The organism is Curtobacterium sp. MCBD17_028, from assembly GCF_003234875.1.
In the GTDB taxonomy this organism is placed as follows: Bacteria; Actinomycetota; Actinomycetes; order Actinomycetales; family Microbacteriaceae; genus Curtobacterium.
The window spans coordinates 1-44,945 of record NZ_QKTQ01000021.1 but is presented as its reverse complement, the minus strand read 5'-3'; the positions used below and the strand labels follow the sequence as shown (position 1 = coordinate 44,945).

Annotated in this window: 40 protein-coding genes, 1 tRNA gene and 1 pseudogene; 21 read left to right on the top strand and 21 right to left on the bottom strand. The window is 70.5% G+C overall.

What is annotated here, in order from left to right:
- Positions 1-338: 338 nt before the first annotated feature.
- The 4 genes from DEI86_RS15340 to DEI86_RS15325 are packed head-to-tail and all read right to left on the bottom strand — an operon-like array spanning position 339 to position 5,486.
- Positions 339-2,276: a beta-L-arabinofuranosidase domain-containing protein gene (locus tag DEI86_RS15340; protein ID WP_111050086.1), complete on the bottom strand. Its 1,938-nt coding sequence runs from the start codon at positions 2,274-2,276 to the stop codon at positions 339-341.
- Entirely contained in the window at positions 2,273-3,238 is a 966-nt protein-coding gene (locus tag DEI86_RS15335; RefSeq protein WP_111026383.1) for a carbohydrate ABC transporter permease, read from the bottom strand. The genes DEI86_RS15340 and DEI86_RS15335 overlap by 4 nt, the downstream gene beginning before the upstream one ends.
- Positions 3,235-4,185, bottom strand: coding sequence for a carbohydrate ABC transporter permease (locus DEI86_RS15330; protein WP_111050085.1), 951 nt, complete (start codon positions 4,183-4,185; stop codon positions 3,235-3,237). The genes DEI86_RS15335 and DEI86_RS15330 overlap by 4 nt, the downstream gene beginning before the upstream one ends.
- On the bottom strand, positions 4,182-5,486 hold the full coding sequence (locus DEI86_RS15325) for an ABC transporter substrate-binding protein (protein WP_181439814.1): 1,305 nt from the start codon (positions 5,484-5,486) through the stop codon (positions 4,182-4,184). The genes DEI86_RS15330 and DEI86_RS15325 overlap by 4 nt, the downstream gene beginning before the upstream one ends.
- A gap of 153 nt (positions 5,487-5,639) precedes the next feature.
- On the opposite strand from DEI86_RS15325, the gene DEI86_RS15320 reads away from it, so the two are divergent.
- Together DEI86_RS15320 and DEI86_RS15315 are read left to right on the top strand one after the other, a co-directional pair.
- Positions 5,640-6,707, top strand: coding sequence for a LacI family DNA-binding transcriptional regulator (locus tag DEI86_RS15320; protein ID WP_111026381.1), 1,068 nt, complete (start codon positions 5,640-5,642; stop codon positions 6,705-6,707).
- Positions 6,704-7,675: a phosphotransferase family protein gene (locus DEI86_RS15315; RefSeq protein WP_258376578.1), complete on the top strand. Its 972-nt coding sequence runs from the start codon at positions 6,704-6,706 to the stop codon at positions 7,673-7,675. Before DEI86_RS15320 ends, DEI86_RS15315 begins: the two co-directional genes overlap by 4 nt.
- A 93-nt stretch (positions 7,676-7,768) precedes the next feature.
- Here DEI86_RS15315 and DEI86_RS15310 read toward each other — a convergent pair whose 3' ends face one another.
- Positions 7,769-8,587, bottom strand: a complete 819-nt coding sequence (locus tag DEI86_RS15310; RefSeq protein ID WP_111050082.1) for an SDR family oxidoreductase — start codon at positions 8,585-8,587, stop codon at positions 7,769-7,771.
- A gap of 301 nt (positions 8,588-8,888) precedes the next feature.
- Here DEI86_RS15310 and DEI86_RS15305 point away from each other — a divergent pair, with 301 nt between their 5' ends.
- On the top strand, positions 8,889-10,697 hold the full coding sequence (locus DEI86_RS15305) for an adenylyl cyclase (RefSeq protein WP_111050081.1): 1,809 nt from the start codon (positions 8,889-8,891) through the stop codon (positions 10,695-10,697).
- A gap of 146 nt (positions 10,698-10,843) precedes the next feature.
- On the opposite strand, the gene DEI86_RS15300 is transcribed toward DEI86_RS15305, so the two are convergent.
- On the bottom strand, positions 10,844-11,293 hold the full coding sequence (locus DEI86_RS15300) for a MarR family winged helix-turn-helix transcriptional regulator (RefSeq protein ID WP_111014044.1): 450 nt from the start codon (positions 11,291-11,293) through the stop codon (positions 10,844-10,846).
- Positions 11,294-11,375: 82 nt separating this feature from the next.
- Between DEI86_RS15300 and DEI86_RS15295 the strand changes: the two genes are divergently transcribed.
- Complete coding sequence (locus DEI86_RS15295; protein WP_111026377.1) at positions 11,376-12,119, top strand: SDR family NAD(P)-dependent oxidoreductase; 744 nt, start codon at positions 11,376-11,378, stop codon at positions 12,117-12,119.
- Positions 12,120-12,253: 134 nt separating this feature from the next.
- On the opposite strand, the gene DEI86_RS15290 is transcribed toward DEI86_RS15295, so the two are convergent.
- Complete coding sequence (locus tag DEI86_RS15290) at positions 12,254-13,141, bottom strand: DMT family transporter (protein ID WP_111050089.1); 888 nt, start codon at positions 13,139-13,141, stop codon at positions 12,254-12,256.
- A 68-nt stretch (positions 13,142-13,209) separates the two neighbouring features.
- Here DEI86_RS15290 and DEI86_RS15285 point away from each other — a divergent pair, with 68 nt between their 5' ends.
- A complete protein-coding gene (locus DEI86_RS15285) occupies positions 13,210-14,145 on the top strand; it encodes a LysR family transcriptional regulator (protein ID WP_111010939.1) in 936 nt (311 codons plus the stop codon).
- 86 nt (positions 14,146-14,231) lie between these two features.
- Here the strand turns inward: DEI86_RS15285 and DEI86_RS15280 are convergent, their stop codons facing one another.
- Positions 14,232-14,777, bottom strand: coding sequence for a TetR/AcrR family transcriptional regulator (locus DEI86_RS15280; RefSeq protein WP_111050080.1), 546 nt, complete (start codon positions 14,775-14,777; stop codon positions 14,232-14,234).
- 107 nt (positions 14,778-14,884) lie between these two features.
- Here DEI86_RS15280 and DEI86_RS15275 point away from each other — a divergent pair, with 107 nt between their 5' ends.
- On the top strand, positions 14,885-15,247 hold the full coding sequence (locus DEI86_RS15275) for a DUF4267 domain-containing protein (protein WP_111037131.1): 363 nt from the start codon (positions 14,885-14,887) through the stop codon (positions 15,245-15,247).
- A gap of 109 nt (positions 15,248-15,356) precedes the next feature.
- Complete coding sequence (locus DEI86_RS15270) at positions 15,357-15,806, top strand: ester cyclase (RefSeq protein ID WP_111010936.1); 450 nt, start codon at positions 15,357-15,359, stop codon at positions 15,804-15,806.
- Positions 15,807-15,866: 60 nt separating this feature from the next.
- On the opposite strand, the gene DEI86_RS15265 is transcribed toward DEI86_RS15270, so the two are convergent.
- Positions 15,867-17,279 carry an MDR family MFS transporter gene (locus DEI86_RS15265; RefSeq protein WP_258376577.1) on the bottom strand — a complete coding sequence of 471 codons (1,413 nt, stop codon included), beginning with the start codon at positions 17,277-17,279 and terminating at the stop codon, positions 15,867-15,869.
- Between the two features lie 68 nt (positions 17,280-17,347).
- On the opposite strand from DEI86_RS15265, the gene DEI86_RS15260 reads away from it, so the two are divergent.
- The 4 genes from DEI86_RS15260 (at position 17,348) to DEI86_RS15245 (ending at position 21,542) form a co-directional block, all read left to right on the top strand.
- Complete coding sequence (locus DEI86_RS15260) at positions 17,348-17,929, top strand: TetR/AcrR family transcriptional regulator (protein ID WP_220037278.1); 582 nt, start codon at positions 17,348-17,350, stop codon at positions 17,927-17,929.
- A 100-nt stretch (positions 17,930-18,029) separates the two neighbouring features.
- A complete protein-coding gene (locus DEI86_RS15255) occupies positions 18,030-18,938 on the top strand; it encodes an alpha/beta fold hydrolase (RefSeq protein ID WP_181439813.1) in 909 nt (302 codons plus the stop codon).
- Between the two features lie 164 nt (positions 18,939-19,102).
- Positions 19,103-19,339 (top strand): hypothetical protein, encoded by a 237-nt coding sequence (locus DEI86_RS15250; RefSeq protein WP_111014050.1) that lies wholly within the window; start codon positions 19,103-19,105, stop codon positions 19,337-19,339.
- A 112-nt stretch (positions 19,340-19,451) separates the two neighbouring features.
- Positions 19,452-21,542 (top strand): glycoside hydrolase family 76 protein, encoded by a 2,091-nt coding sequence (locus tag DEI86_RS15245; RefSeq protein WP_146244966.1) that lies wholly within the window; start codon positions 19,452-19,454, stop codon positions 21,540-21,542.
- 15 nt (positions 21,543-21,557) lie between these two features.
- Here the strand turns inward: DEI86_RS15245 and DEI86_RS16940 are convergent.
- The 5 genes and pseudogenes from DEI86_RS16940 to DEI86_RS15220 all read right to left on the bottom strand — a co-directional run.
- Positions 21,558-21,814: pseudogene (locus DEI86_RS16940) on the bottom strand (hypothetical protein); the annotation flags it as partial.
- Entirely contained in the window at positions 21,814-22,521 is a 708-nt protein-coding gene (locus tag DEI86_RS15235) for a hypothetical protein (RefSeq protein WP_111050077.1), read from the bottom strand. The gene DEI86_RS15235 and the pseudogene DEI86_RS16940, both read right to left, overlap by 1 nt.
- Positions 22,518-23,414: a carbohydrate ABC transporter permease gene (locus tag DEI86_RS15230; protein ID WP_220037277.1), complete on the bottom strand. Its 897-nt coding sequence runs from the start codon at positions 23,412-23,414 to the stop codon at positions 22,518-22,520. The genes DEI86_RS15235 and DEI86_RS15230 overlap by 4 nt, the downstream gene beginning before the upstream one ends.
- A complete protein-coding gene (locus DEI86_RS15225) occupies positions 23,411-24,346 on the bottom strand; it encodes a carbohydrate ABC transporter permease (protein ID WP_220038533.1) in 936 nt (311 codons plus the stop codon). Before DEI86_RS15225 ends, DEI86_RS15230 begins: the two co-directional genes overlap by 4 nt.
- Complete coding sequence (locus DEI86_RS15220; protein WP_220037508.1) at positions 24,343-25,689, bottom strand: sugar ABC transporter substrate-binding protein; 1,347 nt, start codon at positions 25,687-25,689, stop codon at positions 24,343-24,345. Before DEI86_RS15220 ends, DEI86_RS15225 begins: the two co-directional genes overlap by 4 nt.
- A gap of 208 nt (positions 25,690-25,897) precedes the next feature.
- On the opposite strand from DEI86_RS15220, the gene DEI86_RS15215 reads away from it, so the two are divergent.
- On the top strand, positions 25,898-28,501 hold the full coding sequence (locus DEI86_RS15215) for a GH116 family glycosyl-hydrolase (protein ID WP_181439812.1): 2,604 nt from the start codon (positions 25,898-25,900) through the stop codon (positions 28,499-28,501).
- Positions 28,502-28,639: 138 nt separating this feature from the next.
- On the opposite strand, the gene DEI86_RS15210 is transcribed toward DEI86_RS15215, so the two are convergent.
- The gene (locus DEI86_RS15210; RefSeq protein ID WP_111050075.1) at positions 28,640-29,728 is read right to left on the bottom strand and encodes a glycoside hydrolase family 172 protein; all 1,089 of its coding nucleotides are present in this window, start codon (positions 29,726-29,728) and stop codon (positions 28,640-28,642) included.
- A 134-nt stretch (positions 29,729-29,862) separates the two neighbouring features.
- On the opposite strand from DEI86_RS15210, the gene DEI86_RS15205 reads away from it, so the two are divergent.
- From DEI86_RS15205 to DEI86_RS15185, 5 genes are all read left to right on the top strand, one after another.
- On the top strand, positions 29,863-30,858 hold the full coding sequence (locus DEI86_RS15205; RefSeq protein WP_111014056.1) for a LacI family DNA-binding transcriptional regulator: 996 nt from the start codon (positions 29,863-29,865) through the stop codon (positions 30,856-30,858).
- 236 nt (positions 30,859-31,094) lie between these two features.
- A complete protein-coding gene (locus tag DEI86_RS15200; RefSeq protein WP_111014057.1) occupies positions 31,095-32,729 on the top strand; it encodes a fucose isomerase in 1,635 nt (544 codons plus the stop codon).
- Between the two features lie 45 nt (positions 32,730-32,774).
- Complete coding sequence (locus DEI86_RS15195) at positions 32,775-34,130, top strand: ABC transporter substrate-binding protein (protein ID WP_111014058.1); 1,356 nt, start codon at positions 32,775-32,777, stop codon at positions 34,128-34,130.
- Positions 34,127-35,092 (top strand): carbohydrate ABC transporter permease, encoded by a 966-nt coding sequence (locus DEI86_RS15190; RefSeq protein ID WP_258376576.1) that lies wholly within the window; start codon positions 34,127-34,129, stop codon positions 35,090-35,092. The genes DEI86_RS15195 and DEI86_RS15190 overlap by 4 nt, the downstream gene beginning before the upstream one ends.
- Positions 35,082-35,990, top strand: a complete 909-nt coding sequence (locus DEI86_RS15185) for a carbohydrate ABC transporter permease (protein WP_111050074.1) — start codon at positions 35,082-35,084, stop codon at positions 35,988-35,990. The genes DEI86_RS15190 and DEI86_RS15185 overlap by 11 nt, the downstream gene beginning before the upstream one ends.
- Positions 35,991-36,400: 410 nt before the next feature.
- Here DEI86_RS15185 and DEI86_RS15180 read toward each other — a convergent pair whose 3' ends face one another.
- Together DEI86_RS15180 and DEI86_RS15175 are read right to left on the bottom strand one after the other, a co-directional pair.
- Positions 36,401-37,423, bottom strand: a complete 1,023-nt coding sequence (locus DEI86_RS15180) for an NAD(P)-dependent alcohol dehydrogenase (protein WP_111050073.1) — start codon at positions 37,421-37,423, stop codon at positions 36,401-36,403.
- A 12-nt stretch (positions 37,424-37,435) separates the two neighbouring features.
- On the bottom strand, positions 37,436-38,113 hold the full coding sequence (locus DEI86_RS15175) for a TetR/AcrR family transcriptional regulator (RefSeq protein ID WP_111050072.1): 678 nt from the start codon (positions 38,111-38,113) through the stop codon (positions 37,436-37,438).
- Between the two features lie 228 nt (positions 38,114-38,341).
- Here DEI86_RS15175 and DEI86_RS16745 point away from each other — a divergent pair, with 228 nt between their 5' ends.
- Positions 38,342-38,626: a hypothetical protein gene (locus DEI86_RS16745; RefSeq protein WP_220038532.1), complete on the top strand. Its 285-nt coding sequence runs from the start codon at positions 38,342-38,344 to the stop codon at positions 38,624-38,626.
- Positions 38,627-38,685: 59 nt separating this feature from the next.
- Here the strand turns inward: DEI86_RS16745 and DEI86_RS15165 are convergent.
- Positions 38,686-38,757: transfer RNA gene (locus DEI86_RS15165), tRNA-Gln, on the bottom strand.
- A gap of 213 nt (positions 38,758-38,970) precedes the next feature.
- On the opposite strand from DEI86_RS15165, the gene DEI86_RS15160 reads away from it, so the two are divergent.
- On the top strand, positions 38,971-39,465 hold the full coding sequence (locus DEI86_RS15160) for a MarR family winged helix-turn-helix transcriptional regulator (RefSeq protein WP_111037106.1): 495 nt from the start codon (positions 38,971-38,973) through the stop codon (positions 39,463-39,465).
- Positions 39,466-39,474: 9 nt separating this feature from the next.
- Positions 39,475-39,903 carry a hypothetical protein gene (locus tag DEI86_RS15155; protein WP_111050071.1) on the top strand — a complete coding sequence of 143 codons (429 nt, stop codon included), beginning with the start codon at positions 39,475-39,477 and terminating at the stop codon, positions 39,901-39,903.
- Positions 39,904-40,049: 146 nt separating this feature from the next.
- On the opposite strand, the gene DEI86_RS15150 is transcribed toward DEI86_RS15155, so the two are convergent.
- Together DEI86_RS15150 and DEI86_RS15145 are read right to left on the bottom strand one after the other, a co-directional pair.
- Positions 40,050-41,993 carry an ABC-F family ATP-binding cassette domain-containing protein gene (locus DEI86_RS15150; RefSeq protein ID WP_111050070.1) on the bottom strand — a complete coding sequence of 648 codons (1,944 nt, stop codon included), beginning with the start codon at positions 41,991-41,993 and terminating at the stop codon, positions 40,050-40,052.
- Positions 41,994-42,164: 171 nt separating this feature from the next.
- The gene (locus DEI86_RS15145; protein ID WP_111050069.1) at positions 42,165-43,058 is read right to left on the bottom strand and encodes an SDR family oxidoreductase; all 894 of its coding nucleotides are present in this window, start codon (positions 43,056-43,058) and stop codon (positions 42,165-42,167) included.
- Positions 43,059-43,162: 104 nt separating this feature from the next.
- Between DEI86_RS15145 and DEI86_RS15140 the strand changes: the two genes are divergently transcribed.
- Positions 43,163-43,732 carry a TetR/AcrR family transcriptional regulator gene (locus DEI86_RS15140; protein ID WP_111037099.1) on the top strand — a complete coding sequence of 190 codons (570 nt, stop codon included), beginning with the start codon at positions 43,163-43,165 and terminating at the stop codon, positions 43,730-43,732.
- Between the two features lie 667 nt (positions 43,733-44,399).
- Here DEI86_RS15140 and DEI86_RS15130 read toward each other — a convergent pair.
- Positions 44,400-44,600 (bottom strand): hypothetical protein, encoded by a 201-nt coding sequence (locus DEI86_RS15130; RefSeq protein ID WP_146244965.1) that lies wholly within the window; start codon positions 44,598-44,600, stop codon positions 44,400-44,402.
- Between the last annotated feature and the right edge of the window lie 345 nt (positions 44,601-44,945).

Sequence of the window (44,945 nt, the reverse complement as noted above, 5' to 3'; positions counted from 1 at the left end):
GTATAAGAGACAGGTCGGGGTCCCTGTGGCGCGCGACGGGGAGGCGGAGGCGGGCCGGGAGGATCGCGGCGACGGGCCTCCCGGCGTGGACGGACCGACGCACGCGCTGAGGACCGACGCGACGACGAGCGCGGTCGCGGCGGCGAGGAACGGGCGTGCCCGGCGGCGGACGACGGAGCAGGCGGGCACGGACATGACGTGGGCGATGGTAGGCGGCGCGGCGCGGGAGCGGCTGGGCGCACGGCAGCCGGCCGAACTCCGCCGGCAGATCGACCACGACCTCGAACCCCGTGGCGTCGGCGGCTCGGAGGCGCAGCCCTCGCGCCTCCGAGCCCCGGTCACCGCTCCGTCGGCTCGTCCGGATCGTCGATGTCCCGCCAGTTCCCGATGACCGGGAACTCGGTGACCCGCAGCCGAGCCGATCCGTACGGCACGAGACGGAGGTCGTCGTCCGGTCCGTGGTCGAGCACCGGGCTGAACGGCGGCGTGTCCGCCTGTGCCCCGGCCATCCGCCACTCGGTCGCGCGCGCACCCGGGGCGTGCAGCACGACGGGCGCACGCCGCCGGTCCTCCAACGACCAGGGGGCAGCCGGGACTGCACCGCGGGTCACCCGCCATCCCGCAGCGTCCCGGACCTCGGCGAGCGCCCAGTTCCACGACCCGCGCGCGTGCACCTCCCATTCGCCGATGCCGGGCGCCCCGTCGTGCTCCACCCACCGCTCTCCCGGCGAGTACACCATCGTCAGCGGCCCGAGCCGCACCGCGGCGGCCTGACGCTCGCGCCGGACGACCCGGGCCCGCATCGGCAGGACGAGGACGACGTCCCCCGTCGCCGACCAGTCGCGTTCCAGGGTCACGTACCCGTCCACGACCGGGAGGCCCGCATCGGCCCCCGGCGATCCGATCGCCACACGGACACCGCCGACCGTCAACTCGGCGCCCTGCGCCCACGACGGGACGCGCAGCCGCAGGGCGAACGGCGTCGTGCGCGAGGTCGCGACCCGGATCCTCACGGTCTCGTCGAACGGGTACTCGGTGTCCACGACGATCGACACCGCATCGTCGTCCACCTCGGTCGCGATCGCGGACGGCGCGTAGGCGACGACCCGCAGCCCGTCCGCGTCGCGCAGCCACAGGTGCGACACGAACTTCGGCCACCCCTGGTGGAGGTTGGCCGTGCAGCACCCGAAGTGGGGTTCGAGTCCGAAGATCCCGGCGTCGTCGGACGAGAAACTCCACTCCCGCCGGCCGACCGACACCTCGACCTGGTTCGCCTGCTGGTGGTACTGGTGCCCACGCATCTCCGGGTCGCTCGACGCCGGGAGCAGGTTGTACGCGAGCGACTCGAGCCGGTCGCCGTCGATGCCGCGTCCGTACACCTGCGCGTGCACCTCCGTGGTGAACATCATCTCGACGACCTGACAGGTCTCGATGCCGGCCGTGGCCTCGCGTCCGCCGAGCCACTCGTCGCCGGAGAACCATCCGCTCGCCTGCCCGTGCCAGCGGTCGAGCGCGGTGAACGACGCCTCCGTCCGAGCGGTGTGGCCACGGACGTCCCGGTCGCGGAGCGCCGAGACGGCTCCCGTCTTCAGACCCATGGCGACGTTCGGTCCGTGCGTCCGGTGGGAGAACGTCCGGGCCGGGCCGGTGATGAGGTCGCTCGCCAGGTAGTCGTCCCACCGGATGGTCTGCGCTGCCAACAGGTCGACGAGGTCGAGCAGCCACGGGTCGCCGGTCCGCTCGTACAGCCACCACACGGACAGCGCGTTGTCGGCGCCCCGAGCACGTCCCCACGAGGTCAGCGGCCGGCCCGGGAGCGCGGAGAGCTGGTGCCGGAAGTACCGCTCGAGGAACGGCGGCACCCGCTCGTCGCCCGTGGCGTCCGCGTGCTGCGTGAGCACCTTGAGGGCGACCATCCGCGGCCACCAGTCGTCGTTGCCGATCGGCCCGAAGAACCCGTCGTCGCGCTGCGATGCGAGGATCCACTCGATCCACGGCGTCGCCAGGGCGAGGAGCCGGTCGTCCTGTAGCACGTGCGCGAGCGGGACCAGCCCGTCGAGGTAGTACGGCCCGCGCTCCCAGTTCTCCCCCGCTCCCCCACGCCAGCCGCTGTCCGGCCCGACGTCGGGCCAGATCGCCTCGAGCTGCCCGGTGATGTTGTCGGCCTGCAACCGGAGCTGGTCGAGCAGCCAGCCGCGTGGCGTGATGCTCCCGAGCGGCAGCGGCCGGTGTGACCGCCCCTCGGTGGTCGTGGTGGTGGTGCTGGTGATTGTCATTTGATCGATCCTCCGATGAGGCCTCTGGTGTAGTAGCGCTGCAGGGCGAGGAACAGCACGACCACCGGAACGGTCGCGACGCACGCGACCGCGGTGAGGAGTCCGGGGTCGATCACCGGGACCCCGGGGATCTTGAAGGACGTGCTGATGCTCGACAGCGCGAGCGGGAGTGTGTACTTGCTGTCCGTCGACAGGAACGTCACCGAACTCAGGAGGTCGTTCCAGCCGGCCATGAACCCGAACAGCGCGACCGTGACGAGCCCTGGCCACGCCAGCGGGAGCATCACCGAGCGGAGGATCCGCCCGGTGCCGGCGCCGTCGATCGCTGCCGCGTCCTCGAGTTCCGACGGGATGCCGTCGAAGGTGTTGCGCATGACGAACACCGAGAACGGGAGCTGGAGTGTCACGAGGACGAGCACCACCCCGGCCAGCGAATCGAGCAGCCCGAGCTTGCCGAGCACGATCGACAGCGGCGTCAGCAGTCCCTGGAACGGCACGACGAGCGGCGCGAGCAGGAGGATGAACACGACCGACGAGCCGCGGAACCGGATCTTCGACAGGGCGTAGGCGGCGAGCGTCGACACGAGCGCCACGAGGACCGCGACCGCGATGGCGACCACGAACGAGTTGACGATGTTCTGCCGCAGGTCCACCGACGGGTCGAACACCTTCCCGTAGTTCCGGAGCGTGAGCGTCGCGAGCGACTCCGGTCCGATCCCCCGGGCGTCGGCGTCGGCCGGCAGGAACGACCGGAACAGGATGTAGACGACCGGCGCGATGAACAGGAGCGCGAGCACCGTCCCGATGGCGACGTAGGCGACACCACTCGCGTCGGGCCCACGCCGCCGCCGCGCGGGCGCATGCGGCAGTCCGGTCCGGTTCGCGGCATCCGGTCTGGAGGCTCGGCTCGCATCACGTCGAGGCGCCGCTGCCGTTCGCTTCGTCACGTCCGTCGTGCTCATCGCTCGTCCTCCGCACTGGTCGACCGCAGCGCCCGCAGCTGGACGATCGCGATGACGAGGATGATCACCGTGAGGATCATCGACAGCGCGGCGCCGTAGCCGAGGTCGTAGCGGACGAACGACTGCTGGTACGTGTACATCACGGTCGTCGTGGTCGCGCCGCTCGGGCCGCCCTTGGTCAGCACGTAGAACTGGTCGAAGACGAGGATCGAGCCGGACACCGCGAGCAGCAGGCAGAGCGCGAACTGTCGCCGGACGAGCGGGAACACGACGGACCCCTCGCGACGCCACCATCCGGCGCCGTCGATCTTCGCCGCCTCGATCACCTCGCCCGGCACGGCCTGCATGCCCGCCATGAGCAGGATCATCGCGACGCCCATCGACTTCCACACCGTCAGGACGACGACCGCCCAGAACGCCGTGTCCGGTGCCGTGAACCACGCGGTGTCCCCGTTGGTCACTCCGACCGACCGGAGGAGCACGTTGATCGCCCCGGTGCCCGGCACGAGCAGCACGTTCGCCATGTAGGCGGCGGCGGTGAACCCGATGACGACCGGCATGAAGAACGCCGTCCGGACGAAGGAGACGAACCGCCCCTCACCTCGGACCATCGTCGCGGCGGCGTAGCTCACGGCCATCCCGACCGGCACCGACACGACGGTGAACAGGAGCGAGAACACGAGCGAGTGCCAGAACGCCGCGTCCTGGAACGCCTGTACGTAGTTCCCGACGCCGGCGGGGCTGACCCGGCCGAGGAGGGGCCAGTTCGAGAACGACATCACGACGAGCAGCACCATCGGCACGACGAAGAACACGACCGCGAGGACGAGCGCGGGGGCGACGAGCACCCATGCCAGTGTCTGGCGCCGACGGCCGGCGGAGCGCGGCCGGGCACCGATGCGCCCGTCCGCGACCCCGGCGAGCGCCGAGGAGGTGACGGCCGTCACTTCCCGACCTGGCTGTAGGCCTGCCCGATGAGCGCGTTCGCTTGCTTCTCGGCGCTCGCGAGGGCCGCCGAGGCGTCAGCGCCCTGGAAGATCACCTTCTGGGACTGCTGTGCCCACGGACCGTTGGGGTCGTTGATCACCGCGTTGTAGGCGATGCTCTTCGGGAGCTTGCCGATCGCGAGCGTGTCGACGATGTCCTTCGACCACTCGTCGGTCGCGAGGCTCTTCGCCACGGTGAGGTCCGGTGCGATCCAGCCCTGCGAGAGATCGATCCGCGCGGCCTTCTTCGAGCTGACGAGCCACTTCATGAGGGACCACGCACCGTCGCTGTTCTTCGCACCGGCCGTCATGCCGATCTCGTCACCGCCGAGGAAGGAACCAGAACCGCCGTCCACGCCGGGGATCCCGACGGCGCTGCCGAAGTCGGCCTTCTTCGCGGTGAGGGTGTTCGCGCCGGTGAACACGATGCCGACCTTGCCGTTCAGGGCGTTCTCCTGCCCGACGTTGCCCGGGTCCTGGTTCGGTTCGTCGGTCTTCTGCATGAGCCCGGACTTCCACATGTCCTGGTACCAATCGACCATGCCGACCAGGTTCTTGCTGGTGAACTCGGCCTTCTGGCTCTTCCCTGCCGCGGTGAGGACGCTGCCGCCCTTCGCCCATGCGCTCGGGAACCCCGTCCACGCCTGCCCGACGCCGCCGAGGGTCGAGAACCCGGTGACGCCACCGCCGAGCCCCTGGATCTTCTCTGCAGCGGCCTTGACCTCGGCGAGGGTGGTCGGCGGCTTGGTCGGGTCGAGCCCGGCCTTCTCGAACAGGGACTTGTTCCAGAACATCTGCGATCCGGTCAGTGCCACCGGCAGGGCGTACTGCTTGCCGTCGAGCCTGCCGATCGCGACGCCAGCCGGAGCGAGGTCGCCCTTGTCCGGCAGCTTCCCCGCCTTGTCCGTGACGTCGGCGAGCAGACCCTGCGTCGCGAGCAGCGGCGTGTTGACGATGTCGTAGCTGACGAGGTCGGGCACGGATCCCGCTCGCGCCGAGTTCGCGAGCTTCGTGAGGTACTGATCGGCCTGGATCGTGGAGATCTTCACCGTGACGTCCGGGTGCGCCTTCTCGTACGCCTTGACCTGGTCCGTCAGGTCGACACCGCCGTCACGCTGCCAGAGCGTGACGGTGCCCTTCGCCGCATCGCCGCCTCCACCGGCCGAGCCACTCGCAGAACATCCGGCCAGCCCGATCACCGCGATCGTCAGGGCGGCCGCGGCGACCGAAGTCCGCCGCGTCATCGATGTCTTCATCGTCATCTCCCGCATCTCTCCTTGCCGCACCGTTGCCGCAAGATTTGCTGTGTTTGCTGACGCTATGGCTCGCGGTGTGGCCGTGTCAATGCGCTGATCCGACCAGTATTGCGGCAATGTTTGCCGTGTGCCGTACGCTGGCAGCGGGAGGAGGACGCAGTGGTCAACCGACGTGAAGTGACCCTCGCCGACGTCGCCGCGCGAACGGGGGTGTCCGTCGGCACGGTCTCCAAGGTCCTCAACGGCCGGGGGCAGATCGCGGAGGAGACGCGGCAACGCGTCAGCGCGGCCGCCACGGAGCTGGGACTGACGGTGCGCGCCCCGGGGCGGACGGTGCCGGGCGCCGACCGTGCGGTCGCCCGACCGATGCGCGGGCTCGCTGGGGCGCCAGGGTCGGCGGGCGTGGCCCCAGGGCGGTCCTTCCTGGTGGGTGTGCTGTCGACGGACGCCTACGGCCGCTTCACCATCCCCATCCTCACCGGCGCCGAGGACACCTTCGGCCCGGGCGAGGTCTCGATGTTGCTCGCCGAGAGCCGCGGCGACCCGATCCGCGAGACGCACTACGTGCAGACGTTCCTCAACCAGCGCGTCGACGGCATCGTCGTGACGGGGCGCTCGAGCGATCCGCGCCCGTCGATCACCGAGCTGCTCGGCGTCCCCGCCGTGTACGCGCTCTCGCCGTCGCTCGACCCCGACGACGTCTCGATCGTGCCGGACGACGAAGCAGGCGCGGCCCGAGCGATCGACCACCTGCTGGGATCGGGCCGCCGCTCGATCGCGGTCATCTCGGGTGCCCGACGACACACCGCGAGTTCGCACCGCGTCGAGAGCGCGAAGCGGGCGATCGCCGCCGCCGGCGCCACACTCGCCAGCGGCGACGCGATGTACGGCGAGTGGAGCGAACGGTGGGGGTACGAGGCCGCGACCCGGTTGCTCGGGACGCAGTTCGACGGGGTGTTCTGCACCAGTGACCAGATCGCGCGAGGCGTCGTGGACTGCCTCCGTGAGGCGGGCATCGTGGTGCCGACCCAGGTCGGCGTCGTCGGCGTCGACAACTGGAGCGTCATCACCGACGCCGCGCGGCCGAGCATCACGTCGGTGGACCTCAACCTCCGGGAGGTCGGGCGCCAGGCGGCGGACCTGCTCATGCGGATGATCCAGGGTGAGCAGGTCACGGGCGGCGTGCGCACGGCGGACTGTTTCCTCGTGGCACGGCAGTCGACGTGAGCGACGAGGCCGACCCGCGGCTGCGGCGCACGTTGGCGGCAGCCGGGCTGCCGCCGACGGGGCGGTACCTGCTCAAGGCCGGCTGGGTGAGCCGTGCCTGGGTCGGTGACGAGTACGTCGTCCGACTGAGCGACGGACGGATCCGTGACGCCTACGACCACGAAGCCAGGGTCGTCGACCTGCTCAGTGGCAGTGCCGTTCCGCACGCTCGGCACATCGCGCACGGCGACGGCCCGGACGGACCCTGGTCCGTCTCCGAACGCCTTCCGGGTCGGACCCTGCACGACGCGTGGCCCTCGGCCGATCCGAGCCTGCGGCGAGCGATGATCGAGAGCCTCGGAGCCGCGTTGCGCGCACTCCACGGCGTTCCCGTACCGGACGACCTGATGCCGCCGTGGCTCGCCGACGCGCTGAACGGAGGGTCGTGGCCCGCGTACCACCCACCCGTCGTGCACGCGATGCTCCAGCTGGTCGAGGACGCCCGTCGTTCACCCACGCATGACCCGCGCCTGCTCGCGGACGTCGCCCACTGGATCGGGGAGCGACTTCCGCTGTTCACGGCCGAGCACCACGTCCTCGTCCACGGCGACCTCCACGGGTCCAACGTGATGGTCGACGGAGACCGGGTCACCGGGATCATCGACTTCGCGGAGGCACTGGCGCAGCCAGCGACCGCCGAGCTCGACACGATCCTGCGCTGGTGCGCTCGGCCGTCCGAGTTCCCCCCGACGCCCGACGCTCGAGGGCTCGACCGGCCATCGCTCGCCGAGGTCCCCGGTTGGCTGCACGGCGCCTACCCGGAGCTGTTCGAGCGCGAGCACCTCCGCGAACGGTTGGACGTCCACGACCTGTTCGTGGAGCTCGCGGTCGCCGCGCATCATCCCGACCCCGAGGTGCGCGATGTGGCGTGGGGTCGCGTCGCCCACCTGCTGTCCGGTCACGACCATCTCGACGGACTCGTCTGGTAGGTCGGGAGCCTCCTGATCAGGAGCACCACGCGGTGACCGGTCAGCCTGCACAGCCCCGGCGCGGCGTGGAGGACCGCGCCGGGGCACCGGCGCTCAGCTGCCGTGCGCCTCCTCGGCGACCGGCTGCCATGCGCGCCACGTCTCGAGTCGGCTCGCGTAGTCCTTCTCGGCGATCCCGAGCGGCGCCGACCCGAAGAAGACGCGCAGCGGCGGCTCCTCGGCGTCGACGATCCGGAGGATCGGCCCACGGGTGGCGGCCGGGTCGCCCGCGCTGGCCGCGGCACGGCTCGCGTTGCGGGCCTCCCGGACGTCGGCGTAGGCGTCGATCTCGGCGCTCGTCGAGGACGACGGGCCGGACCAGTCCGTGGAGAACCCGCCGGGCTCGACCAGGGTGACCGTGATGCCGAAGCCGGCGACCTCCTGGGACAGCGACTGGCTGAACCCCTCGAGCGCCCACTTCGACGCGTGGTAGATGCCGGTGATCGGGAACGCGCTGATCCCGCCGATGCTCGACACCTGGATGATGCGGCCCGACCGCTGCTCGCGCATGACCGGGAGCGCCGCCTGGGTGACCCAGAGGGCCCCGAACAGGTTCGTCTCGAGCTGGGCGCGCGCCTCCTGCTCGCTGATCTCCTCAATCATCCCGAACTGTCCGTAGCCGGCGTTGTTGACGACCACGTCGAGGCGCCCGAAGCGCTCGGCCGCCTGCTGCACCGCCGCGAAGTCGGCGTCACGGTCGGTGACGTCGAGACGGATCGGGAGGAACGTGTCCGGGTACTGCTCGGCGAGTGCGACGATGTCGTCCGGGTTGCGGGCGGTCCCGGCGACGCTGTCGCCGCGTTCCAGGGCGGCCTCCGCCCACTCACGTCCGAAGCCCCGGGACGCGCCGGTGATGAACCAGACCTTGCTCATACGTGTTCTCCTTCGTGGTCAGGGCCTCCATCGTTCTCCGGCTCCGGGGACGGCACTCAGGCGGGCTGCTGCGTCTGCCGCTGCCCACTCCGGCGCTGGTCCTCGGAGCCGACCGGTGTCCGTCCCGACCAGGGCGTTGATACAGTGCTCACACTCTTCACCCAGGCGGCCGATGGCGCCCGCCCCGAGGACACTGCTGTCCGCGGGCGGACGGCGATGCCGCCGCTGCAACGGAAGCTGGTCAACGATGCCCTCCTCACCGACACACACGCTCCGGACGAGGCGGTCACGCCGTCGCCTCGTGGGTGCCGCGATCGCCGTCGGGGCCGCCACCCTCGGCGTCCTCGCGACCACCCAGACCGCGGTCGCTGCACCGAACCCGCCGTCCTCGGCGTTCGGGCCGAACGTCGTCGTGTTCTCCCCCGACATGCCGCAGGCCGACATCCAGGCGAAGGTCGACGCGATCTTCGCGCAACAGTCCGCCAACGAGATGGGCACGCAGCGGTACGCGCTGCTGTTCGAGCCCGGAACGTACGGATCGAGCACGAACCCGCTCGACATCCGCGTGGGCTACTACACCGAGGTCGACGGTCTCGGGCAGGACCCGTCCGGGGTCACCATCAACGGGGGCGTGACCGCGACCGGTACCGACGGCAGCGGCGCGCTCGACACGTTCTGGCGATCGGTCTCCAACCTGACGATCCACGTCGTCCCGACCGCGGACGCGTGCCACACGGGCAGCGAGATGTGGGCGGTGTCCCAGGCGGCGCCGATGCGCCGTGTCCACGTCGAGGACTACACGACGTTCATGCCGTACTGCGAGAACCCGAACTACGCGAGCGGTGGATTCGTCGCCGACTCCGAACTGCAGGGCGGGGCGCTCAACGGATCGCAGCAGCAGTTCTACGTCCGCAACTCGGACCTCGGCGCCGGCTGGTCGAACGGCGTGTGGAACCAGGTGTTCTCCGGCGACGTCAACGCGCCGGCGCAGTCGTTCCCCCAGCAGCCCTACACGACGCTGGCGACGACACCGGCATCGCGCGAGAAGCCGTACCTCTACGTCGACGCGAACGGCGCCTACCGGGTGTTCGTGCCCAGCGCGCGAACGAACTCGGCGGGGACGACGTGGGCCACCGGGCACACGCCCGGGCAGTCGCTGCCGCTGAGCAGCTTCTTCGTCGCCCACCCGTCGGACTCCATCGCGAAGATCAACTCCGCACTCGCACAGGGCAAGGACCTGCTCGTCACCCCCGGCGTCTACGACGTCGCACAGAGCATCGCCGTCAAGCGAGCGGACACGGTCGTCCTCGGGCTCGGCATGGCCACGCTGACCGCCCAGAACGGCGCCGTCCCGATGACCGTCGCCGACGTGCAGGGCGTCGACATCGCCGGCCTGACGTTCGATGCCGGTGCCGTGAACTCCCCAGCGCTGCTCCGCGTCGGCACGGGCCACGACAAGGGCGGCAAGCACGTGGCGAGCGCCACGGACCCCACCGCGCTGCAGGACGTCTTCTTCCGCGTCGGCGGTCCCCACGTCGGCAAGGCCACGACGAGCCTCGAGGTGAACAGCGACGACACGATCCTCGACGACATCTGGGCCTGGCGTGCTGACCACGGCGTGGCGGGCTCCGTCGGGTGGACCGTGAACACGGCCGACACCGGCGTCGTCGTGAACGGGGATGACGTCACCGCGACCGGCCTGTTCGTCGAGCACTACCAGAAGGACAACGTCATCTGGAACGGTGAGCGCGGTCGGACGGTGTTCTTCCAGAACGAGCTCCCGTACGACGCCCCGAACCAGGCCGCGTGGCAGCACGACGGGGTGAACGGGTACGCCGCGTACAAGGTGGCGGACGACGTCCGGACGCACGAAGCGTGGGGCCTCGGCAGCTACATCTACACCAACGTCGACCCGACGCTCCACGCGACGCAGTCGTTCGAGGTGCCGAACACGCCCGGGGTCGTCATGCACGACCTCACGACCGTCGCGCTCAACAGCAACGCCGGGACGATCGACCACGTGATCGACGGCCAGGGGCCCGCCGCCACGAGCGCGAACACGGGGCAGCCGCAGACCGTCACCACCTACACCAACGGGACCGCTCAGTAAGGTCCAGGGCACCATCGAACGCCGATGGCCGGGAGCACACGCTCCCGGCCATCGGTGGCTCGGCGGTCGTGGTGCCGGATTCGACGAGCGCGCGACCGGCTCGAGGGCGCTCTCCGCGCCTCCCCCGCGGGACCGTCAGGACGACGTCACGCTGGTTGCGCCGGATGGGCTGCCAGCACATCGCCGAGGAGGCGGACGAGAGCGTCGCGATCGGCGGGGGACAGTGCTGCGAGGAGCTCGTCCTGCACGGCGTCGGCCTGCGTTCGGAGATCGGCGAGTCGTTCCCCGCCGTTCGCCGTGATCGTGACGATGTTCCGCCGTCGATCCGCCGGGTCGGGGGTCCGGAGCACGGACTCGTCGGCGTCGAGCCGGACGACGATGCCGTTGACGTTGTTGCGGTCCAGACCCAGCACCCTGCCGATGTCCGCCTGGCTCAGCGGGCCGTACTCCTGCAGCGCGGACAGCACCGCGAAGTCCGAACGCGCCTCGAGCGGCATGCGCGCAGCGGTCAGGCGGGTACCGATCGTCGCCACCCGTGCGGCCTGCCAGCTGACGAGGGTGCGGAGCGCGTGAGGAGGTCGAGGATCAACCGACATGCACCGAGACTATCAGTTGGTACGGCCAACGAATCGGTGTTAGCGTTGGTGCCACCAACATTGGTCGGACCAAGGAGTTCTCATGCCATTCACCCCATCCCCCGCTTCACTCGCCGGTCGGCGCGTCCTGGTCCCCGGCGGAACCGGCGGCGTCGGCGAAGGTGTCGTCCGCGCGTTCCTCGATGCCGGCGCCGATGTCGTCGTTCCCACTCGCTCGGACGAGCGGGGCACGGAGCTGCGCGCTGCACTCGGCCATCTCGGGGTCTCGCCGTTGCTGCACCTCCCGACGCACGACTACACCTCCTTCATCGGAGCGGACGAGCTCGGCCGACAGATGACCGAGCGGCTCGGCGGGATCGACGACGTCGTCGTGCCGGTCGGCGGATGGTGGCAGGGCGGCCCCCTGACCGGCATCCGCGAGGACGACTGGGGGGCCGCGTTCACCGGCCTCGCCACCGCGCACATGGCGCTGGCACGGGCGATCGTGCCGCGGCTGAGCGGACTCGGCGCGTACACCGTGGTCGTCGGCCAGTCCGCCACGTTCCCCGTCCCGGGGAGCGGGCTGGTGAGCATGGAGCAGGCCGCGCTGCTGATGATGCAACGCGTCCTGGCCGCCGAGACGCCGGACCGCAGGATCCACGCCCTGGTCCTCGGCCCCGTCCGCACCCGATTCGTCGATGGCGAGCCGGAGCAGGTGTCCGCCGGCGAGGTCGGCGACGTGGCCATCGCGCTCTCCCGGGCCGCCGACGTCCCCAGCCGTGCCGTGCCCCTGGGCTCCAGCGGCGAGGCCCGCGCGCTCGTGACCGAACTGACGCAGACGGCCTGAGCGCGTTGCTCCACGTCCCTCTCCGGGCCACGAGCCGGGAGAGGGACGTGCTCGTCGAACGGGCTCGAGCGAAGCACCTGCTGCTCCCCGCCCCTGCCGATCCCTCGTGGCGATGTCGCCGCACAGGAGGGGCTTCAGCGGCTGCGAGGACGGGAACGAGGTCCGGACCTGGCCACGGCCACGACGTCAGAGGCGACGATGAACACGATCCCGCCCCACTGCCACGGAGCGAGTTGCTGCCCCAACACGATCAGCCCCACGGCAGCAGCGGCGACCGGGTTGAGGCTCATGACGATCCCGAACAACGACTGAGGGATCCGACGGAGCACCACCACGTCGGTGGCGTAGGGGACCACAGACGAGAGGACGCCGACTGCCGTGCAGAGCACGCTGGTGGCGACGTCGAACCGCCCGGTCAGGAGCAGCGACAGCAGGATCGGCAGGGAGGCCAGCGCAGACGCGCAACTCGCCACGGCAGGTCCCTGGAGGCCCGGAAGCCGGCTCCCCACGACCCGGTTCAGCACGATGTACGCGGCCCAGCACAAGGCCGCGGTGCAGGCGAGCGCGACGCCGATCCAGTCGGTCGACGGACCGGGAGACACCAACAGGACCACACCCGCGCCCGCACCCACCGCGCAACCGGCCACCCGCCACGACCGTGCACCGACCAGGGCCACGGTGACCGGTCCGAGGAACTCGAGCGTGATGGCGAGGCCGAGCCCGATCCGCCCGATGGCGGTGTACAGACTGAGGTTCATCACGGCGAACACCCCACCGAGCGACAGCGCAGGCCACCACTGCGCCCACGACATCCGGGCGAGGTTCGGTCGCGCGAGGGCGGTGAGCGAGATCGCGGCGATGAGCTGCCGCACGGCCACGACGCCCGGCGGCCCGACACGAGCGAAGGCGAGATCCCCCAGTGCCGCTCCGACCTGGTTGCTCACGGCACTGCCGAGCAGGGCGAGGACCGCCCCTCCCGGCACCTTGACCGAACCGCTCGATGTCACCACTTCTCCCGTCATGGTGAACACAGTGCTTCGCGGCTGCGCGATCGGGAAATGCAGACCACGACGATCTATACGCTGGACGCATGGACGTGACTCTGGTTCAGCTGCGCGCACTCGTGGCGCTGGTGTCGACCGGGACCTTCACCGACGCGGCCATCGATCTCCACGTCTCGCAGGCCTCTGTCTCACGAGCGGTGCAAGCCCTCGAGGCGGCGCTCGGCTTCTCGCTCGTGCGCCGGACGACGCGCTCGCTCGAGCTGACGCCGCAGGGACGACGAGTGGTCGATCACGCCCGCCGCATCCTCGACGAGGTCGAATCGCTGCGCGACCTCACTCCGCGCGCGAGCACCGAGGTCCGCATCGGGTATGCATGGTCGGCCCTCGGCCGACACACGACGAGGTTCCAGCGCGAATGGGCGGCAGAGCACCTCGAGCCGGCACTCTCGTTCGTGCAGAGCAACACCCCGACCGCGGGGCTCGCCGAGGGCGGCGTCGACGTCGCGATCCTGCGTCGTCCTGTCGATGATCCTCGCTTCGACTCGGCTCCGATCGGCACAGAGCGACGCTTCGCGGCCCTCGCCTCCGACGATCCCCTGTCGCGACGCCGGAGCGTCACCCTGGCCGACTTCGCTGGCCGCACCGTCGGCATCGATCTGCGCACCGGGACCACAACAGCCGACCTCTGGGCAGGCATCTCGGCCCCGGCGGCGTTCCGTGACACCCGGCACGTGGACGACTGGCTGACGCTGGTGGCCGCCGGTCAGGTGACCGGGATGACCTCGGAGGCCACTGCCGCACTGCACGCTCGAACCGGGGTCACGTTCCGGCTCGTTCGCGACGCTCCCCCGATCGAAGTGCTGATGGCGTGGCGAAGAGCGTCGGCACCTCCCGCCCTCGCTGCGCTGATCGAGAAGGCTCGGGGGCTCCTCGCCGATCCGATCTCCGGTACGAACGACCGTCGAGTGGGTGGTCCGTTCCCGTTGTCAGCCGCTGGATCTCGACCGTCAGTTGGTCCCTGAGTCGAGGTCTCCGGAGCGGGGCCGGGCCGCAGCATTGATGGCCACGGCGACGCCGCAGAGCGCGGAGGCGCGCCTCGCGTTGTTCGTCACAGGCCCGAGCTCCCGGTGAGTACTCGATGGGCGTGGTCGAGCCGGGCACGCGATCGCACCGCTGGGAGGCGCCCGCCGATCTCGAGCGTCGCCAGCCCGTGGACCGTGGCCCACGCGACCTCGGCCGCCGTGTCGTCCGGAGCGGGGAACGCCGCCTTGATCGCGGCGAACCCACGTCCGAGCGCATCGGGAACGGACCCCGAGCCGAACTCGAGCCCGGACGGCATCGAGAACATCGCCTCGTAGAGACGGGGTCGGCCGACGGCGAAGTCGAGGTACGCCTGCATCCGCGGCAACGGCTCGGCAGGAGCGGCTTCGAGTGCTGCCGCGAGTTCGCCGAAGCCGTCGAGGGCCACGGCGTCGATGAGCGCCTGCCGGCCTCCGGCGAACGCGGAGTAGATGACGGGCTGCGTGACACCGAGTTCGGCAGCGAGACGGCGCATCGTCACCGCCTCCCACCCTTCGGCTTCCGCGACGCGGCGGGCGGCGCTGACGATCTCGTCGCGCCGGTGGTCGAGGTCCGGTGCTGGTCGTGGGGACATGCTCCGAGAGTAGCAGAGCGAAGTTAGATAACACCGGTAGACATCGTCGGCGAGAAGCGCTACGGTCATTGCAGATCAGCGTTACCTAACACCGAAAGGAATCACTCGTGTTCATCGCAGCCTTCTCCGTCGCCATCGCCGGATGCCTCTTCATCCTCTTCATCGGCGGCCGCTTCCTCATCGCGCCGGCGATCGCCACAGCGGGGTTCGGCGTCGCCGAGGACCGTCGGCGCGCATTCACGAGCATCAAGGGGGTCCGCGACATCACCTCGGGCATCGTGCCCCTGGTCGTCCTCGCCGTCGCCGGACCGCACGTCTTCGGTTGGGCGCTCCTCGCTGCGGCGATCACCCCGATCGGTGACGCGATCATCGTCGTCACCAACGGCGGCACCCTCCGCCAGGCCCTCAGCGTCCACGGCGCCACGGCGCTGCTGCTCGTCATCGCCGGCCTCGTCCTGGCACTCGCGTGACCTCGGCGCCGCATCGTCCGAGGCGGCCCGGCGGCCGGTCGACCCACTCCGCCGCCTGATCTCTCCCACCACCAACACCCACACCACCGCCACGAAAGGTCCGGACCCCATGAGCACCACGAACGAGCACGACACCACCACCGAGATCGTCCTGGCTTTCTACGAGCCCTTCCGCACTGGTGACACCTCCGTGTACGACGAGGTCCTGGCGGCGGACTGGATCGACCTCCCCCTCGCCTCGGGGCAGGAGCAGGGCCCGGCCGGCATGGCCGCACAGATCGCGCTGTTCCGTCACGCGATGCCGGACTACAGCGTCGAGCACCAGGACGTCATCGTCCAGGGCGACAGGGTCGCTGTCCGCAACACCGTCTCGGGGACGCATCAGGGCGCGTTCATGGGTCACGGGCCCACCGGCAAGCGCATCGAGATGCGCACCATGGACATGCACCAGGTCCGCGACGGGAGGATCGTCGCCACCTGGCACCTCGAGGACTTCGCCGGCCTCATGGCCCAGCTGAACGCCCCTGTCGACGCGCCCACGCCCGCTGCTTGGGGCTGAGCCGCGCCGGGAACAGGAGGGCATGAACGCACCGGGTGCGTTCGTGCCCTCCTGTTCGTGTCACTCGACCGACGCTCCGGCCGGCTGCGGGGCCAGCGTGCCGGGCGCCGGCGGCACGGGTCGGCGTCCCGGCAGGAGCGCCGCCATCACCGTGGCGAACGCGGTGACCCCGATCGCCCACCAGAACGCCTCCTGGAATGCCGCAGCCGCGTCGTTCCCGGCTGCGGCACCGGCGAGCACGACCGCGAGGACCGCCGTACCGAATGCGCCACCGAGCTGCTGTGACAGGCGGGTGATCGTGCTGGCGTGCGGCATCTCCGGGCGGGCCAGTCCGACGAAGCCGACGGCCATGATCGGGATCATCACCGCGCCGAGCCCCAGGCCGCGGACCACGAGGACGAGTCCGATCCACCATGAGCTGGTCGATCCGTCGGCGAAGGCGAACGGGATCGTCGCCAGGAGCACGATCGCGAAGCCCACGATCGCGACGGTGCGAGCACCGATCCGGTCGGTGAGCCGCCCGGCGAGAGAGCGGCTGAGCAGGGACCCGACGCCCTGCGGGATGAGCAGGAGCCCAGCATCGAGCGCGTCCGCGCCGCGCAGCTCCTGGAACGACAGCGGGAGCAGCAGCATGCCGCCGTAGAGCGCAGCGCCCATCAGGAACATCAGGGTCGCGGCGGCGGCGAGGGGTCGGTGTCGGAGCAAGGCGAGGTCGACGAGGGCGGCGTCGCGGCGGCGCGTTGCCCAGAGACAGAACGCGACCAGGAGCAGGAGGCCGGCACCGAGTGGCGCCCAGACGTCGAAGCGGGCGAACCCGTCGGTCCGGCTCGCGTTGCTCAGCCCGAACAGGATGCCGACGACGGCGGGCGAGAGGAGCACCAGCCCCACGACGTCGAGCCTGGCCTTGCCGGTGGGGCCGTCCGCGGGGATGAACCGCCAGGCGAGGACCAGACCGACGACGGCGAACGGCACGTTGACCCAGAACAGCCACGGCCAGCTTCCGGCACCGAGGATGAGTCCGCCGATGACCGGACCGAGGATCGGGCCGAGGGCGGTGGGGAGCGACACGATCGACATGAGCTTCCCGACGCTCCGGCCGCCCGCCGCCTGCATCAGCAGGGTCGTCAGCAGGGGCATCATGGCGCCGGCGCCGACGCCCTGGACGATCCGGAACCCGATGAGGCTGCTGACGTCCCACGCCAGCGAGCAGAGGACGCTGCCGACGAGGAACACGACGAGCGACGCCATCCAGAGGCGGCGCCCGCCGACACGGTTCTGCAGCCACCCGACGATCGGGACGGTGACGCCCATCGCGAGGAGGTAGCCCGTGCTCACCCACTGGATCGTGTCGACGCTGACGCGCAAGTCGTGACTCAGGGTGTGCAGGGCGACGCTGACGATCGTCGAGTCGAACAGCGGTGCCATCGCCCCGACGACGAGTGCGATGGCGAGTCTGGAGAGGTTCCGGTCCACGATGCTCCTTGGATACGCGAGCGTTTCTTAACGAGCACGACCGTATCCGTCCGCGGTAAGATACGCAAGTGGATCTTGTGAAGACGCGTCGCCGCGGACCCGAGCTCGAGGAGGCCCTGCTCGACGCCGCGTGGGAGGAGCTGCAGGCGGTCGGGTACCCCGCGCTCACCTTCGAGGGCGTCGCAGCACGCGCAGGCACGTCGAAACCGGTGCTCTACCGGCGCTGGCCCGCGAAGGTGGACCTCGTGCTCGCGGCACTGCAGCACGGCGGTCTGTTCTCGCGGCGTGAGCTCGTGGACACGGGTTCGCTCCGGGGCGACGTCCTGCACGCACTCCGCGACTTCAACGCATACCGCTCGGGGTTCATGGCCGCGATCAGCGTCTACATGGCGAGCATCAACGCCGAGACCGGACTGTCGCCGGCGGACCTCCGCGAACGACTGCTGGGCGGGCGCTCGAGCATCGGTCGGGTGATGCTCGAGCGGGCCGCCGCCCGCGGGGAGATCCCGGCGCGGGACTGGCCGGACGGGGTCGCCTCGCTGCCGTCCGACCTGGTCCGACACGACCTCGTGATGTCGCTCAAGCCACTGCCGGACCGCCGGATCGTGGAGATCGTGGACGACATCTGGCTCCCGCTCGTGCGGGGGTGACAGCATGCGCCCGACGCGGATGCTGATGCTGATGCTGATGCTGATGCTGATGCTGATGCTGATGCTGATGCGGGAATCGTGGCGAGGAGTTGGAGGACGGATGACGTACGTGGTGGTCGGCGCACGGGGCGGCACCGGCGCGGGGAGCTCGCGGGCTCGGACCGATGTCGTCACGCGGACCGTCACGTCGGCCGACGGCACGGCGATCGGGTTCCTCTCGCAGGGCAGGGGCCCCGGAGTCATCCTCGTGCAGGGTGCGATGGCCGACGTGCAGGCCTACCGACGCTTCGCGGCAGTGCTGTCGACCGCGTACACGGTCCACTCGGTCGACCGGCGCGGGCGCGGCCTGAGCCCTCGCCCCTACAGCGCCGACCACGACATCGCCCGCGACGTCGAGGACGTCGACGCGGTCCTCGCCGCGACCGGCGCGACAGCCGTCTTCGGTCTGAGTTCCGGAGCCGTGATCACCCTCGAAGCGGCCCGCACCCTGCCCAGGGTCCGTGCGGCGGCGGTCTACGAGCCGCCCTTCTACCAGGACGGGATCGACCGCGCCGGGGTCCGCCGGCTCGCCGGGGAGATCGAGCGCGGCGACCTGGCCAGCGCACTCATCGACTCCCTCCTCGTCGCCGAGACCGCGCCGGCCGTCATCCGCCGGATGCCCCGCGTCATCGCCCGCGTCGCGGCGCGGCTCGTCATCGCGGTCGACGCCGTCGTCCGGCGAGGCGGTCCGACGTTCCGGTCGCTGCTGCCCGGCGTCCGGTACGACTTCCACGACGTCGCGCAGGTGGACGGACGCCTCGACGAGTACGTGACGGTCCGGAAGCCCGTGCTGGTGGTCTCCGGGACCGCCAGCCCCGCGTTCTTGCGCGCGGCGGCCCGCAGAGTCGCCACGGTCCTCCCGGACGCACAGCACGTCGAGCTCGACGGGCTCGGCCACGACGGCCCGTGGAACCACGGCGCACCGGAGCAGGTCGCCGCGGCGGTCGCGGCGTTCCTCGCGTCCGAGTGAGCGGGCGGAGCGCGCGTGGCGACCGGCGCTCCCCGCTCCGAGCGCCCGCAACCCGCGCGAAGGAGGGTGTCGAGCCGGGGATCGGCCGTCAGGAGGACCGGGACACACGGACATCACTCGCCCGACCGACGCTCGGACACGGCGTCGCCCCTGACACTCCGAGCATGGACACGACCACGCCGATCGACACGGCCCCCGGGGATCCGATGCTCGACCTCTTCGGACGAGGGACCCAGGACGTGCACGAGACGAGCACCCCCGCTCGTCTCGCAGCCCTCGCTGGGCTCTCGGCAGTGCTGGTCGGCGGGATCGCGATCGTCGCCGCAGCTGTCGTCACGGTGATCCTCTTCGTGATCGCGGTGGCGCCGATGGTGCCGTTCCTCCTCGGCGGCCCGTTCTGAGTCGCGGCAGGTGTGATGCGCTGGTGACGGGCCTCCTTGACGCGCTCGCGCGTGGACGGTTAGCGTCTGGAACGATCTCCGCGTCGACGATGACCGGAGCGAGGGAGCCACCGTGAAGCGAAGCGCACGCAACCGAGCAGGGGCGATCGTGGCGGGTACCGCCACCGCCGCCGTCCTCGCCGTTCTGGGAGGATCTCCGGCGGCATTCGCCGCTCCGGCCCCGGACCACTTCCCGCCGGGGGTCGCCAGCAAGCAGAACCCCGTGGACACGCAGCGCGCCGTCGAGACCTACCAGGCGTTGCAAGCGAACCTCTACGACCCGGCGCACAAGCTGTACGTGAGCAGCGACGCCCGCGAGCCGTACGGCTACCTCTGGGACGACGTCAACGGCTTCGCCGCGACCGATGCGGGGGCATCGCTGCCCGGCGTGGGAGCCCGCTACGCCCGGGACCTGCAGGCCCGAGACCAGGGGATCCAGGCCTACCACGACACGCACGAGACCAGCCCCACCGGTGCCGCCCAGCCGCCGGCCTACGCGTCCGGCGTGCTGCCCCCGCTCGGCCCCGACCAGCCCACCTACTACGACGACAACGCCTGGGTCGGCCTGGACTTCCTGCAGCAGTACGCCATCGACCACCAGAAGCGGGACCTGGCGCAGGCCGAGGGCGTCTTCAAGTTCGCGGTCAGCGGGTGGGACACCGACTCGACCGGCGCGTGCCCGGGTGGGGTCATGTGGGAGGACACCGCGGACTCCCCGCGCAACACGATCTCCAACGCCCCGAACGCCGAGGTGGGCCTCGAGATCTACCAGGTCACCCGTGACCCCTACTACCTGACGTGGGCGACCCGCATGTACAACTGGGCCCGCGGCTGCATGATGAACGCGAACGGGATGTACTACGACCACATCAGCCCGGACGGGAGCATCGACCAGACCCTCTGGAGCTACAACCAAGGGACGATGATCGGAGCGGGCACGCTGCTCTACGAGAGCACCGGGAACCGCACCTACCTGCAGCAGGCCGAACAGACCGCCGCCGCCTCGGTCAGCTACTACGGCACGAACCGGAACCTGTACCACCAGCCCGACGTGTTCAACGCGATCTTCTTCCGGAACCTGTTCGGGCTGGCCGCGATCAACCACGACCCGAGCTACGCGCGGATGGCGGCCGCCTACGCCGACACCGCATGGGTGGAGGACCGCCAGTCGAACGGACTGTTCAACGACCCCGACGCCTCGGGTGGTGAGTCGCCCGTGAACCAGACGGCGCCGATGGTGGAGATCTACGCCCTGCTCGCGAAGAGCGCACCCGTCTACGCCGCGACCGGTTCGACCAACCCGTCCTCCGTGGCCGTGCAACCCGGCACGTCGGGCACGACCACGCTCAGTGTCCAGTCGGTCGAAGGCCGCGCTCAGATCGTGCACTGGACGGCGAAGGCCCCGGCCGGACTGACCGTCCGCCCGATATCCGGCACCCTCGTCGTCCGCGCAGGCGGCACCGCGAGCACGCCCGTCTCGATCACCGGAGGCACCACCGACGGCAACCAGCAGGTCACGTTCGCCTTCTCCAGCACGGCCGGTGCGGTCCCGTCGGTGACCACGTCGGTGCTCGTGGCCCGGCCCGGCGACCTGGCTCCGTACTACGACAACACGGGTATCTCCGACGACAGCGCGCAGGCGACGGCCGACCTCGACGGGTACGGGTTCAGCTACTCGGCGCAGGCCCTGGCCGCCGGCGGGCTCACGCCGGGCGCGACCGTCACGAGTGACGGCATCCAGTACGACTGGGCGGGTACCCCCGGGCAGCCGGACAACATCGTCGCCGCCGGCCAGGTCCTCGCGGTCCCGGCCATCGCGGGAGCCACCGAGCTCGGCATCATCGGCTCGGCGACGAACGGTCCCTCGACCGGTCCGTTGACCCTCACCTACACCGACGGCACCACGCAGCAGGCCACACTCGGGTTCAGCGACTGGACCGCCAGCAGCCCGTCATTCGGCAACGGCACCGCCGCCTCCACGCCGTACCGCAACAGCACCGGCGGTTCGTCGCAGGGGCTCGGGACGCACCTCTCCACGACGAAGATCGCACTGGAGGCCGGCAAGACGCTCGCGTCGGTGACGCTCCCGACCCGCGCCGACCAGGGGCTGCTGCACGTGTTCGCGCTCGGGACGGACAAGGGGGCGCTGACGACGGCGGGCTGACGGGCCGCGACTGCGTCAGCGCGTGCGCGTCGCCAGGGTGAGCACTTCGGCGCCGTCCGCGGTGATGGCGATCGTGTGCTCACTGTGCGCCGTCCGGCAGCCGGTCGCGCTCCGCAGGGTCCACCCGTCAGGATCGGTGACGAGCCGGAACTGATGGCCGAGTAGGCGGCGTACCCGTCGGGGATCACGGCGAGGTCGAGGGTGAGCAGATCACCGTCCGCGAGCACCCGATCGTGCGGGAGCCCATGGAGGACCGCGTCGACCGCGGCGGTCACCGCGCCGGGGCGGTGCTGCCCTCCTCGTCCAGCAGGCGCCAGACGGGGTCTCCCGACACCGTCGCGGACGCGGCCAGGACGAGCACGAGCGCGAACGGACCCGGGACGAGCACGACGACCGAGGCGCTCCAGGTGACGGCCGCCCACAGGCCGAGGACGCCCACCGCGAGGACGCCGACGACCGGGATCGGCCGTCTCGCCACGGCCCGGAGGCAGAACAGGGCGAGCGACGGACCACGCAGCGATGGCACGCGGACCGCGACCGGGAGCGCGAGCAGGCCCGCGAGCGATCCGAGGACCGTGACCGCCCCGCTCACCGCCAGCGGCACGAGCGTGATCGTCGCGTGGGTCTGGTGCAGGACCTCCAGTGACACGAGCGAACACACCGCCGCGACGGCCGGCACGGCAGCGGACGCGAGCGCGAGCCGGACGGTGTGGCGCACGTAGCGGTGGAAGCCGAACACCCGGACATCCGCGCCGTTCAGGACGTCGGTCGTCACGCCGACCAGGCCCGCGAACACCGGTGCGACGAGGAGCGCCCAGAGCACCACCGCCGTCGGCGTCACCCCCGGAGCGACGAGGACCGCGACGACGATCGCGGCGCACACGACGCTGCTGGCCACGACCAGCGCCGGGAGCTGGTCCCACACACGTCGGGCGACGGTACGGGCCTGTGTCGTGGCGGCGGGCTCCGCGGCGCTCATCCGCGGATCCCGCTCTGCGCGATGCTCGAGACGAAGCTGCGCTGGAAGACGAGGAACAGCACGAGCACCGGGAGGACGACGAGCGTGATCGCGGCGAACACGACCACCGCCGGTCCTCCGCCCTGGCCGGCCTGCAGCGTGACGAGCCCGATCGGCAGCGTCATGTGCTGCGGACTGTTCAGGAAGATGAGCGGCCCGAAGTAGTCGTTCCACGCGGCCTGGAAGTTCAGGATCACCAGCGCCGCGATCGCCGGCCCGGACAGCGGCACGAGCATCCGGAACAGGATCCACAGGTGCCCCGCCCCGTCGATGCGCGCGGCTTCGTCGAGCTCCAGCGGGATCGAGTTGAAGTACTGCCGCAGGAAGAAGATGTCGAAGACGTTCACCAGCAGCGGCAGGACGAGCGCCGCCAGGGTGTCGATGAGGTGCAGGGTGCGCATCATGATGAACACCGGGATCACCGTCAGCTGGACCGGCACCATCAGCGCGCTGAGGATCCCGACGAACAGCACGCCGCTGCCGCGGAACCGCAGGCGCGAGAACGCGTACGCCGCCAGGGTGCTCGTCGTCAGCGCACCGAGGGTGCTGAGCGACGCGACGACGAGGCTGTTCAGGAACATCTCGCCGAAGGGGATGAGCTGGGACACCCCCGCGAAGTTCTGCACGGTGAACGGCGTCGGGATCCACGTCGGCGGTAGCGCGAACGCGGACCCCGCCGCCGTGAGGCTCGTCGAGATGAGCCACACGAGCGGCGACACCATGAGGAGGCCCAGGAGCAGGAGGACGAGGTCGAGCACGCGGGACCCGGTCCGGAACCGGCGGTGCCGCCGCCGCACGGGAGGCTCGGTGACGGTCCGCGGCGATGTTGCGGTCTCGAGGATCGAGGCGGTCACTGCTCGTACACCCACTTCCGCGAGGCCCAGAACTGCAGGGCGGTGACCGCCATGATCACGACGAACACGACGAGCGCGATCACCGACGCGTAACCGATCTGGAAGGCCTGGAACCCGGTCCGGTACAGGTACATCACGACCGAGATCGTGGCGTTGTCCGGTCCGCCGCTCGTGATGATCTGCATGGGGTCGAAGATCTGGAACGCCCCGATGAACGTGATGATCGTCGCGAAGAAGATCGTCGGCGACATCAGCGGCAGCGTGATGTGCAGGAACACCTGTCGTTCGCTCGCGCCGTCGGTGCGCGCGGCCTCCTGGAGCTCGGACGGGACGGTCTGCAGACCCGCGAGCATGATCACGAAGGTGTACCCGATGGTGTGCCAGAAGTCGACGCCGATCAACGACGCCAGCGCCCAGTGCGGGTCCGTGAACCACTGCGGCGCCGCGACCCCGACCAGGTGCAGGTAGTACTGCACGTACCCGAACGACGGGTCGAGCACGTACTTCCAGAGCAGCGCGACCGCGGCCCACGAGATCAGGAACGGGAAGAACACGGCCGCCCGCACGAAGTACGACAGCACCCGGTTCATCGCCCGGTTCACCGCGACCGCGAGGAGCATCGCGCCCAGGACGTGCGTCACCACCGACGCGAACGCGAACACGAACGTGTTGAGCAGTGCGTGCCCGAGGGTGCCGTCGGTGAACAGCCGCCCGAAGTTCGCCAGACCCACGGGGCGCGCCGGCGTCAGGAGGTCCCACGAGAAGAACGCGAGGACGATGGTCGCGACGAACGGCACCGCGATGAACACGATGAACAGGAGCAGCGCGGGGCTGAGGAAGGCGTACCCGAGCCAGTTCGGCTGCCGGTAGCCGGCCGGAGCGGGACGCTTGGCACCCGCCCGCGCGACGGTGCTGGTCAGCGCGGCGGTCACAGCAGCGCCTCCAACTGTTCGTTCACCTGCTTCAGTGTGGCGGCCGGGTCGCCGTTCCCGAGCAGGATCTTGAGCCACGCCGCCTCGATCGCCTGCTCGCTCTCGGCGCCCCGGTTGATCGAGGGCACGGGTGTCGCGTCCTGGGCGATCTGGTAGAGCAGTTCGGTGCCCTTCGGTGCGCCGTCGAGGAACGCCGAGCTGAGCGCGACCGACTTGCGGGCCGGGACGTTCGAGCCACCGGCCTTGGCGGCCGTGATCGCCGACTCCTTGGTCGTGAGGTACTCGATGAAGGTCCAGGCGTCGTCCTTGTCCTGCGATGCCTTGAGGATCGGGAACGCGTCCCAGCCGATCGGGCTGGCCGAGACCGTCTTCATGGGCGACTTGACGATGCGCACCTTGTCGACGAGGTGCAGACGCTGCATGTCGATGTTCGGCCAACGACCACCGGCGAGCGACGCGAGCTTGCCCTGGGACAGCGCAGTGGGCGCGTCGAACGTGCCGCCGGGCTTCGGCGCGTACCCCTTGGCGACCATCATGCGGCAGTACTCGGCTGCCTCGATCGCGGCGTCCGAGTCGATGGTGGGCTTGGTCCAGTCGGCGTTGAACGTGCTGGCGCCGTTGGTGAGCAGCCACGGCATGATGTAGGCGAACTGGTCGCTCGTGAAGTTCAGGATGTACGCGCCGGTCTTCTGCTTGATCTTGGCCGCGGCGCGTTCGAAGTCGTCCCAGGTCCAGTCCTCGTCACCGGGCAGGTCGACACCGGCCTTGGCGAAGACCTCCTCGTTGCAGTAGAGGGCGACGGTGTTGAACCCGCCGGGCATGTAGTAGGTGGTCTTGCCGGGGTTGCCGAACTGGTCGTTCACCGCTTTGTAACGAGGCGGCAGGTCGGCGTAGTAGTCGTCGATCGCCGCCCGGTGCTTCGCGATGTAGGGGTCGAGGGGCGCGACGAGCTGCTTGGACCGGAAGATCCCGAGGCCCTCCGTCGCGATGTCGATGACGTCCGGCGTCTGTCCGCCCGCGATCCGGGTCGACAGCGTGTTGGCGAACGACGCCCAGTTGTTGCTCGCGATCCCCTGGGGTTCGAAGTCGATCCGGGGGTGGCTCTTGATGAACGCTTGGTACGCCTGCTTCGTCGCCTTCTGCTGCGTCGCGTTCCCCATGTACACGAAGGTGAGCTTGCCGCCGCCGCCGGAACCACCGCCCGTCGAGCAGGCGGAGAGGACGGCCGACAGGGCCGGGACGGCCGCTGCGACACCGAGACCCTGGAGCAGGGTCCGGCGGCTGAGGAGGTGACCGGCGCCGGCGGGTGTCCCGCCGGTCTGCCGTGGTCCGGGTGCGTACACGGTGGATCCCTTCAATGCGTCGTTGCATCTGGCATCTCGACCGAAATCGATTACACGCAGTGAACCGCCGCTGCGCCCGGATGTCAACAGCGAGTCCCACGCGATGCTCGCAAATCCCCGCCAGGAGCGGGATGACGGATGCCGGATCAGCCTCTTGTGCGTGAAATCGGTTTCTGCGATGCTCGGCCCATTCGAGCAAAGGAGCACGATGACCACGACGTCTGCACACCCGGGACCGGCGCTCACCGCGGCCCCGACGGCCGAGACACCGGGAGCGGCGGAAACGGTCGCCCCGGACGAGCAGGGGGTCCGGGCCCGACCCTGGTCGGGCCTCCGGGTCCATCCCGCCACCGACACGGTCGCGGCCTTCCCGCTCGGTGGCATCGGGACGGGCAACGTGTCCGTCGGCGCGCGCGGCGAGTTCCGGGACTGGGAGATCGCGAACCACCCGGACAAGGGGACCTGGCTCCCGTTCACGTTCTTCGCCCTGCGCGCGGCGGTACCCGGCCGTGCCGCCGTGACCCGGGTGCTGGAGTCGCGCCTGCCGGGACCCCATGAGGGCGACTCGGGCTACCACATCGGCAAGGTCGCCGGACTGCCGCGGTTCGCCGGCAGCACGATGCGGGGCGAGTACCCGCTGCTCCGGATCGACCTCACCGACGACGCGGTCCCCGTCGACGTCGAGATGACCGCGTTCACGCCCCTCGTGCCCCTCGACGTGGACGCCTCCGGGCTGCCGGGCGCCGTGATCCGCTACCGGGTGCACAACCCCCTGGACACGCCGGTCGAGGTGAGCGTGGCCGGGTCCATGTCGAACCCGATCGGGCATCGCGGGCACGACATGTTCCAGGCGCCGGTGGTCGAGGGGATCCCGACCGTGACGGGCCGTCGCGAGCCCGGACTCACCGGACTGGTCTTCGGCACCGACCTGCCACCCGAGCACCCGCTCCACGGCAGCGCCGTGCTGGCGACGATCGACGCCGACGCGACCATGACGGAGCAGTGGCCCGTCGACCGCTGGCAGGACGGTGTCCAGCTGTTCTGGGACGACTTCACCGAGGACGGTCACCTGGAGCCGCCGATCGCCTTCACCCTCGAGGACGAGACGGACGTCACACGGCTCCCGCGCCAGCGGGTCGGCAGCCTCGCCGTCGCACACGTCCTGGCACCGGGCGAGACCCACGCGTTCGAGTTCCTGCTCACCTGGCACGTCCCGAACCGGCCCCGCGCGTGGCAGGGCAACTGCGGCCTGCCGAACACCCACGAGGACCAGGTGGTCCGCAACCACTACGCGACCCGACACACCGACGCCTGGGCGGTCGCCGAGCACCTGACCGGGTCCCTCGAGGCGCTCGAGCGCGACACCCTCGCGTTCCACGACGCCCTGTTCGACTCGACGCTGCCGCCGGAGGTCGTCGACGCGGTGTCGTCGACGCTCGTCGCGCTGCGGAGCACCACGTGCCTCCTGCTCGACGACGGTTCGGAGGAGGGCCGGTTCGCCGCGTGGGAGGGCAGCTTCGACCACGTCGGCAGTTGTGAAGGCACCTGCACGCACGTCTGGAACTACGCGCAGACCGTGGCGAACCTGTTCCCGTCACTCGAGCGGAGCGCACGGCGGACCGAGTTCCTCGACGAGACGCTGCCCGACGGCCGCATGCGGTTCCGCACCAACGCGGTCTTCGGCAACGACCCGCACGAGTTCCACCCTGCGGTCGACGGCCAGATGGGGACGATCGTGCGGTTGTACCGCGAGTGGCGGTTCAGCGGCGACGACGGGTTCCTCACGGAACTCTGGCCCGCGGCGCAGCTGGCGCTCGAGTTCGCGTTCCGGGCGTGGGACGCGAACGGCGACGGCGTGCTCGACAGCGAGCAGCACAACACGTACGACATCGAGTTCCACGGCGAGAACTCCCTGGCGAACTCGATGTTCTTCGCGGCCCTCCGGGCAGCGGCGGCGATGGCGGAGCACCTCGGCGACCAGGCCGCGGTCGACCGGTACCGGGAGGCGGCCGAGCGGGGCGCGGAGCGGATGGACGCACTGCTGTTCAACGGCGAGTACTACGAGCAACGGACCGACGACGTCGACGCCCACCGCTACCAGTACGGGACGGGGTGCCTGTCGGACCAGCTGTTCGGCCAGACCCTCGCGCACCTCGCGGGGTTGGGACACGTCCTGCCGGAGGACCACGTCCGGAGCGCGGTGCGTGCCGTGTACGAGCACAACTTCCGGAGGGGGTTCGCCGACTTCCACAGCGTGCAGCGCACGTACGCGCTCGACGACGACCGCGGCCTGCTGCTCTGTTCGTGGCCGCGTGGGGATCGGCCGCGGATCCCGTTCGTGTACAGCGACGAGGTCTGGAGCGGCATCGAGTACCAGGTCGCGACCACCCTCGTGTACGAGGGACTCGTCGACGAGGCGCTCGAGCTGGTGCGCGCGGTCCGCGACCGGTACGACGGCCGGAAGCGGAACCCGTGGAACGAGGTGGAGTGCGGGAACCACTACGCCCGGTCGATGGCGAGCTGGGGCGTCCTGCTCGCCTTGACGGGGACTGCCTGGGACGCCACGACGGGCACGCTGCACCTCGCGCCACGTGCCGCCGCGGTGCGCGACGGCGTCTTCCGCTGCCTCGTCACCACGGCCCGCGGGTGGGGCGAGGTGGTCGTCGACGACGGGCAGGCGCGCCTGCTGCTCCATGGGGGCGTGCTGGACGCGCGCTCGGTCACGGTCGACCTGGAGGCGGCGGGTCGCTTCGGCAGCGGACCGGTCGCGCTGGCGGCGGGCGACGTCGTCGAACTCGAGCTCCGCGACTGACGGACGCGGGTGCCGGCACCCGCCGGCCGGCACCCGCCGGCCGGCACCCGGCGGGCAGCGCCGCGGGCCCGCCGGCCGGCACCCCTGCCCGCCCGTCGGTCGGCGCCCGCGCCGGGTCGTCGGCCGGTACCGGGCTGCTCAGCTCGCGCGCGGAGCCGCGCCGGAGCCGAGGTGGACCTCCATGGCGTCGTGCGTGGGTGCCGGAGGACGGGCGGCGGTCGGTCGGTCCAGGTAGAAGAACGCGGTCGAGGCGATGTCGTCGTGGAGGGGCAGGTACCGGCCACCACTCCGCCAGCCCAGGGCCTGGATGTCGACCCGTGGCAGTCCCGTCCGGAAGGTGATCGGGTCGGCCAGGTGCCACCGGTACATCCCGAACCGCTGTTGGCTGTCGTAGAGCCCGTCGGGACGGATGACCTGCGGCATCCCGAGGTACGGCGTCGAGAAGGCGGTGTACCCCTGCCCGGGCACGTCGAAGTTCCACGCGCCGCCGAAGTAGTCCTCGGTGCCCGTGCCGCAGATCGTGGGGTGGTCGGTGTCGTCGTCGATCCAGAACTTGATCTCGCCCTCGCCCCACCAGCCCGGCGCGTTCGCCCCCCACGCCAGGTAGGTCCCCGCGTAGTGGCCGCGTCCTTCGACGCCCTCGAGCAGCACGTGCGTCTCGCCGTCCGGCAACGGGTTGCTCCGGCGCCACTGCGCGTGCAGGTAGGCGGCGTCGTCACCGACGTCCCCGAGCTCGTAGGTGACCTGGAAGTACACCCGTGCGGGCACCGTCGACGTGTTCTCGAGGGTCAGGTGCGCGTTCCGCCGGAACGGCATGGGCCAGTAGCTGTTGAACCCGCCGTTCGGGTTCGCCGCGACGACCTGCGACGACACCTGGGCGAAGCGCCCCCAGCCGGAGCAGAAGAAGTCGCCGTAGGGGACCTCGACGGCCGGCTCGTCGGCGTCGTCCCACGTCGCGCGGAGGACGAGGGTGCGCCAGTGGTCGGTGTGCGTCGTGATCCAGAGGTGGGTGATCCGTCCGGGGCCGGTGATCCGCGCCAGGTCGTACGTGGCGCCCGGGGCGACGTCGACGCTCGGCGACACCTTCCAGCCCGGCCCGAGGTCCCGGGCACTCTCGGCACCGGTCCCGTCCGTCGCACGGCCGCCACCCCCTCGTGCGCCGTCGGGGTTCTCCGGACTGATCGACCGGGTCTCGGTCCGTCGGATCGTGGCGATGTCGTGCAGCATCAGGGGTCCTTCCACGTCGGGGTCGGCAGCCCGCACGGCCCCGCCGCACACTGCCGTGGGTGCAACCGATTTCAGAGACCGTGCGCCGCACTGTATGGTTCGCGGGACGGGGTGTCAACGACGGGAGGGCCGAGGTGGCGACGACGATCTACGATGTGGCGTCGCGCGCCGGGGTGTCGCCGGCGACGGTCTCCCGCGTGTTCAACGGCTCGAACGTCTCCCCCGACAAGGTGCGCCGAGTGCGCCGCGCGGCGGAGGACCTGCAGTTCACGCCGAACCGGACCGCGAGGACGCTGCGGCGACGGAACTCCGAGGTCATCGCACTCGTGATCCCGGACATCGAGAACCCGTACTTCACCGAGATGGCGCGTGGGGTCGCCGACGTCGTCAACGACGCCGGCTACTCGGTCGTGCTCTGCAACACCGACGAGTCGGTCGAACGCGAGGCCGAGTTCCTCCGCATCGCCGAGTCCGAGAACATGGCCGGCATCATCGTCGCCCCCGCGTCGGCGATGTCGGACCTCGGCGGTGTCGTCGCGCGGGGACGGCCGGTCGTCGCGGTCGACCGGCCGAGCCGCGACGACGTCGACGTGGTCACCATGTTCAACCGCGAGGCCGGGCGCGAGGCCACCGAGCACCTCATCGGTGAGGGGTACCGGCGCATCGCCTGCATCACCGGCCCAGCGGACGTCTCGACCGCCGTCGAGCGCGCCGGTGGGTGGTCCGACGCCGTCGCGCGAGCGACCGGCCACGCGCCGGAGGACGGGCTGCTGTGGCACTCGGACTTCCGGGTGGACGGCGGCGTGTCGGCCATGGAGGCCCTGCTCGCGTTGCCGGAACCGCCGGACGCGGTGGTGGCGGCGAACAACCTCATGGGGGTCGGGGTGCTCCAGGTGCTCGACGAGCACGGGCTCTCGCCGCTCCGCTTCGGCGTCGCCGTCGTCGGCGCGCTGCCGTTCACGACGATCTCCCCCCGGGCCGTCACGATCGTGCGTCTGCCGGCCGGCCACATGGGGGCGACCGCCGCGCGGCTCGTCCTCGAACGGATCGCCGGAGACACCCAGCCGTCCCGCACGATCGTCCTCCGGCACGCGGTGGAACCGGCCGGACCGCGCCTCCAGGGCCCCTGATCCGGCCGGCCGGATCGCGCCTCCAGGCCCCCTGATCCGGCCGACCGGATCGGCGCCGGAAACACCTTGACGGTGAAATCGATTTCGTGCACAATGGCGAAGCGCCCCGGTCAACGTCGACCGGACGCAGGAGCGGGAGCCCTCATGCGCAACAGCCTCGAACACCCCCTCAGCACCGTCCGGCGCGTCGACGTCCTCGACCGTTCGGTCGGCGACCGTGCCGCTGGGGCACGACGATGACCACCGTCCTGCCGACCGCGGTCCCACGGCCCGTCGCGGAACCGGACACGGTCTACCTGGTCGCGAGCGGCGACCTCCGCGAGAGCGCGAACACGGCCACCTGGCCCACGCAGGCCCGGATGGAGGCCGCGATCACCGACGCCGTCGCGGCCATGGGCCGCCGCGTGGTGCGGGCCCTCCCGGTCGACCCGGTGACGGGGCACGGCCTCATCTCGAGCCAGCGGATGGGCATGGAGGTGTTCCGCGGCATCCCGACCGACGCTCCGCTCGTCGTCGCGATCGCGGGGTGGCAGTACTCCCACCACGTGCTCGCCGGTCTGCGCGACCACGCCGGCCCGGTGCTGACCGTCGCGAACTTCGTCGGTGACTGGCCCGGACTCGTCGGACTGCTCGGCCTGAACGGCGGCCTGACCAAGGCACGGATCCCCTACTCCACGCTCTGGAGCGTCGACTTCACCGACCGCTGGTTCCTCGACGGCCTGCACACGTGGCTCGAGACCGGCTCGGTCACCCATGACACGTCGCACGTCCACGAGCTCCCGGACATCCCCGCGGGCGCCGCGCGCGACCTCGGTGTCGCCGTGGCCGACGTCCTCCGCACCGACAAGGCGATCATCGGTGTGTTCGACGAGGGCTGCATGGGGATGTACAACGCGATCATCGACGACGAGGTGCTCAACCGCCTCGGGGTCTACAAGGAGCGGCTGTCGCAGTCCGCCCTGTGGGCCGAGATGCAACGCGTCCCCGACAGCGAGGCGGACGCGGTCCGACGCTTCGTCGAGGAGCGGGGGTTCACCTTCCGCTTCGGTGCGGACGAGGCGACGGAACTCACCGAGCGGCAGGTCCGCTGGCAGTGCGCGATGTACGTGGCAGCGCTCCGGATCGCGGACGACTTCGGCCTCGACGCCGTCGGCATCCAGTACCAGCAGGGGTTGAAGGACACGTGCCCGGCGTCGGACTTCGCGGAGGGCCTCCTCAACGACCCGGACCGGCCGCCGGTCACGAGTCGTGACGGCAGCCGCGTGCTCTACGACGGACTCGCCCTGCCGCACTTCAACGAGGCCGACGAGGGTGTCGCCGTCGACGCGCTCGTCACGAACCGCGTCTGGACGGCCATGGGCCTCGACCCGTCGACCACGCTCCACGACATCCGCTGGGGTGAGGAGTTCGAGGGGGACTTCACCTGGGTGTTCGAGATCTCCGGCTCGATCCCGCCGTCGCACGTCGACGGTGGGTACGCCGGCGCGGAGGGATGGCGGCAGGACCGCGTCTTCTTCCCGCTCGGGGGATCGACGATCCGCGCGGTGTCGAAGCCGGGCGAGATCGTGTGGTCCCGCGTGTGGCTCGACGGGCAGGACCTCCAGATCGACATCGGCCGCGGCACCGCGGTGCGCCTCCCGCCCGAGGAGTCCGAACGCCGGTGGGCGGCGACGAACCCGGAGTGGCCCATGATGCACGCCGTGCTGCACGGCGTCAGCCGCGACCAGCTCATGGCGCGGCACCGGGCGAACCACCTCTCGGTGGTCTACGCCCCCGACGCGGCCACCGCCGACCGGGCGCTCGTCGCGAAAGCGACCGCGTTCGACCGACTCGGCGTCCGGGTCCACCTGTGCGGCGACGTCGCGGTCTGAGTCCCGCGCCCCTCCCCCACCCATCGGTCGAACCCGAGGAGCACCATGACGAGCACCTCCAGCACCGGTCTCAGCCGACGCGGCTTCCTCACCGGAGCCGCCGGCGTGGCCGCCGCCGCCGCCACCACGATCTCCCTCGCCGGGTGTTCGACCCGCGCGTCGAGCGCGGACGAGCCACTGCAGTTCTGGCAGTTCTACGCGCCACTGTCCGGGACCGGCCAGGTGAAGACGCAGAGCGACTGGTTCGAGAAGGCCGTGCGCGACTGGAACACCCGGCACCGCCAACAGGTCCGGAACGTGTACATCCCGAACTTCACCGACCCGTCGAACACACGGCTGGCCACGGCCTTCGCGTCCGGCGACGGCCCCGACGTGTTCCTGATCAGTCCGGGCGACTTCCTCCGCTACTCGAACGGCGGCGCGCTGCTCGACCTCGCGCCGTACATGACGCAGGAGGCCATCGACGACTTCGACCCCGACATCCTCGCGACGCGCCGGATCGGCAAGGGCGTCTACGGGCTGCCGATGGAGGTCGAGCCGCTCGCGATGTACTACAGCGTGCCGGCCTGGGAGAAGGCGCACCTGAGCGAGGGCGACATCCCCAGGACCTGGGACCAGATGCTGGACGTCGCGCACCGGCTCACGACCGACAAGCAGTCCGGGCTCGTGTTCGAGACGGTGCCCGGCTACTTCCAGAACTTCACCTGGTACCCGTGGATGTGGCAGGGCGGCGGTGACGTCGTCGACGAGCACCAGAAGCCGTCGTTCGACAGCGCGCCGGTCACCGCGGCGCTCGAGCTCTTCGGCCGGTCGGTGTCGACCGGGGTGGCGCCGCGGACCGATCCGGCCGCAGGGGACCTCCCTGGCGCCTTCGCCGCGGGCTACGCCGCCATGTGGCAGTCGGGCATCTGGCAGGTCGCGGGGTTCCGCGGCGAGCAACCGAAGTTCGACTACGGGATCTTCCCGCTCCCCACGCCGCCCGGCGGGACCCCACGGACCGTGCTGGGAGGGTGGGCCTGGTGTGTGAACGCGCGCGGACGGAACCCCGAGGCCGCCGCGAAGTTCGTCGTCGAGACCGTCGGGAGCATGGCGGACGACAGCGTCCAACGGTTGGTCGACTGGTGCACGGTCGCCAAGTCCGACATGCCGCCACGGCGGTCCGTGGACCGGGTGATGCAGGCGAAGGGCGCGTACGACGACGCGAAGCTCAAGTTCTTCCACGACGTCGTCCTGCCGACCGGTCGCGGTGAGCCGCGGTACCCACCGGTCGTGTACAAGGCGATCTCCGACGCGATCCAGCAGGTGCAGGCAGCCGGCGGCGACGCGGCAGGACAAGCGGCGCGGGCCGAGTCCGCCATCGAGGCATTCATGCAGACCTACCAGGGAGCGACGCTGCTGTGACCACCACCATCCGCGCGGACCGGACGACGACGTCCGGGACCGGCTCTGCCGCGGCACCGCCGCGTCGGCGCACGGCAGGACGCGCACGCGCCCGCCGAGAGGGCTTCGCAGCACTGCTGTTCCTGCTGCCCGACTCCCTCGGCCTGCTGCTGTTCGTCTTCATCCCGATGGTCATCGCGATCGTGCTCGGGTTCTTCCGGCTCGACGGCTTCGGCAACCTGACGTACATCGGCGTCCAGAACTACGTCCGGATGGTGCACGACCCGGCGTTCCTGCAGAGCGCGGGCGTCACCGTGACGTACCTCGTCGTGCTCGTGCCGTCGGTGTTCGTCGTGTCGCTGCTCCTCGCCCTGCTCGTCCAGCAGCGGATCCCGTTCATCGGCGCCATCCGCAGCGCCCTGTTCGCGCCCTACGTGATCAGCCTCGTCGTCGTCGGGCTCATGTGGCAGTTCCTGCTCTCGGACAAGGTCGGCTACGTCAACCAGCTGCTCGCGACCGTCGGGGTGCACGGGATCTCATGGCTCGGCGATCCGCGGTACACGCTCGGCACCGTCGTCGTGATCAGCATCTGGTTCCAGATGGGCTACTACATGGTGATCTTCCTGTCGGGGCTGCAGGACATCCCCGCGGAGCTGTACGAGGCGGCCCGCATCGACGGCGCGACCGCGTGGCAGCGGTTCTGGTCGATCACCTGGCCGATGCTCCGGCCGACGGCGCTCTTCGTGCTCATCACGGTCACGATCGCCGTCATCACGGGCGGCTTCGACCTCATCTACATCCTGACCGGCGGTGGGCCGGCCGACTCGACCTCGCTGCTCATCTTCTACATCTACCAACAGGCGTTCCTCTACGGCGAGTACGGGTACGCGGCGGCCATCGGGTCCGTCCTCGTCCTCGTGCTCCTCGCCTGGAGCGCATTCATGTTCCGCATCACGAAGGGAGGGCGGATCGATGACGAGTAGCGATCTCCGAATCGACGACCCAGCGGTGTCCGTGCCGGGACAGACGGGCGACGGACGCGCGCCCCGGCTGCGGCGGACGCGCGAACGGCGGTGGACGCGGAAGAACACGATCCTGTTCGTGGTCGGCGTCGTCGTCGGTGTCCTCGCGATCTTCCCGCTCGTGTACATGGTGCTCAGCTCGTTCAAGGGCGAGTCCGAGATCTTCAGCGGCTCGTTGCTCCCGGCGCACTGGACCCTGTCGAACTTCGTCTACGTCTTCACGCAGGTCCCGTTCGCGCGGTACATGCTAAACAGCGCGTTCGTCTCGGCGGTCGTGACGGTCGCGGCACTCTGGTTCCACTCGATGGCCGCGTACGCACTCGCCCGCCTGCGGCTCCGCGGTCGCGAGACGGTGTTCCTCATCATCTTCTCGACGCTGCTCGTCAGCTTGCCGGTCGTCCTGATCCCGGAGTTCGAGATCGTCCGGCTCCTCGGCATGCTCGACAGCTACTGGGGCCTGATCGTGCCGTCGATCTTCAACGCCTTCGGGATCTTCCTGCTCCGGCAGTTCTACATGGGGCTCCCCGACGAGCTGGAGGAGGCCGCACTCGTCGACGGCGCGGGGTACTGGCGGATCTACTGGAGCGTCGTGCTCCCCCTGTCCCGGCCGATCCTGTCCGCGCTGGCGGTGTTCTTCTTCCTGGCGAACTGGAACTCGTTCGTGTGGCCCCTGACCATCACGTCGAACCCGAACCTGCGCGTGGTGCAGGTCGGGATCGCGACGTTCCACCAGCAGTACGCCTCGTCCGAGAGCTACATCGTCGCGGCGTCGACCGTGGCGGCGATCCCGACACTGCTCCTGTTCTTCTTCTTCCAGAAGCAGATCACCGAGTCGATCAAGACGGCCGGGTTCAAGTGATCGCCGGGCGGCGGCCCGCCGGACCCGCGGACAGGAGCGGGCGGACGACGGCCGGGCCGAGGGGCTGCTGAACGCCCCCCCGCGAGGTGTTCGGTCTATTCGCGCAGGCCAGTATTGGCACAGATCGCGGATCCCAGGACTGACGGGCGTTCCACGGGTTTCTAGGATTCGTTCCACGCCACCGAAGGGGGACGAACCTGATTCCGCACCGTCGCGGAAACTGATCGGCGTTGACCGGGTAGACCTACGACTCCCTACATGGTGGAGCGGTAGAGGGCATGCTGCCGCCGCTCTCCGCGATTCTCTTCAGAATTGGACAGCCCAGCTCCAAGACGGACGGGAGGCGCGGTGCCGAGCTGCAAGCTGGCACCGCGCCTCCCGTCCGTCTCGGAGCTGCTGTGTAGGTGTACTCAGGGGACAAGGACGGCTCGTCCGGGGATCTTGCCGGTGGCGAGCCGCTGGAAGACCTCGTTGATCTCGGACAGCGGGTACTGCTCGATGTTCGAGACGAGCCGTCCGGAGCGGGCGAGTGCGAGGACTTCCTCGAGCTCGTTGCGGGTACCCCAGTTGCTCGTCATCATCGCCGCGTTGCTCGGGAGCGAGAAGAACGAGAACGGGAAGCTGCCACCGGCGAGACCGACGAGCACGAACAGCCCGTCACGTCCGACGGCACCAGCGCCGAGCGCCATCGTCGCGTCGATGCCGACGAAGTCGACGACGGCGGCGGCACCGTCCTCGCCGGTGATCGCCTTGATCTGCTCCGCCGCGTCGGCGTCCCGCGGGTCGATGACGTGGTCCGCGCCGAGGCTGCGCGCGGTCTCCCGCTTCTGCTCGTCGGTGTCGACCACGATGAGCGTCGCCGGCGACAGGAGCTTGAAGAACTGGACGCCGTACTGACCGAGCCCGCCGGCCCCGATGAGAACCGCCGTGGTGCCGGGGACGAGGTAGGGCAGCGTCTTCTTCACGGCCGAGTACGGTGTGAGGGCTGCGTCGGTGAGCGGTGCTGCCGTGACGGGGTCGAGGCCGTCGGCGTGCAGGAGCTCACGCACCGACGGGACGACGAGGTACTCGGCGTACCCGCCCTCGGGCCCCATGCCGCCCCAGAGGAACAGGTTGCAGAGCTGCTCCTGACCGCCGAGGCAGAAGCGGCAGTGCCCGCAACCCCAGCCGCCGAAGACGACGACCGCGTCGCCGACCTCGAAGCCCTGGCCTTCCGCGCCGGGTCCGAAGGACTCGATCCAACCGGCGTTCTCGTGCCCGAGGGTGAGCGGGAGCTTGATCGCCTGCTGCTCGCCCGTCTTGGTGTGCAGGTCCGAGTGGCAGGCTCCAGCGCCTGCGATCCGGATCAGCACCTGGCCCGGACCCGGCGTCGGGACGGGGACGTCCTCGATGACGAAGTCCGTTCCGGGTGCGTTCAGTCGTGCTGCCTTCATGGTGTGCTGTCCTTATTTCTCATTCCGGCCAGCGGTCTGCCAGCCGTGGTCCACTTCGGTGCCGGTGGGCACACGCGTCTTTGCCGCGCCGGTCAAGGCTTCGGCACGGTCGTCTCGCGGACGGAGCGGCCCTGCGGCGAACGCATCGAGCGCTTCGGCGTAGACGGCGGCTGGGTCACCTCCGGAGGTGACCATGACCTCGAGCGCGATCCGGAGGGCACTGGCCACTGCCGCGGCAGCGGTTCGAGCCTGCAGCGAGTCGACTGGCACCCCGAGTCGGGGTGCCAGGATCGGGGCTACGGAGCGTTCACCGTCGTGCAGCTTCCGGATGAAGACGGACCACATCTCCGGGTCCTCGAAGACCAGCGGCAGGATCGCTCGAGTACGGACACGCGCGTCTTCGAACAGAGTCGTGTGGAACGCCTGAACGAGCACCTCGAGCAGCGGCGCATCAGGACGGGCCCCGGTGATCATCGCGTTCGACGCGCGGATGGTGGCGTCGAACATCGGCCCGACGGACTCCGCCTTGATCGGGAAGTACCGGTAGAAGGAACGCGGGGAGATACCCACAGCGTCCGCGATCTCCGCGATGGAGATGTCCGTTGTGCCACGAGCGATGAACAGTTCGCAGCACCGCTCTGATGCGCGCAGGCGCGACCCTTCCAGTGCAGTCAGACCGTCCTCGCTCACATGACGTCACGATACGCCTGACGGGCAGAAACTGCCAGTTCAGTAGGAGCTCTGGGACGGGGCGGAACGAGACGGAAACGAAAGAGCACCTGGGGGCACGGCCACCAGGTGCTCTTCGGTTCACCGTCAGCGCCAGGTTGAGAGGGTCTGCACCAGCGGGGGGCTGCTGCAGGTTCGGTTGACTCCTTGACGTGTGAGCATCTGGTCCCCGCTGGAAGGATGTCGATCATGCCCAAGCCGTGTCCGGAGGAGTTCCGACGCGACGTGATCGCGGTCGCTCGTCGGGGCGAGATCCCGTTGACGCAGGTCGCGAAGGACTTCGGGATATCCGAGGGGACCGTGACGAACTGGTTGCGTCGTGCGGACGTCGATGACGGCTTCAAGCCCGGTGTCACGAGCGCGGAGAACGCCGAGTTGCGGGAGTTGCGGAAACGGAACCGGCTGCTGGAGCAGGAGAACGAGATCCTCCGTCGAGCGGCCGTGTTTCTGTCCCAGGCGCACCTCACGAAATGATGTCCCCGCTGGGCCGCGAACTCGCCGCCGTCCGGATCCCGGTCGCGGTGACCTGTCGGCTCCGCCTCCAGGATTCGAACCCGGACCCCACAGCTCCAAAGGCTGATGTGCTGCCGTTACACCAAGGCGGACCACGCCCGAAGGCGCCCCGACATCATCCCATGCAGCATCCGCCGCCCCGTGCGCCCGCCGGCCAGCGCGACCATCAGTCGGCCGGGAGGCCCGCCACCAGCACGCACCGCCCCTCCCGTCCAGCGACCAACCGGACCATCCGCCGGCCGGGAGGCCCACCACCAACCTGCGCCGCCCCTCCCGTCCGCCGCCACCGCTGCCATGATGGACGGATGCCGCAGGAGGACGAGGTCGACCGCATCGTCGCGGCGTGGCATCGCGAGCGACCGGACCTCGACTTCGCGCCGCTGCACGTGCTGTCGCGGGTGGGGCGGCTGGCCCGGCACCTCGACCGGGCGCGGCGGACGGCGTTCGCGGCCGGGGACATGGAGTCGTGGGAGTTCGACGTCCTGTCGGCGCTGCGCCGCGCGGGCGAGCCGTACGAGCTGAGCCCGAAGGCGCTGCTGCAGCAGACCCTGGTGTCGAGCGGCACGATGACGAACCGCGTGGACCGCCTGGCGGACCGGGGGCTCGTCGAGCGGCGGACGGACCCCAGCGACGGGCGAGGGGTCCTCGTCACGCTGACGCCCGAGGGCCGGACGGCGGTCGACGCCGCGATCGCGGGACTGGTCGAGGCCGAGGCTGCGATCCTCGCGGACCTCTCCCCCACCGACCGGACGCAGCTGGCGGGGCTGCTCCGCTCGCTGAGCATCAGCCTGGGCGACTGAGCCGTGCGTATGGTCCAGACGTTCCTGTCCGAGACGATCCCGCGGGTCGTCGAGCCGGTTCTCGACGCGATGCTCACGCCCGAGGAGCGGGAGTCGGTCCAGATCGGGATCGTCACCGCACTGCCGGGCAGGAGCCCGTTCCGCCAGCCCTCCGACGGCACCTGGATCCGCATCGGCGCGGAGTTCGTCCCCGACGCGCTGGCAGCGCCCGAGGAGCGCGTTCCGCTCCGGCTCGACGCACCGCTCGGCGAGAACGAGCACCAGGTCGAAGTCACGATGGCCGACGAGAGCGTCGGGATCTTCCTACAGGAGGACGAGCCCGACGACCGCTTCGCCTGGCGCTTCGCCAACGACGTGCAGGACTTCGTCGGGGAGAGCCGGTTCGCGTGGGGACAGCTCCGCCCGCTGCCGGACTGGGTGCACGACCCCTGGGCCTGACCCCGAGTGCGCGCCCCGACGACAACTGCGCGGTCGTCAGCGCGGCGCACTTGTCGTCGGCACGCCCGGTCATGCCGCGCCGCGCCCCGCGGCCCGTCGCGCCGCCCGCCCGTCGCGCCCGCCCGTCGCGGCCGCCCGCCCGGCACCTACGCCCCGAGCAGCTCCGCGACCTCGAGCCACCGCGTCTCGAGCTGCTCGAGCTCCGCATCGACCGCCGCGAGCTTCGCTTGGAGCTCCCCGAGCCCGGCGTAGTCCGCCTGGTCGTGGGCCGCGAACGCGTCGAGCACCTGCTGCCGGTCCTGCCCTGCGCGGGCGATGCGCCGGTCGAGCGAGGACATCTCCTTCTCGGCGGCCCGCCGGTCCGCACCGCTGACGGCCGGGAGGCCCGCCGCCGGACCCGCCCCGTCCCTCCCGGCCGACGCCGAACCGGCACCCGCCGCACCGGCACCCGCCGCACCGGCACCCGCCGAACCGGCAACAGCACCACCGGCACCGGCGGAACCGGCGCCCCCGCGCGCGCCCGCACCGGCCGCCGCGGCCACCCGTGCCGTCGCCGCGGACGCATCCCGCGGCGCAGCCGACCCGGCCGCACGGAGCCGCATGTACTCCTCGACCCCACCGGGCAGGTGCCGGAAGCGGTGCCCGAGCACGGCGTACTGCTGGTCGGTGACGCGTTCGAGCAGGTACCGGTCGTGCGAGACGACGAGCAGGGTGCCGGGCCACGAGTCGAGCAGGTCCTCCATGGCGGCGAGCATGTCGGTGTCGAGGTCGTTCGTCGGCTCGTCGAGGATGAGCACGTTCGGCTCGTCGAGCAGGATGAGCATGAGCTGGAGGCGCCGCTTCTGCCCGCCGGACAGGTCCTTGACCGGGGTGGACAGCTGGGCCGACGAGAACCCGAGGCGCTCGAGCAGCTGCGACGGCGTCATCTCCTTGCCGTCGGCGACGTACGTGGTCTTCTTGCGGCCGACGACCTCGCGCACGCGGTCCTCGGCGTACTGCTGCAGGTCGGCGAGCTGCTGGTCGAGCATCGCGATCTGCACGGTCTTGCCGGTCTTGACCTTGCCGCTCGTGGGCTGGATCTTCTGGGACACCAGCCCGAGCAGCGTCGACTTGCCCGCACCGTTCGGGCCGAGGATCCCGGTCCGCTCCCCCGGTGCGATGCGCCACTCGACGTGCTCGAGCACGGGTTCGGGCGCCTCGGGCCACTGCACGCCGGCGTCGAGCACGTCGACGACGTCCTTGCCGAGCCGCGCGGTCGCCATCTGCGACAGGGCGACCGTGTCGCGCACGGGCGGGACGTCGGCGATGAGCTCGTTCGCTGCGTCGATGCGGAACTTCGGCTTGCTCGTGCGGGCCGGCGCGCCGCGGCGCAGCCACGCGAGCTCCTTCCGCATGAGGTTCTGTCGGCGGGACTCGGTCGCGGCGGCCATCCGGTCCCGCTCCACCCGCTGCAGCACGTACGCGGCGTACCCGCCCTCGAACGGCTCGACGATGCCGTCGTGGACCTCCCACGTCGTCGTCGAGACCTCGTCGAGGAACCACCGGTCGTGCGTGACGACCACGAGGCCGCCCTGGTTCGCCGCCCACCGCTTGCGGCAGTGCTCGGCCAGCCATGCGATGCCCTCGACGTCGAGGTGGTTCGTCGGCTCGTCGAGGAACAGCACGTCCCAGTCCCCGACCAGGAGGCGCGCCAACGCCACTCGACGCCGCTGGCCGCCCGACAGGTCGTCGACCAGGCCGTCCCAGTCGACGTCCGCCACGAGTCCGCTGATCACGTCGCGGATGCGCGCGTCCCCGGCCCACTCGTGCTCGGCGAGGTCACCGACCACGACGTGGCCGACGGTCTCGCCCGCGGGCAGGTCGTCGCGCTGGTCGAGGAACCCGACGGTCACGCCGCGACGCTGGGTCACCCGGCCGCCGTCGGGCTCGATCCGCTGTGCGAGCAGGCTCATGAGCGTCGACTTGCCGTCGCCGTTGCGTCCGACGACGCCGATCCGGTCGCCCTCGTCGATGCCGAGCGAGACGCTGTCGAAGACGACGCGCGTCGGGTACTCGAGGTGCAGGTTCTCAGCGCCAAGCAGATGTGCCACCCCTTGAGGGTAGGCGGACGGGGCCGTGCGCGCGGTCGCGGCCCCGCTCCTCCCGTTCGTGCGCGTCCCCGAGTGGGCGGCCCGAGCGCGCGTCCCCAAGTGCGCGTCCCGACGACAAGTGCGCATGCGGGCGCGTGCGCACTTGTCGTCGGCATGCGCGGTTCCCGTGCGTCAGGCCGCGTAGCCGCCCGACGCGATGTCCTCGACGAGCGTCGGACCCGTCGGGGTCCAGCCGAGGACCTCCTGCGTACGGGTGCTGCTCGCCGACAGGTCCATGCCGAAGAACATCCCCATGAAGCCGAAGTGCTCCTGCGCCGCCGCGGGGTCGATCGACTCGACGGGGAGGCCGTCCGCACCGCCGATGGCCTCCGCGATCGCCTTCGTGGGGACGCCCGCTTCCGCCACGATGTGCAGAACGAGGCCCGGCGTGGCCTGCTCGAGGCCGAGACGCACGGCCCGCGCGGCATCCCGCACGTGAACGGCTGCCCAGCGGTGCTCGCCGTCGCCGATGTACGCGGCCGATCCAGCACGACGGTCGGCGTCGGCGATGATCTTCACGAAGCCGTGGTCCCCGGCCCCGTGCACCGACGGCGCGAAGCGCAGGCTCACGGGGACGACGCCGTGCTCCGCGAACTCGAGCGCGAGGTTCTCCGTCCCGCCGCGCGGTGCGTCCGGCCCGTGGCTCGGGTTCGGGTCCGCCTCGGTCGCAGGACGCCCGGGGGTCAGCCCGGCGACGCCCGCCGCGACGAGGAACGGCTTGCCCGTGCCGACGAGCGTGTCACCGATCGTCTGCACGGCCGCACGCTCGGTCCGGTTCGTCCCGGCCTGGTCCGACCAGTCGTGCTTGTTCGCCAGGTGGATGACGGCGTCGGCGCGCTGGCTGCCGGTGCGGAGGGCGTCGAGGTCGTCGAGGTCGCCGCGGAGGACCTCCGCGCCCTTGCCCTCGAGGCTCGCGGCTGAGGCGTCCGATCGTGCCAGGCCGATGACCTGGTGTCCGTTCGCGATCAGCTCGTCCGTGACTGCGGTCCCGATCCAGCCCGATGCTCCTGTGATGAAGGCGCGCATGGCGTGGCCTCCTCCCGGTCGCGGACGCGCCGCGACCCTCGATGTCAGTGTCTGACATGGACAGTAGCACCGAAGTCAGTCGCTGTCATCAGTATGATCGTCGGATGGTTCGATGGACACCCGGGACGCGGGATCGGCTCCGCGACGCTGCCCTCGAGCTCTTCGCCCAGCAGGGCATCGAGGAGACGACCGTCGCCGAGATCGCCGCTGCCGTCGGGGTGACCGAGCGCACGTTCTTCCGCCACTTCGCGGACAAGCGCGAGGTCCTGTTCGCCGGGCAGGAGCACTTCCAAGCGGCGTTCGTCGACGCGGCCGCCGGAGCGCCTCGGGACACCACGCCGCTCGAGGCGGTCCGCCTCGCGGTGATCACGGGAGGGTCCTGGTTCGAGGACGATCACCGCGCGTTCTCCCGCCGCCGACAGGGCGTCATCCTGGCGAACTCCGGCCTGTACGAGCGGGAGCTCCTCAAGATGGCGGCGCTGTCCCGTGCCATGCGTGACACACTGCGCGCCCGTGACGTCGACGAACCCACAGCGACGCTCGCGGCCGAAACCGGCACGATGGTGTTCCGACTCGCGTTCGAGCAGTGGATCGCGGACGACGAGACCCGTTCGGTGCCCGAGATCGCCCGAGAACGCTTCGAGCAGCTCGACGCCCTCCACGCCGCGGACTAGCGTCACACCCTGCGCCGCACCTGTCCTGAACCAGATCGCAACGCGGCGAGCGGCCTCGCGGCACCCGTCGGACGACGACTGACCCGAGCGCGGCCAGGAACACGAGGTCCGGCGCAGCGTAAGCGCTCGAGCTCGCCTTCCGGGTCGAGGCACCACCGGCGCGCGCGATGGTGCTCCCGCCTCCCGGTCTCGAGGACGCGTTCCCAGTCGTCCCGCCCTGGTCGGACTCCGCCGAGGAGGATCGCCCACTCGATCGCGTCCTCGAAGCGCATCCTCGGCGTTCGCAGATGCTCCTTCACGACCTCGCGGCTCCCGCCCAACTGCAGGCGGAGGTGCGGAAGTCGGTAGGTACTCCGACCATCGGGGTGCCAGTGCATCAGGAACACCTCTTCCGCGCGCAGGACGAAGCGGTACCGGTAGGCGGACGTCGACACGCTCCACCCGCCCGGGCGCTGTCGGAGCAGATAGTGCATCTGCGCGTCCAAGCGCATGCCGCTCCCGAGGTCCACACCCTTGCCGCCGTTGGGGTCCCAGGCTCTCGTTCGGCCCGGGTCACTCGGCGCCTCGCCGGTCGTGATCTTCGCAGCGGTGGGCAAGCAGCAACGGCTCGACGCAGCGGCTCCATGAACCGCTCGACGGCCTGCCTTGGTGTCCGTGCTGCCACGGGTCAGTCAGCGAACGGAAGCATGAGGATCAGGCGGATGATCTGATCGTCGTCGGTGCCGTCGTAGGCACCAGCTTCGAGCCGTGCCCGAAAGGTCTCGAGCGGAATGCCGAGCGTCTCGCGCACGGCTTCGTCCACCATCGCCCGCCCCTGCTCCGCCGTCAGTTCTTCGACCACCACCGTGTCGAGCGTTCCCGGTTCCATGTCACTCCCCCGCGACCAGACCCCCTGGCCCTCATCGCGATGCAGCCTATGCCGCGAACAGCGGCACCCCAGCATCGCGTGTATGTCGTACATCGCGACAGCCGCGAGGGGACGAGGGGTGGGGCGCGGCTGGCGGCTGACCTCGCCCGTCCGTTCCGGAGCGGAGAGGACGCGCCGCCACGGAGGACGTGGTGTGCTCCCGAACGATGGATCAGCTGTCGGACGACGACCAGGTCGTCGGTGTGGACGGACGCAGCATCTGCCGGGGCATGCAACGACGAACCCGATGCCGGACGACGATCGGTTCGTCGAAATCAGGCGGAAGGGGGTCCGGGGCTGTCTCTT

Coding starts and splice junctions, on each gene's coding strand:
- DEI86_RS15340 (WP_111050086.1), bottom strand. CDS start 2,276: ATGACAATCACCAGCACCACCACCACGACCACCGAGGGGCGGTCACAC.
- DEI86_RS15335 (WP_111026383.1), bottom strand. CDS start 3,238: ATGAGCACGACGGACGTGACGAAGCGAACGGCAGCGGCGCCTCGACGT.
- DEI86_RS15325 (WP_181439814.1), bottom strand. CDS start 5,486: ATGACGATGAAGACATCGATGACGCGGCGGACTTCGGTCGCCGCGGCC.
- DEI86_RS15310 (WP_111050082.1), bottom strand. CDS start 8,587: ATGAGCAAGGTCTGGTTCATCACCGGCGCGTCCCGGGGCTTCGGACGT.
- DEI86_RS15300 (WP_111014044.1), bottom strand. CDS start 11,293: ATGTCGGTTGATCCTCGACCTCCTCACGCGCTCCGCACCCTCGTCAGC.
- DEI86_RS15295 (WP_111026377.1), top strand. CDS start 11,376: ATGCCATTCACCCCATCCCCCGCTTCACTCGCCGGTCGGCGCGTCCTG.
- DEI86_RS15290 (WP_111050089.1), bottom strand. CDS start 13,141: ATGACGGGAGAAGTGGTGACATCGAGCGGTTCGGTCAAGGTGCCGGGA.
- DEI86_RS15285 (WP_111010939.1), top strand. CDS start 13,210: ATGGACGTGACTCTGGTTCAGCTGCGCGCACTCGTGGCGCTGGTGTCG.
- DEI86_RS15280 (WP_111050080.1), bottom strand. CDS start 14,777: ATGTCCCCACGACCAGCACCGGACCTCGACCACCGGCGCGACGAGATC.
- DEI86_RS15270 (WP_111010936.1), top strand. CDS start 15,357: ATGAGCACCACGAACGAGCACGACACCACCACCGAGATCGTCCTGGCT.
- DEI86_RS15255 (WP_181439813.1), top strand. CDS start 18,030: ATGACGTACGTGGTGGTCGGCGCACGGGGCGGCACCGGCGCGGGGAGC.
- DEI86_RS15250 (WP_111014050.1), top strand. CDS start 19,103: ATGGACACGACCACGCCGATCGACACGGCCCCCGGGGATCCGATGCTC.
- DEI86_RS15235 (WP_111050077.1), bottom strand. CDS start 22,521: ATGAGCGCCGCGGAGCCCGCCGCCACGACACAGGCCCGTACCGTCGCC.
- DEI86_RS15215 (WP_181439812.1), top strand. CDS start 25,898: ATGACCACGACGTCTGCACACCCGGGACCGGCGCTCACCGCGGCCCCG.
- DEI86_RS15210 (WP_111050075.1), bottom strand. CDS start 29,728: ATGCTGCACGACATCGCCACGATCCGACGGACCGAGACCCGGTCGATC.
- DEI86_RS15200 (WP_111014057.1), top strand. CDS start 31,095: ATGACCACCGTCCTGCCGACCGCGGTCCCACGGCCCGTCGCGGAACCG.
- DEI86_RS15195 (WP_111014058.1), top strand. CDS start 32,775: ATGACGAGCACCTCCAGCACCGGTCTCAGCCGACGCGGCTTCCTCACC.
- DEI86_RS15185 (WP_111050074.1), top strand. CDS start 35,082: ATGACGAGTAGCGATCTCCGAATCGACGACCCAGCGGTGTCCGTGCCG.
- DEI86_RS15180 (WP_111050073.1), bottom strand. CDS start 37,423: ATGAAGGCAGCACGACTGAACGCACCCGGAACGGACTTCGTCATCGAG.
- DEI86_RS16745 (WP_220038532.1), top strand. CDS start 38,342: ATGCCCAAGCCGTGTCCGGAGGAGTTCCGACGCGACGTGATCGCGGTC.
- DEI86_RS15160 (WP_111037106.1), top strand. CDS start 38,971: ATGCCGCAGGAGGACGAGGTCGACCGCATCGTCGCGGCGTGGCATCGC.
- DEI86_RS15155 (WP_111050071.1), top strand. CDS start 39,475: ATGGTCCAGACGTTCCTGTCCGAGACGATCCCGCGGGTCGTCGAGCCG.
- DEI86_RS15145 (WP_111050069.1), bottom strand. CDS start 43,058: ATGCGCGCCTTCATCACAGGAGCATCGGGCTGGATCGGGACCGCAGTC.
- DEI86_RS15140 (WP_111037099.1), top strand. CDS start 43,163: ATGGTTCGATGGACACCCGGGACGCGGGATCGGCTCCGCGACGCTGCC.
- DEI86_RS15130 (WP_146244965.1), bottom strand. CDS start 44,600: ATGGAACCGGGAACGCTCGACACGGTGGTGGTCGAAGAACTGACGGCG.